This window comes from Tepidimonas fonticaldi (genome assembly GCF_001675355.1).
GTDB classification, from domain to species: Bacteria; Pseudomonadota; Gammaproteobacteria; order Burkholderiales; family Burkholderiaceae_C; genus Tepidimonas; species Tepidimonas fonticaldi.
In genome coordinates this window covers 55,131-111,628 of record NZ_LZDH01000056.1, presented here as the reverse complement: position 1 = coordinate 111,628, position 56,498 = coordinate 55,131, and the positions used below count along the sequence as shown (strand labels likewise).

Here is a 56,498-nt window from a genome sequence, read left to right as displayed (position 1 = left end):
CGGCCGAGACCGCCGAGCGGCTGGCCCGCTGGCTCGACACCCTGGCGCCGGCCACGCTGGCCAGCGCGACGCTGATCAACAACGCCGCCGTGCTGCCGCCGATTGGTCCGCTGCAGTCCAGCCCGGCCGAGGCGCTGTCGCGCGCCCTGCGCGTGGGGCTGGAAGCGCCCATGCACCTGACGGCCACCTTTTTGCGTGCCACCGACCACTGGGTGCAGGCGCAGGACTGGGATGGCCCGCGGCGGGTGCTCAACATCTCCTCGGGTCTGGGGCGCTACGCGATGGCGGGGCAGTCCATCTACTGTGCGGTCAAGGCCGGGCTGGACCACTTCAGCCGCTGCACGGCGCTGGACGAGGCCCGCCGCCCCCGCGGGGCACGCATCGTCTCGCTGGCGCCCGGGGTCATCGACACGGACATGCAGGTGCAGATGCGCGCCGGGGATCCGGCGGGCTTTCCGGACCGGGATCGCTTCGTGCAGCTGCACGCCCAAGGGCAGCTCACGCCAGCGCATCAGGCGGCGCGCCGGGTGCTCGCCTGGCTGGAGCGGCCGGATTTTGGCGACCCGTGCGTGGCCGATGTGCGCGACGCCGGGTAAAACACGCCGAGTGCGGTGCGCGTGCTCGCGCGCTGGGCAGGCTGACGGGCAACGCATAATCCGCACACACACAGGCGTCCCTGCCGACGCCCGCCCAGCGGATCGCCCCACCACCCCTTTCCGGAGGTTTCCGATGCCCCTGCTCCCGACATCCCGCCGCACCTGGCTCAAGACCGGACTGGCCTGCGCCGCCGCCGGCCTGGGCGCCCCGCTCACCGCCCTGGCCGACAACCGGACCGTGAAAATCCTGGTCGGTTTCCCCCCCGGCGGTGGTACGGACGCCATCGCGCGCCTGCTGGCCGAGCCGCTGCGCGAGGCGCTGGGCGCCCCGGTGATCGTGGACAACCGGGCCGGCGCGGGCGGGCAATTGGCGGCCCAGGCCCTCAAGGCCGCTGCGCCGGATGGCACCACCCTGTTCCTGTCGCACGACCACACCATCTCCATCCTGCCGCAGGTGCTGCGCAATCCAGGGTTCGATCCGGCCAAGGACTTCGTCGCGGTGGCGGGCTTTGCCACTTTCGTCAACGCGCTGGCCGTCTCGGGCGGCACCCCGGCCAAGACGTACCGCGACTTCGTCGCCTGGGTGCGGCAGCAGGGTGGCAAGGCCAACGTCGGCATCCCCGCCCCGGCGTCGGTACCGCAGTTTCTGGTGCAGTCGCTGGCCAAGCGCCAGCAGCTCGATCTGGTGGCCGTGCCCTACCGCGGCAGCGCGCCCATGATGGCCGACATGTTGGGCAATCAGATCCCGGCCGGCGTAGGGTCGGTACCCGACTTCATCGAAAACCACAAGGCCGGCAAGGTGCAGATCGTCGGCGTCATGGGCCGCACGCGGCAGGCCATCCTGCCCGACGTGCCGACGTTTGCCGAGCTGGGCATCCCTGGCTTCGAAGAGGTGCCCTACTACGGCCTGTTCGCCCCGGCCGGCACGCCCAAGGCGGCGCTGGAGCAGGTCAGCGCCGCGCTGGCCAAAGCCCTGGCGCAGCCCGCGGTGCGGGATCGCCTGACGGCGATGGGGTTGACGGTCGGTCACATGAGCGGCGAGCAACTCGCCCAGCGCGAGCGCGCCTACACCGAAGTCTGGGCCCGCATCATCCGCGACAGCGGCTTCCAGCCGCAGTGACACCCCGGGCGCCGCCGTCCCGCGGCGCCCCGATCGATCGCCCCATCAATCGCCCAAAAAGCCGCCGGCGCGGTAGGTCAGCACCAGCGTGTCGCGCCAGCCGAGCACGCCCTCGGTCTGCGGCTGGATGGGTGTGGTCTCGTGGATGACGCGTGCGTCGTCCAGCAGCAGCACGGACCATGGCTCGGTCAGCGTAAAGCGCTGGCCATTGGGGCCGTCGGCCTCGAACACGCGGCTCTCGCCCCCCTTGATGCCGTGGCGGCCGACCAGAAAAACCGCCACCAGATCGACTCCGTCGCGGTGCGCGCCCTCGGGCGTGGGGCGGCCGATGCCCCCCGTGGTGTCGATGCGGAAGGGGTGGGCCTCCACATACCAGGGCTGCGCGCCTTTGAGGGCGGACACGACGGCCCCGGTGCGCTGCAGCAGCCGTGTCCACGCCGGCTGGGCGACCAAGGCGTCGGTCAATGGGGCGAACCAACGCCGCATGCCCCCGTGCAGCGCGTTGTACTCCACGGGCTGATAGTGGGGCCGCTCGGGCATGGGCCGCACGGCCTCGCCCTCGACGACGAAGCAGCCATGCCGGCGCCGGCGGTAGCGGCCGCCGTCCTTGAGGTAGCGATCCGGCGGCAGGTCGTCCCAGGCGGGTTGCAGCGCCGTCAGGGCGGCAGCGTCCAGCCCCAGCCAGGCCCGCACCGCCGCCGCGCCAAGCACCGCATACCCCTGGCGGGCCAGGGTGGCGTCGAGCTGATCGGCGGCGACGGTGGGCGGGTCGAAGTGCGCAATCATGGTGCACCAAGTGTAGCCGGCCCGCTCGGCCGCGCTGCGGGTAAACGCTATGGACGCCGCCGCCGCAGCGGTCTATGTTTGGTGTTTGACAAAAATCAAATGCCGAGCAGGACACGCACCATCGCGGAGGGACATCCATGGCAGCCACCCACCCCGAATCGACCGACACCGGCCCCCACGACACGAACCGCCCGGACACCGAGGCCGGGCGGGAGTCGGTTTTTTCGCTGCCGCTGGCCTCGCTGAGCCCGGGCGATCCGCTGCGCTGGCTGGCCCGGGGCTGGCAGGATTTTCGTGCCTGTCCGCGCATCGGGCTGTTTTACGGCGCGTGCTTCGCGCTGATGGGGCAGGCCCTGTGGCAGGCCTTCCAACATGCGCCGGCCTATGTGCTGGCGCTGAGCGCGGGCTTTTTGCTCATGGGGCCGTTTTTGGCGCTGGGGCTGTACGACACCAGCCGCGCGCTGGAGGAGGGTCGCAGCCCCTCGCTGCGTGCGTCGCTGTGGGCGTGGCGGCCCACGCTGTCCACCATGGCCATCTTTGCCGGCGTGCTGCTGATCCTGGAGATGCTGTGGGGCCGCGCCTCGCTGGTGGTGTTTGCGGTGACGATGAACACCATGCCCTCCAGCGAAAACATGCTGGCCGCGCTGCTGAGTCTGGACAACCTGGAGTTTCTGGTCACCTATGTGGTCGTCGGCGCCATCTTCGCGGGGCTGATCTTCGTCAGCAGTGCGATTTCCATCCCGATGATCCTGGACCGGCAGACGGATGCGGTGTCGGCGGCCCTCACGAGTTTTCGCGCCTGTTTGCAAAACCCGGGGGTCATGTTCCTGTGGGGCGCGTGGATCACCGGGCTGTGCGTGCTGGCGATGCTGCCGGCCTTCTTGGGGCTGCTGGTGGTGGGGCCGGTGCTGGGCCATGCCACCTGGCACGCCTACCGGCACATCGTGCCGGCGCCGGCCCGCAGCGACGTCACGCGTTGACGTCAACGACCAGCCGGCCGCGCACCCGCCCGGCCAGGACGTCGTCGGCCGCGGCGATGGCATCGGCCAGGGGAATGGTGCGCGTCATGCGCGCCAGCAGCGCCCGGTCCAGTTCGGCGGCCAGCCGCTGCCACGCCGTGCGGCGGCGCGCCAGCGGGGCCATGACGCTGTCGATGCCGTATAGCGTCACCCCGCGCAGGATGAACGGCGCCACCGTGGCCGGAAAGTCCATACCCTGCGCCAGCCCGCAGGCCGCCACCGCGCCGCCGTAGCGGGTGCTGGCGCAGGCGTTGGCCAGGGTGTGGCTGCCCACCGCATCCACCACGCCGATCCAGCGTTCTTTCTGCAGCGGCTTGCCGGGCGCCGCCAGCGTCGCGCGGTCGATCACCTCCGCCGCGCCCAGGGCCTGCAGATAGTCCGCCTCGTGCGGGCGGCCGGTGGAGGCGACGACGCGGTGTCCGGCACGCGCCAGCAGCGCGATGGCGACGCTGCCCACGCCGCCGCCCGCGCCGGTCACCAGCACGTCACCGGCACCGGGCGCCACGCCCTGCGCCGCCCAGTGGGCCTGCAGCGCCATCACGCACAACATGGCGGTGTAGCCCGCGGTGCCGATGGCCATGGCGTCCCACGCCGTCAGGCCGGCGGGCAGCGGCAACAGCCAGTCGGCCTTGAGGCGCGCGCGCTGCGCCAGCCCGCCCCAGTGCACCTCGCCCACGCCCCAGCCGTTGAGCAACACGGCGTCACCCGGCTGAAAGCGCGGGTCGTCGCTGGCCTCTACCGTGCCGGCCAGATCGATGCCCGGCACCATGGGGAACTGCCGCACCACCGGCGAGCGCCCGGTGATGGCCAGCGCGTCCTTGTAATTGAGGGTGGAGTGCGACACGCGCACCGTCACCTCGCCGGCGGGCAAACGGTCGTCGGCCAATTCGGTCAGCGCGCAGCCGTATCCGGCGTCGGTCTTGTCGATCAGCAGGGCTTGGAACACAGGCAACTCCGTCAGGGATGGTCCGGGGGAATTCTGGCACGTCAGGCCGCGGCCGGCGCGGCGGTCCGAGCCGCTTCCTGCAACAGCCGCCACATCACCTTGCCGCTGCCGCTCTTGGGCAGGGCGTCCACGAACTCCACCAGCCGCGGGGCTTTGTACGCGGCCATGTGCTCGTGGCACCAGGCGATGATGTCCGCCTCGCTGACGGTGCCGCGCGCCGCCTGGCGCAGCACGACGACCGCCTTGACCGTCTCGCCCCGGTAGGCGTCCGGCACGCCGATGACGCAGGCCTCGGCAATCGCGGGGTGGCGGAACATCAGCGCCTCGACCTCGGCCGGCCAGACCTTGAAGCCGCTGGCATTGATCATGCGCTTGAGGCGGTCGGTGATGAAAAAGTAGCCGTTGTCGTCCACCCGGCCCAAGTCCCCGGTGCGGAAGTAGCGCCGCCCCCGGTGCTCGAAGAACACGGCCGCCGTCGCATCCGGGCGCTGCCAGTAGCCGTCGAAGACCATGGGACCGCTCACGACGATCTCTCCCGCCTCGCCGGGGGGCAGCTCCTGCAGGGTGTCGGGGTCCACGACGCGCGCGTCGCAGCCGATGAAGGGCACCCCCAGACACTGGGGCTGCGGCCGGTCCGGCGGGTTGTGGTGCGAGGGGGCCGCGGTCTCGGTCAGGCCATAGCCTTCCACATAGCGCAGGCCAAACTGGTCGAGCAGGCGTTGCGCGACCGCCGCGGGCATGGCCGCGCCACCCCCGCCGATGAACACCAGGCTGGACAGGTCGTAGTGATCGAAGTGCGGACTGGCCAACAGGTCGATCACCATGGTGGGGATGTTGGTCCAGTGCGTCACCCGCCAGCGCGAGATGAGCCGGCCCGCCAGATCCCGGTCCCAGCGCGGCATGATCACCGCCGTCGCGCCCAAATAGACGCTGGTGTGCATGCCGGCCACCATGCCGGTGATGTGGAACATGGGCACCACCAGCAGCCCGATGTTTTCGGCGGTACCATTGGTCCAGACCGCGGCGGCCACTGCGTTGTGCATCAGCGTGCGGTGCGGATGCATGCAGCCTTTGGGCAGTCCGGTGGTGCCGCTGGTGTACGGCAGCACGGCCAGATCGTCCGGCCCCACCTCGTGCGGCGGCAGGGGATCGGTGCAGGCCAGGGCCTGCGCCCAATCCGCCACGCGGCCCTGCGTCAGCGCGGGCAGGGGGTGGCGCGTGGCCAGCCACTCACGCCAGGCGGGGGGCACCGCCTCGCCGTCGAAGGCATCGTCGGGCATCGCATCGCGGTAGTGCAGCACCAGCAGGTCGCGCAGGCGCTGCTCGGGCGGCAGGGCGTCGTCGGCCGCGCACAACGCGGGGGCCAGGTCGGCCGCGGCGATGGCCACGCGGGCCTGCGGATCGGTGATGTAGTGGCCCAGCTCGTCGGCCTTGTTCATCGGGTTGACCGGCACCACCACCGCATTGGCCCGCAGGATGCCGTAGTAGGCGACGATGAACTGCGGGCAGTTCTGCAGGAAGAGGATCACGCGATCGCCCCGCCGCACACCGCGCGCGGCCAGCCAGGCGGCGATGCGCTCGGCTTGGCGCTGCAGCTCCGGATAGGTCATCACCCGGTCGAAAAAGACCGTCGCGGCCTTGTCCGGGTACCGCCGCGCGCTCACCTCCAGGTTGAACCAGAGCGACGTCTGGGGCGGCTGGATGGTCCGCGGCACACGCGCGGGCCAAACGCGGGCATGCGGCCGGTCGTCGCCGGCGCTGGGGGCATCGCTGGGGGGATGGGTCGCGGACTCGGCGGTGCTCATCGGGCAGTCTCCTCGGATCTTGTCATGCAGTCGTGGGGTGGTACGGTGGGGCCGTGCCGCCACCGCGCAGCATAGACAGCGCGGGGCCCGCTCGCCAAGGACGGGCCTGTCTCGTGCGAGACCGGCACACCGTCACCCGCGTGCCAGGGCACACCGCAGCCGCCGACTACCATGCTCCCCCATGGCCAACCCCGCGCCCTCCTCCGGTCCAACACCCCACGCCCCGGCGCCCGCCGCGCCCCTGCCGGGGCTGCTGTGGCTGTTTGCGGCGTGCAATTTCGTGATCGGCACTGGGGCCTTTGGCATGACGGGCTACCTGGGACCGGTGGCCGACGGGCTGGGGGCCAGCGTCGGCGCCGCGGGGCAGACCATGACCGTCTACGCGCTGGCCAACGCGGTGCTGGCCCCGCTGCTGATGGCGCTCACGGCCCGCTGGCCACGGGCGTGGGTGATGCAGGGGGCGCTGGGCCTGTTCGCTTGCGGCACGCTGCTCGGCGCCGCGGCGCCCAATCTGACGGTGCTGATGGTGGGACGGGTGCTGATGGGCGCGGGCGCGGTGTTCACCCCGATTGCCGCCGGTCTGGCCGTGCAGTTGGCGGCCCCCGAGCAGCGCGGACGGGCGCTGTCGCGCACCTTTTTGGGCATGAGCCTGAGCTATGTGCTCGGCATGCCCTATGGCGCCTGGCTGGGCCTGCAATGGGGCTGGCGCTGGCCCCTGTTGAGCGTGGGGGCGGCCGCGCTGCTGATCGGCTGGCTGCTGCACCGCCGCCTGCGCGCCGGCATGGACGCCGGCGGGACCTCGCTGCGCGGCATCGGCGCGGTGCTGCGCCGGCGCGACGTGGTGCTCGCGCTGCTGCTGACGCTGCTGTACTTCACGGGCATCTTCGTCGTGACCGCCTACATGGGGCCGGTGCAGCTCGCGCTCAATCCGCTCACGCCGGGCGGGCTGAGCGCGCTGCTGGCCGGCATCGGCGCGGCGGGCGTGGTGGGCACCCTGGGCGGGGGCTGGGCGGCCGACCAACTGGGGCCTCGGCGCACGATCGCGCTGCTGTTGGCCTGTCTGCTATTGACCATGATCGCCGTCCCCTGGACAGCCGGGCACCTGGCCTGGACGGCCGTCGCCTTTGCGGTGTGGACCGTCTGCGGCTTTGGGCTGATGACCCCGCAGCAGTCCCGTTTGGCGGAGCTGGCGTTCACCCAAGCCCCCCTGCTGTTGAGCCTGAACGCCTCGATGGTCTACATCGGCACGGCCCTGGGCTCCGCCATCGGCGGCGCGGCCATCCCCGTCGTGGGGTTCGAGCGTCTGGCGTGGCTGGGCGCGGTCTTCGTCGCCGCGGCGCTGCTGACCCTGGCGGTCAACACGGCACCGCCGCCGGGTCCGCGCCCGCGTTGAATGGCGCCCGGCGCGTGGGGCTGAACGGGGGCGCGGCAGCACGGAACACCCGCCACCGCTATGTAATGGCGGCCATGCGTCGCGCACTGGTGTGGTTGCCGCTGGCTCTGCTGCCCTGGCGGTTGTGGGCAGCGGATGCCATGGCGCTGCAGTCCTGCCACGCGCCAACGCCATCGGTGGCCACACCCATGGCCCCGCAGGACCATACGGCCTCGCACCATGCGATGCACGCCGAGGCGCCCGCGCACGATGCCGCACGGCACGCGGCGCACACGCCGTCGGATGGGACCGCTGCTCACGACTCGGCCCATAGCCTCCACGCGGGATGCTCCCTGTGTGACATTTGTCACAACACGGCGATGGCAGCGCCTGCGACAGTGGCATTCGGCAACCCTGTCCCGCATCGCTGGGGCCTGACCCAGGCGCACCTGCCACCGACCCCGGCGATGGCCCCGCCGCACAAACCCCCGATCGCCTGAACCGGCCCGCGTTCCGTCGCCGGCGGCCTGGTGCGCCGCCGCGCGCCCGTCCCGTTTCCGGAGATCGTTCATGCCCCGTGCTCATCCCGGGCGGCGTGGGTGGGGTCTGCTGCTGTTGGCGGCCCTGACCACCGCGCACGCCCAGATACCCCATGTTCACCCCGGTGGCTCGCCCCCCGGCACGTCCACCCCCGCAGTCCGCGCGGCCCCTTCGGCTCCAACGGCTCCAACGGCCCCGCCATCCGGCCCTCCGCCGGCGGGGGATGCCCTCACCGACCCCGCCACCGCGTGGCGCGCGGCCAACGACGCCGTCGGGGCTTTCCCGCGCGGACACGCCGACATCCTGCGCTGGGAACAGGCCCAGGGCCTTGGCCCGCGCCCGGCACCCGCGCCCGACACCGCCACCTGGTCCCTGGACGAGGTGGTCCGTCGCGCCCTGCTGGCGCGTCCCGATCTGCTCGTCACCCCAGGGTTGGGGACGACCGAGCGGCTGCGCCTGGCGCAGGCCGCGGCGGCCGTCGTCCGGGATGCGCAAGCCGCCTGGATCGAGGCGGTGGCGGCGCGCCAGGTGCGCCGGCTGGCCCAGGACGCCCACACCGCCGCCGACGCGGGAGCCGAGCTGGCCCGGCGCATGCGCCAGACCGGCAACTTCAGCGCCGAGCGGCAAGGGCGCGAAACCCTGCCGCTGTGGGACGCCGACGCGCGTGTGGAGCACGCCATCGCGGCCGAACAGCAGGCCGTGGTGCAGCTGTGGCAGCAGATCGGTGGCGGCGAATCCCCCGAAGCCCTGGCGCGCCACCTGCCCGACACCCTGCCCGCGCGGCCCAGCCTGGCGGCAACCGATGTCCGCGCCACCTGGGCCGCCCAGGTACGCGAGCGGCACCCCGACTGGCGCCGCCTGCAGCTCGACGCCCAGCGGCAGCGCGCCGCGTTGCCCCCGGGTGCCTGGGACGAACTACAGACCGCCTGGGCGCAGGCCGTCGCGCGCGGCCTGCCGGACGCTCCGCGGTGGGATCCGACCGCCCCGCGCTGGCCGCACGCCTGGGACCAGGCGCTGGCGGCGCACGCCGCGCTGACACGGCTGGAGCGCCGGCTGGACGGCGACCTCGACCTCGCATGGGCCAACGCCCGACGCGCCGCGGAACGGGCCGAACGCCAGCGCCACCGCGTCCTGCCCGCCCTGCAGGCGCTGGAGGAAGAAACCCTGCTGCGCTACAACGGCATGCTGGCCAGCACCTGGGAGGTGCTCGCCGCCGCGCGCGAGCGCATCGCCGCCCAGCAGGCGGCGGTCACCGCCGAACGCGACGCCTGGCTGGCCTGGCTGGACCTGCAAGCCGTGCTGGCCGGCCTGCCGCTGAGCGAACGGGCCATGTCCGCCCCTGCCGATGCCCCCGCCACCCCCGCGAAAGGCCACTGACCATGGAACGCCGCCGATTTTTTGCGCAGGCACTCGCCGGCACCGCTGCCGTGGCCAGTGCCGCCGTGGCCCGCCACGCCCTGGCCGGCCTGCCCGAGCCCGTCATCCGCACCGGCACCGACACCGCCGGGCCGTGGATCCCGCCCGGTGTCACCGGCGCCGGCCGTCCCTACCGCCCCGTCGTCACGCTCAACGGCTGGACGCTGCCGTTTCGACTGAAGGACGGTGTCAAGGAGTTCCACCTGGTGGCCGAACCGGTGGTGCGCGAGTTTGCGCCCGGCTTCACGGTCAATCTGTGGGGCTACAACGGTGCCAGTCCCGGCCCCACCATCGAGGTGGTGGAAGGCGACCGGGTGCGCATCTACGTCACCAACCGGCTGCCCGAGCACACCACCATCCACTGGCACGGCCAGCGCCTGCCCAACGGCATGGACGGCGTGGGGGGCCTGAACCAGCCGCAAATCCCGCCCGGCAAGACCTACGTCTACGAGTTCGTCGCCCGCCGCCCGGGCACCTTCATGTACCACCCGCATGCGGACGAGATGGTGCAAATGGCCATGGGCATGATGGGCTTCTGGGTCACGCACCCCAAGGGCCGACACCCCTGGATCGCCGAGGTGGACCGCGACTACTGCTTCCTGCTCAACGCCTTCGACGTCACGCCGGGCGCGCGCACCCCCAACGTCAACACCATGCTCGACTTCAACATCTGGGCCTGGAACAGCCGCGTCTTCCCCGGCATCGACCCGCTGGTGGCGCGCCTGGGCGAGCGTGTGCGCGTGCGCATCGGCAACCTGACCATGACCAACCACCCCATCCACATCCACGGCATCGAGTTCGAGGTCACCGGCACCGACGGCGGCCCCACCCGCCCGGAGTCGCGTTGGATGGAGGTGACCGCCGACATCGCCGTGGGGCAGATGCGGCAGATCGAATTCGTCGCCGACGAGGAAGGCGACTGGGCGATGCACTGCCACAAGAGCCACCACACCATGGGCCCCATGGGGCATGGTGTGCCCACGATGATCGGCGTGGACCATCGCGGCCTGGTGCAGCGCATCCAGCGCGTCGTGCCCGACTACATGGTCATGGGCGAACGCGGCATGGCCGACATGGGCGAGATGGAAATGCCCTTGCCCGACAACACCGTCCCGATGATGACCGGCACCGGCCCCTACGGCCCGATCGAGATGGGCGGCATGTTCACGACCCTGAAGGTGCGCCGCGACCAGGCCCCGGGCGACTACCGCGACCCGGGCTGGTACCGCCAACCGCCGGGCACCCAGGCGCGCCCGGTCGAGATGACCGAGGCCCCCGCTCTGGCGCCGGCCGGTGCGCCGCAGGGCGCCGGCCACGGCCACCATGGCCACCATGGCCACCATGCCAACCCCGCCGCTCCCACCACGCCCGCCCCCTTCGACGCCCGCAAACCCACCGGAGGACACCATGGCCACCCCCACTGACCCCCTGCGCCGTGCGCTGCTGGCCGGCCTGTCGGCCCTGCCCCTGCTGGCCACCGCCCATGGACCACAGAGCCACGCCTCGCATCCCCGCGCCGCCGCGCTGCCCCCGGAGCAAAAGCCCTGGGGCATCGCGGGTGACCCCGCGCGCGTGACCCGCACCATCGAAATCCGCATGGGCGACGACATGCGCTTTCAACCCGACCGCCTGGCCGTGCGCGAAGGCGAGACACTGCGCCTGCGCGCCGTCAACCGCGGGCGGGTGATGCACGAGATCGTGATCGGCACGCCCGAGGAACTCGCCGCCCACGCAGAGCTCATGAAAAAACACCCCGGCATGGAGCACGACGAACCGCACATGGCCCATGTCCCGCCCGGGCGGCGCGGCGATATCGTCTGGCACTTCAACCGCCCCGGCGACTTCGCGTTTGCGTGCCTGATCGCCGGCCACTTCGAAGCGGGCATGGTCGGCCGCATCCGGGTCGAGCCCGCTGCACAGGAGAAGACACCATGAAACGACGCGACTGGATGCGCTGGGGCGCAGCATGGCTGGCCGCCTCGGGCACGGGGCTGGGCATGGCCCAACCCGCCGCCCCCCTGGTGGAGGTGTGGAAAGACCCCCAATGCGGCTGCTGCAACGACTGGATTCGCCACCTGGAGGCCAACGGTTTTCGAGTCCAGGCCTTTGACAGCGGTAACGCCGGCATGCGCCAGCGGCTGGGCATGCCGCAGGCGCTTGGCTCCTGCCACACGGCCCGGGTGGGTGGTTATGTGGTCGAGGGCCATGTGCCCGCGGCGGACATCCAGCGCCTGCTGCGCGAGCGGCCTGCGGCGCTGGGCCTGTCCGTGCCGCGCATGCCGGTGGGCAGCCCGGGCATGGACGGCCCCGAGTACGGCAACCGCCGCGACCCCTACGACGTGCTGCTCGTGCAGCGCGACGGCTCCACCCGGGTCTATGCCAGCTACCACCAGACGCAGTCGGCCGCCCCGGCGGCCACCGCCGACCGCTGGGCCGAAGGCGAGGTGCGGCGCATCGACACCGCGGCGCGCAAGATCACCTTGCGCCACGGCGACATCCCCGATCTGGACATGCCGCCGATGACCATGGTGTTCCAGGTCCGCGATCCAGCCCTGCTGCAGGGACTGCAACCGGGGGCACGGGTGCGGTTTCGCGCGCAGAAGGCCGATGGGGCCTACATCGTGACCGACATCAAAGCGGCCCCGTGACGTCTGCGCTAGGATGGGCGTCATGACTTCGTTCATCGATGCCACCCTGATCACCGCCGACAACGCCCTGCGCACGTTGTTCGCCCCCCACCGCGCCGCGCGACCGACGCCCGCCGTGTCCGCCGAGCGGCAGGCCGAGGCCGCGCAGATGACCGAGTCGGAACGCCGCCTCTCCGGGGCGCTGATGCGCGTCAACCACGTGGGCGAAATCTGCGCGCAGGCGCTCTACACCGGACAGGCGCTGGCGGCCCGGCTGGGCCCCGGCCGTCCGGAGGAGCGCGAACGCACCGCCCGCCACCTGGAGGCCGCCGGGCAGGACGAGACCGATCACCTGGCATGGTGCCAGCAGCGGCTGGACGAGCTGGGCGACCGCCGCTCGCTGCTCGCGCCACTGTGGTACGCCGGGGCGCTGACCATCGGCGTGGCGGCCGGTCTGGCCGGGCGCGGCATCAGCCTGGGCTTCGTCGTCGAGACCGAACGCCAGGTCGAGGCCCACTTGGACGGCCATCTGGACCGCCTGCCGGCGCGCGACCATCCGTCGCAGGCCATCGTGGCGCAAATGAAGGCCGACGAAATCCGCCATGCGCGCGATGCGCAGCAGGCCGGCGGTGTGGAGCTGCCGCCCCCCGTGAAGTGGGCGATGCGCGCCGCCGCCAAGGTCATGACGACGGTCGCACACCGGATCTGACCGCGCGGGTCAGTCCACTTCGATCAGCTCGTAGCTGGTCGTGATCTGCGCCGTCTTGCCCAGCATGATGCTGGCGGAGCAGTATTTTTCGTGGCTGAGCTGGATGGCGCGCTCGAGCGCGGACGCCGGGATGCCCTTGCCGTGCACCACGAAGTGCATGTGGATCGAGGTGAACACCTTGGGCTCGGTCTCGGCCCGGGTGGCGGACATCTTGACCTGACAGCCCCGCACGTCGTGCCGGCCACGCTTGAGGATCATCACGATGTCGAACGAGGTGCAGCCGCCGGTTCCGGCCAGCAGCAGCTCCATGGGCCGGGGCGCCAGGTTGGCGCCGCTGGTCTCGGGCTTGGTGGGGTCCGCGGCCCCGTCCATCGCCACGATGTGACCGCTGCCGGTCGCGGCCACGAAACCCATGTTGGAGCCGGCGCCCGCGGCGCCGGTCCAGGTGACGGTGCATTCCATCCAACTGTCTCCAAAACGACACGGCGCAGACAAGCATGCTGCACCGCAATATAAGCTGTGTATAATATGTGCCATTGTACGACGCGCTCGGCGCATGGCCGGTGTCGTCGTCGGGGCCTCGTGGCCCGGCAACGGTTGTCTCCTCTGCCCTCTATGGGTGGTTCAAGGCCCAGGCATCGCGCCTGGGCCTTTTTTTCGTGCCCAGCCCCGCTGCGACGGGCTGCGGTCGGCCGGGCACCGCATCCGTGCGCCGTATGATTGCGCGGACCCATCCGGAATCGCCATGCCTGCCCAGTCCCCCGCCTGCCCCGATCCCACCCCGCTGACCCCGCAGGACTATCTGAAGAAGATCCTCACCGCGCGCGTGTATGACGTGGCGCGCGAAACGCCGCTGGAGCCGGCGCGCAACCTCAGCCGCCGCCTGCACAACAAGGTGCTGCTCAAGCGCGAGGATCAGCAGCCGGTGTTCAGCTTCAAGCTGCGCGGCGCCTACAACAAGCTGGCGCACCTGTCGGCCGAGCAGCTGCAGCGCGGCGTCATCTGCGCCTCGGCCGGCAACCACGCGCAGGGCGTGGCCCTGGGCGCGCACAAGCTCGGCGCGCGCGCCGTCATCGTCATGCCCACCACCACGCCGCAGGTCAAGATCGACGCCGTGCGCGCGCTGGGCGGCGAGGTGGTGCTGCACGGCGACAGCTATTCGGACGCCGCGCAGCACGCCGCGGAGCTGGCGCGCCGCGAGGGTCTCACCTTCGTGCACCCGTTCGACGACCCCGACGTCATCGCCGGCCAGGGCACCATCGCGATGGAGATGCTGCGCCAGCTGCAGGGTCTGGGCTCCAACCGGCTCGACGCGGTGTTCGTCGCCATCGGCGGCGGCGGCCTGATCGCCGGCGTGGCCAACTACCTCAAGGCCGTGCGACCCGACATCCGCGTCATCGGCGTGCAGATGAGCGACTCCGACGCCATGCTGCGCTCGGTGCGCGCGGGCCAGCGCGTGCAGCTGGCCGACGTCGGGCTGTTTTCGGATGGCACCGCGGTCAAGCTGGTCGGCGAGGAGACCTTTCGCCTTGCGCGCGAGCTGGTCGATGGCTACGTCACCGTCAACACCGACGAAGTCTGCGCCGCGATCAAAGATGTGTTCATCGACACGCGCAGCATCGTCGAGCCGGCCGGAGCGATGGCGGTGGCGGCGATCAAGAAGCACGTCGCCGAGCACAAGACGCGCGGGGAGACCTACGCCGCCATCCTGTGCGGCGCCAACATGAACTTCGACCGGCTGCGCTTCGTCGCCGAGCGTGCCGAGGTCGGCGAGGAGCGCGAGGCGCTGTTCGCCGTCACCATCCCCGAGGAGCGCGGCAGCTTCCTGCGCTTCTTGCAGGCCATCGGCTCGCTGCCCGGCGGCCCGCGCAACGTCACCGAGTTCAACTACCGCATCCACGACGCCAGGGTGGCGCACGTGTTCGTGGGGCTCACCACCCACGGCAAGGGTGAAAGCGCCAAGATCGCCGCCGCCTTCGAGCGGCAGGGCTTCGCGACCCTGGACCTCACGCACGACGACCTGGCGCAGGAGCACATCCGCCACATGGTTGGCGGCCACTCGCCGCTGGCGCAGGACGAGCGGCTGCTGCGCTTCATCTTCCCGGAGCGGCCCGGCGCGCTGCTGAAGTTCCTGACGCTGATGCGCCCGAGCTGGAACATCAGCCTGTTCCACTACCGCAACCAGGGCGCCGACTACGGCCGCATCCTGGTCGGCCTGCAGGTGCCGCCCAAGGACGCGCGGGCGTTCGAGCGCTTCCTGCGCGAGCTCGGCTACCCCTACGTCGAAGAAACCGACAACCCGGTCTACCGGCTGTTCCTGCGGGGGTGAGGGGGTCGGCACCCTCGCCCGTCGGGCGGCTGCGAAGCGCGGGCTGACGACCGCCTCAACCGCCGGCTGGCGGCGCCGCAGCCGGTGCCGCCGGCCGCACCGGGGCGGGCAGTCGCACCGCCTCGCCGCCCTGCGGCGGGCTCAGCCACACCCCGTCGCGCTCGATGCGCTGCACGCGCCAGCCATCCGGCAGCGCCGCGCCCGCGCGGTACGGCTTGGCCGGCTGGCCATCGGTGGCGAGCAGCGCGGCACCCCGTCCTCCGCCATCGGCCACCAGGCCCAGCAGGCGCCACGCCGCGCCGGTGGCGGCGACGGCGGCCGGCGCCGGCGGCGGGGTGGCGGCAAGACCCTCCCCACCGCCCAGCGCCCGCGCCATCGTCTCCGCCTGAGCGACCGGGGCCGACGACGGCGGCGGCGCCGCAGGCGCCACGCCCTGCGCCTGCCCCCACAGCCGCCATCCCCATGCCGCCGCGAGCCAGCCGGCCACCCCCCACGCGAGCAGCGCGGCCAGCGCCGGCAGCCGCGCCCGCCCGCGCGCGCGGCAGCGGCGGCCGGGCGGCGTGCGCACAGGTGGAACGGCGGGCGGCGTCATGGGGCTGCATTATCATCGTTGGCATGACATTCGCCTGCGCGCCTGCGACCCCCGCCCGCCGCGTCCTGCGGGGCTTCACGCTGATCGAGCTGCTGGTCATCCTCGTCATCATCGGGGTGCTGGCGGCGCTGATCGTGCCCAACGTCATCGGCCGCGCCGACGAGTCGCGCGTCACCGCCGCACGGGCCGACGTGGCCAATCTGATGCAGGCGCTCAAGCTCTACCGGCTGGACAACCAGCGCTACCCCTCGCAGGAGCAGGGCCTGCAGGCGCTGGTGCAGCGGCCGGCCTCCGGCCCCCCGGCGCCGAACTGGCGCCCCTACCTCGACAAGCTGCCGAACGACCCCTGGGGCCGCCCTTATCAGTACCTCAACCCCGGCGCCTACGGCGAGGTGGACGTGTTCTCGCTCGGCGCCGACGGCCAGCCCGGCGGCGAGGGCAACGATGCCGACATCGGCAGCTGGCAGTGACCCCGCGCCCGCCGGGGCCGCGCGGCGCCCGCGCGGGCTGACGCTGCTGGAGCTGCTGGTGGTGCTGGCCATCGTCGGCATCGCCAGCGTCGGCGTGGTGCAGGCGTGGCGCGGCGACGCCGACCGGCGGCTGGACCGGCTGGCGACCGGGCTGCGCGACCAGATCGAGGCCGTGCGGGCACTGGCGCGCGCCGGCGGCACCCGCGCTGAGCTGGCCTGGGACGCCCAGGGCCTGCGCTGGCGCGGCCTGCCGGAGGCGGCCCTGCCCGAGCTGCCGCGCGCGCGCCCGTGGCCCCTGGAGGACGTGGCGCTGACGCTGGAGCCGCCGCAGCCGGCGCTCTCGCTCGGGACCGAACCCATGGGCCCGCCGTGGCGGTTGACGCTGCGCCACGGCGAGCGCACGCGCACGCTGGCCTTCGACGGCTGGGGCGCGGTGCGCGTGGAGTGAACCGCATGGCGCCCGCATCCGCCGCAGCCCCCCGCCCGGGCGTTCCGCCCCGCCGGCGCCCCGGCGGCTTCACGCTGGTGGAGGTGCTGGTGGCGCTGGCCATCGTCGCCACCGCGGCGCTGGCCGCCCAGCAGGCCGGCCAGGCCCTGCTGCGCACCGCCGAGCGCCAGCCGGCCCAGTGGCTGGCGCAGCTGTGCGCACACAACGCGCAGGTCGTGCTGCGGCTGGAGCCGGTCTTCCCGCCCCCCGGCACGCGCGAGCTCTCCTGCACGCAGGGCGGCGTGGAGCACACGGTGCAGATCGCCATCGACCCGACGCCGAACCCGAGCTTTCGCCGCGTCGAGGTGCGGGTGCGGCCAGCCGGCAGCGACCTCGTGCTGACGCGGCTGACCACCGTGCTGGGCCGGCACTGACGGGGCCGACGATGCGCCGCGCCCGGGGCCTGACGCTGATCGAGCTGCTGACCGCGCTGGCGGTGCTGGCGCTGCTGGCCACGCTCGGCTGGCGCGCGCTGGACGGGCTGCTGCGCGTGCGCGAGGCCACCGAGGCGCGCAGCGCCGCGCAGCTCGGCTGGGCCGACGTGCTGGCGCAGTGGCAGCTCGACCTCGACCAGATGGTGATGCCGGTGGACGGCGCCATCGACCCGCCGCCGGCCTGGTCGCTGCAGGGCGGCACGGTGCGCCTGCTGCGCCACGCCGCCGACGGCGCCGGCTGGCAGGTGGTGGCGTGGGCCGCGGTGGACGGCGGCGGGCGCTGGGCGCGCTGGCAGTCGCCGCCGCTGGCCACGCGGGAGGCGCTGGCGCAGGCGTGGGTGCAGGCGCCGCAGCGCGTGCGCGCCGAAGGCGTGCGCACCGTGGCCATTGCCAGCGCCGAGATCCGGGTGTGGGACGGCGCGCAGTGGAACGCCGACGGCGCCGAAGGCGTGCCACCCGCCGCCGTGCGGCTGGTGCTGGTACCCGCCGCGGGCGCCGGCTTCGACGGCGCGCTGACGCTGGACTGGGCCTCGGCCCGCGTCGCCGGGGGCAAGTCGTGACGCGGACGCGCGGCGCAGCGCTGCTGATGGCGCTGATGCTGATGGCGGTGGTGGCCACGCTGGGGGCTGCCGCCTGGAGCTTGCAGTGGCGCGCCTGGGCCGTGGAGCGCGCCGCGCGCGACCAGGCGCAGGCCGCGTGGCTGCTGACCGGGGCGCTGGACTGGGCGCGCCTGATCGTGCGCGAGGACGGCCGCGCCTCGCGCACCGACCACCTGGCCGAACCGTGGGCGGTGCCGCTGCAGCCGACTAGGCTGTCCACCTTCCTGCGCGCCAGCGCCGACGACGGCGCCGACGTGCTGGACGAGGCCTGGCTGGCCGGCCGCATCGAAGACGCGCAGGCACGCCTCAACTGGCGCAACCTGATCGACGTCACAGGCGCCACGCCGCGCCTCAACCCCACGGCGCTGGCGGCGTTCGAGCGGCTCTATGGCCTGCTGGAGCTGCCGGCCGACGAGCTGCGTGCGGTGGCCGAGGCGCTGCGGCAGGCCTGGCCGGCCGGGGCGCAAAGCCCGGCCCGCCACCCTCCACCCGAGCGCGCCGAGGATCTGCAGGCCCTGGGGCTGAGCGCCGCGAGCTGGGCGCGGCTGGCCCCGCACACCGTCTGGCTGCCGGAGCCGACTCCGGTCAACCTCAACACCGCCGGGCCGCTGGTACTGCGCGCCGCGGTCGCCGGGCTGGACGCCGCCGAGGCGCAGCGCCTGCTGACCCTGCGCAGCCAGCGCCCGCTCGAGCGCGCCGAGGCGCTCGTGGAAGCGCTGCCGCGCCTGGCGGCGTCGTGGCAGCCGACGCTGCTGGGCGTGGCCAGCCGCCACTTCCTCGTCACCGGGCAGCTGCGGCTGGGCGAACTGACCGTGCAGCAGACCGCGCTGCTGCGCCGCGATGGCCCGCGCGTGGAGGTGCTGTGGCGCCAGCGCGGCGTGGCGGCCGCGACCCCGGCTGCGCCTTGAGGCGGTGCTATGCTTGCCGCGCCCCGACGCCGCCCGCCCGACCGATGCTGATCCTGCGCCCCGTAGACCGCTGCACCACCGTCGCCGCCCCCGCCGGCGCGACGGCCGAGGCGGCCCCGGCCGCCTGGCACTGGGCGCGCGTGGACGAGGCCGGCACGGTGCTGGCGCAGGGGCGTGCCCCGGCCGAGGGGCTGGCCGCCCTCGGCGGGCGCGAGCGCGTCGCGCTCGTCGTGCCGACCGGCTGGCTGGCGTGGCATGCGGTGGCGCTGCCGGCCGGCCGCGGCGCCCGCTCGCCGCAGGCGCTGGCCGGTCTGCTGGAGGACGACCTGCTGGACGAACCCGAGCGGCTGCACTGGGCGCTCGGGCCGGCGGCGCCGCAGGGCCGCACCTGGGTCGCCACCGTGCGCGACGAGCGCCTGCAGGCCGCGGTGGCCGCCGTCCAGGCCCCCGGCTGGACGGTGGAGCGGCTGCTCCCCGAAAGCCATCCGCTGCCAGCGCCCGTGCTGTGGGTGCACGCGCTGGACGGCAGCCCGAGCGCCGTGCTGGCCGGGCCGGACGGCGTGGCCGCCGTGCCGCTGGCCGACCTCGACGCGCTGCTGCCACCCGGCACGCCGCAGGACGACGCCCCGGCGGGCATCGACGCATCGCCAACTGCACTGACCTGTGCCGCCGACCCGGCCGCCTTCGACGACGCGCGCGCGGCGCGACCGCAGGCCCCCTGGCAGGCGCTGCCGGCCGCGCGGCGCTGGGCCGACGCATGGCGCGACGGGCCGGATCTGGCGCAGTTCGCCTGGCGCCGCCGCATCGGCGGGGCGTGGTGGGAGCGCGCGCTGGGCACCGCGCGACAGGTCGGCAGCGAGCCGGCCTGGGCGCCGGCGCGCTGGGGCGTGGCGGCGGCGGTCGTGGTGCCGCTGCTGGCCGTGCCGCTGGCCGCGTGGCAGGCGCGTCAGGCCGAGCGCGCGTTGCAGGCCGAGACCCAGCGCATCGCGCGCGCGGCGCTGCCGCAGGTGCCGGTGCTGCTCGACCCGCCGCGCCAGCTCGCGCAGGCGCTGGCCCAGCTGGGCGGGCCGGCGTCGCCCGGGGCGCTGGAGCGCTGGCTGAACGCCTGGGGCGCGCTGGACGGGCCGCCGCCGCAGCAGCTGCGCCTGCAGGGCAATCGGCTCGAACTCCGCTGGGACGCCGCCCCGCCCGCGGCGCAGGTGCGCGCCGCGGCGCGCGCCGCCGGGCTGATCGTGGCCGAGCAAGGCGGCCCGGTGTGGCGGCTGCAGCCGGAGGCCGGTCGATGACGTCGATCCGCGCCGCGCTGCCGACGCTCACCGCGCGCCTGCCGGCGCCGCTGCGGCGTCATGCCGGTTCGCTGCTGGTCGGGGTGCTGCTGCTCGCGTGGACGCTCGGCGTGGCGTGGCCCGCTTGGCTTTCGCTTCAGCAGGCGCCGCAGCGGCTGACGCAAGCCCAGGCGCAGGCGCAGCGCACTGCCGCACTGGCGCAGGCGCTGGCCGAGCGCAAGGCCGCCGCCGACGCCGGCACCACCTCCCCCGCCACGCTGGAGGCGGTGCGCGCGCTGACCCAGGAACGGCTCGGCGCCGGCGCCCAACTGCGCGCCGACGAAGCCGGCGGCTGGCGCGTCGAGCTGGCCGGCGTGCCGGCACAGGCGCTGGCGCACTGGCTGGTGGCCCTGCGCGAGCGGCTGGCGCTGCAGGTGGCCGAACTCGACCTGCAGCGCGACGGCGATCTCTGGCGCGGCCAGGCGCGCCTCGCCCCCGCGGGAGGCGCCCGGTGAGCGCGCGCGCGCGCCGCATCCCCTGGCGCGCAGCGGTGCTCGGCGCGCTGCTCGGCGCACTCGTCGCCAGCGTCGTCCAGGCCCCGGCGCGCTGGGCCGACGTGGCGCTGGCCGCCGCGAGCGACGGCCGGGTGCGGCTGCTGCAGCCGGCCGGCACGCTGTGGGCCGGCTCCGGCGTGCTGCGCGTGGCCGGCGACGGCGCGGCGCTGACGCTGCCCGGGCGGCTGCGCTGGACGCTCTCGCCCGAGCTCGCCACCCTCGGCGCGCGCCTGACGCTGCAGCCCGACGCCGCCGCCGACGCGCCGTGGCGCGCCACGCTGGCCCGCCGCGACGGCGGCTGGTGGCTGCAGGCCGAGCCGTGGCGGGCGCAGTTCGATCTGGCCTGGCTGCAGGCGCTGGGCGCGCCGTGGAACACCTTCGGCCTGCAGGGGCGCGCGCACCTCGCGCTGCCGGCGCTGCGCTGGCCGCTCGCGGCGGCCAGCGCAGCGGCCCCGGCCGCCCCCGCCGCGGTCACCGTCGAGCTGCTCGACGTCGCCTCGGTCGTCAGCCCGCTGCGGCCGCTGGGCAGCTACCGGCTCACGCTGCAGGCCGGCCCAGGCGCCGCGCCGACGTTCGAGCTGGCCACGCTGCGCGGCGACCTGCGGCTGCAGGCCAGCGGCGGCTGGCCCGGCGGCCGGCTGCAGCTGCAGGGGCTGGCCGAGGCCAACCCCGATCGGCTCGACGCCCTGTCCAACCTGCTCAACCTGCTGGGCCGCCGCGACGGTGCGCGCGCCCACCTGCGCATCGGAAACCCCGCATGAACGACGCCACCCTCTCCGTCCGCCTGGGCCGCGCCGCGGCGCTGGCGCTGCTGGCGGCGGCGCTGGCCGGCCCGCTGGCCGCGCAGACCCCGCCGCCGGCGATCCGCCCCGGCCAGCCGATCACGCTCAACTTCGTCGATGCCGACATCGAGGCGGTGGCGCGGGCGCTGGGCGTCGCCACCGGCCGCGCCATCGTCGTCGATCCGCGCGTCAAGGGGCCGCTGACGCTGGTCACCGAGACGCCGGTGCGCCCGGCCGCGGCGCTGGCGCAGTTCGGCGCCGAGCTGCGGCTGCGCGGCTTCGCGCTGGTGGAGTCGGCCGGGATCCTGAAGATCGTGCCGGAAGCCGAGGCCAAGCTGCTCGGCGGCCCGGTGCTGACCGAGGAGCCGGCCCCCGCGCGCGACGGGCTGCTCGTCACGCAGATCTTTCGCCTGCAGCACGAGAACGCCAACCACCTGCTGCCGATCCTGCGCCCGCTGATCAGCCCGAACAACCCGATCACCGTCAACAACACGCACAACGCGCTGGTCATCACCGACTACGCCGACAACCTGCAGCGGCTGGCGCGCATCATCGCGGCGCTGGACGTCGGCACCGCCACCGACCTGGAGGTGGTGCCGCTGAAGCACGCCATCGCCACCGACGTGGTCGGCTGGCTGCGCCAGCTGCTCGACGACGACGGCGCCCCCGGCCCCAACCGCACGCCGGGCGGACCGCGCACCACGGTGCTGGCCGACCCGCGCAGCAACAGCCTGCTGCTGCGCGCCAGCCACCCGGCGCGGCTGCAGCTGGCCCGGGCGCTGATCGAGCGGCTGGACCGCCCCAGTGCCGCCAGCGCGGCGGCCAACATCCACGTCGTCTACCTGCGCCACGCCGACGCCGCGCAGCTCGCCACGACGCTGCGCGCCGCGCTGGCCGCCGCGGGCGCCCCGGGTGGCACCGACGGCGCGCCGGCCACCCCGTCCGCCACTCCGGCCACGGCGCCGGCAGCCAACCCGGGCGCCGGTACCCCGGGGCTGGCCAGCGGGACGCGCGCGGCCCCCGGCGGCGCCGCGGGGGCGGCCACCGCAGCCCCCACTGGCGGCCAGGTGCAGGCCGACGCCGCCAACAACGCCCTCATCATCACCGCGCCGGAGCCGCTGTACCGCGAGCTGCGCCGCGTCATCGACCTGCTGGACGTGCGCCGCGCGCAGGTCTACGTCGAAAGCCTCATCGCCGAGGTCAGCGCCGAGAAGGCTTCCGAGATCGGCGTGCAGTGGCAGAGCATCATCGGCCGCAACGGCGACGGCGCCATCGGGCTGCTCGGCACCAACTTCGGCACCGGTGGCGCCAATATCCTCAACCTCGCCACGCAGAACGGCGGCCAGGGCCAGCTGCCGGCGTCCGGTTTCAACATTGGCCTGGCGCAGCGCATCGGCGGCACCTACGTGCTGAGCGCCCTGGCGCGCTTCCTCGAGACCAACGGCGACGCCAACATCCTGTCGACGCCGAACCTGCTGACGCTGGACAACGAGGAGGCCAAGATCGTCATCGGCCAGAACGTGCCGTTCATCACCGGCCAGTACACCGCCAACAACACCAACCAGGGCGCGGTCAACCCGTTCCAGACCATCGAGCGGCGCGACGTCGGCCTGACGCTGCGCGTGCGGCCGCAGATCAACGACCAGGGCACCGTCAAGCTGCAGATCTTCCAGGAGGTCAGCAGCGTGCTGCCGAGTTCGATCGGCAACCCGAGCGGCCTGATCACCAACAAGCGCTCGATCGAGTCCACCGTGATGGTGGAAGACGGCGGCATCGTCGTGCTGGGCGGGCTGCTGCAGGATGAGTTCGGCGGCAACCAGGACAAGGTGCCGGGGCTGGGTGACGTGCCGGTGCTGGGCCACCTGTTCCGCAGCGAGAAGCGCTCGCGCAAGAAGACCAACCTGATGGTGTTCCTGCGCCCGGTGGTGGTACGCGACGCGCGCGCCGGCGATGCGCTGGCGCTGGACCGCTATCAATGGATGCGCGGCGTGCAGGAGCAGGCCCAGCCCGAGCCGAGCCGCCTGCACCCGGTCCAGGACGCGCCGGTGCTGCCGCCCGCCTGGCCCGGCGCCGCCGTGCCGACCGCGCCCGCCGCTGCCGCCCCCGCCCGATGAGCGCCGCCCACCCGCTGCCCTACGCGTGGGCGCGCGCCCACGGCGTGCTGCTGCACGTGGACCGCGGCGAGCGCTGGCTGATCGTGCGCGCCGACGCCGCCGCCCCCCTGCCGACGACGCAGATCGCGGCCATCGCCGAGGCGCAACGCGTGCACGGCCCCTGCCGGCTGCAGCGCGAGCCCGCCGCTGCCTTCGACGCCCGGCTGCAGGCCGCCTACGCCGACGGCAGCGGCTCCACCGCCGCCGCCATCGTCAGCGAGGTCGAAAGCGAGGCTGATCTTTCGCGCCTGATGCAGGAGCTGCCGCAAATCGAGGATTTGCTGGAAGCCGCCGACGACGCGCCGATCATCCGCATGCTCAACGCCCTGTTGACGCAGGCCGTGCGCGAGCGCGCCAGCGACATCCACATCGAGCCGTACGAGCGCCACTCCAGCGTGCGCTTCCGCGTCGACGGCACGCTGCGCGAGGTGGTGCAGCCCAACCGCGCGCTGCACGCGGCGCTGATCTCGCGCCTGAAGATCATGGCCGAGCTCGACATCGCCGAAAAGCGCCTGCCGCAGGACGGCCGCATCGCCCTGCGGCTGGGCGGGCGCGCGGTGGACGTGCGCGTCTCCACCCTGCCCAGCGCCCACGGCGAGCGCGCCGTGCTGCGCCTGCTCGACAAATCCGACGGCGTGCTGAGCTTGGAAGCCCTTGGCATGCAGGGCGCCACGCTGCAGGCGTTCGAGCGGCTCATCGCGCAGCCGCACGGCATCGTGCTCGTCACCGGCCCCACCGGCAGCGGCAAGACCACCACGCTCTACGCGGCGCTGAAGCGCCTGGACGCGCAGCGGCTCAACATCATGACGGTGGAAGACCCAATCGAATACGAGCTGCCCGGCATCGGCCAGACGCAGGTCAACCCCAAGATCGACCTGACCTTCGCCACGGCGCTGCGCGCGATCCTGCGCCAGGACCCCGACGTCATCATGATCGGCGAGATCCGCGACCGCGAGACGGCTCAGATCGCGATCCAGGCGTCGCTGACCGGCCACCTGGTGCTGGCCACCCTGCACACCAACGACGCGCCCAGCGCCGTCACGCGCCTGGTGGACATGGGCATCGAGCCGTTCCTGCTGGCCAGCTCCCTGCTCGGCGTGCTGGCGCAGCGGCTGGTGCGCAAGCTCTGCCCGGCCTGCGGCGGCGCCGGCTGCGCTGACTGCGGCCAGGCCGGCTACGCCGGGCGCACGGGGCTGTTCGAGCTGATGGTGGTCGATGAGGGCCTGCGCGCCCTGATTCACGACCGCGCACCGGAAGCCGCGCTGCGCGCGCATGCGCTGCAACACGGCCTGGTGCCGCTGCGTCAGGCCGGCGACGCGCTGGTGGCCCAAGGCATCACCACCGCCGAGGAAGTCTGGCGCGTCACGCGCGACTGATCGACCCCGAGCCCTACCGACCCGCGATGCCGACCTTCCGCTACCAGGCCCTCGACGCGCACGGACGGCGCCAGCGCGGCACGCTGGCGGCCGAGCACGCGCGAGCCGCGCGTGCGCAGCTGCGCGCGCAGGGGTTGGTGCCGCTGCAGGTGACGGCGCTCGACGAGGCGGCCGCGGCCCGCGGCGGCGCGCGCCGCTGGCCGGCTGCGCGGCTGGCGACGTGGACGCGGCAGCTGGCCGCGCTGCTCGACAGCGGCCTGCCGCTGGAGCGGGCGCTGGCCGAACTCGCGCGGGAGGCCGACGATGCCACGCAGCAGGCGCTCGTCACCGAGCTGCGCGCCGAGGTCAACGCCGGCAGCACGCTTGCGGCGGCGCTTGCGCGCCATCCGCGCGTGTTCGACGCGCCGTACCGCGCGGTGGTGGCCGCCGGCGAAGCCAGCGGGCGCCTCGGCACCGTGCTGCAGCGGCTGGCCGACGAACGCGAGGCCGCCGAGGCGCTGCGCCAGCGCATCCTGTCGGCGCTGCTGTACCCGGCCATCGTCACCGCCTTCGCGCTGGCCATCGTCGTGTTTCTGATGACCTACGTCGTGCCGCAGGTGGCGCAGGCGTTCGCCAGCGGCAAGCGCGCGCTGCCGACGCTGACGCTGCTGGTGCTGCAGGCGAGCGCCTGGCTGCGCGGCTGGGGCTGGACGCTGCTGCCGCTGCTGGCCGCCGGGGTGGCGGCCTGGCGGCTGGCCCGCCGGCGCCCGGCGGCGCGGCTGGCGCTGGATCGTGCCTGGCTGCGCCTGCCGCTGCTGGGGCGGCTGGCGCGCCAGCTCGACGTGGCGCGTCTGGCCGCGACACTGGCGCTGCTGGTGCAGGCCGGCGTGCCGCTGCTGCGGGCGCTGGCCACCGCGGCCGACACGCTGCGCAACACCGCGCTGCAGCGCGACGTGCACGAGGCCCTGGCGCTGGTGCGCGAAGGCGCGCCGCTGGCCGCGGCGCTGGCCACCCGCCCGGCGCTCGCGGGCCTGCTGGTGACGTTTGCGCGGCTGGGCGAGCAGACCGGCCAGCTCGGCTCCATGCTGCAGCGCGCCGCGCAGCAGCTGGCCGACGACGCCCAGCGCCGCTTGCTGCGGCTGACCACGTGGCTGGAGCCGCTGCTGATCATCGCCATGGGCGGCGTGGTGCTGCTGATCGTGCTGGCGGTGATGCTGCCGATCATCCAGCTCAACCAGCTGGTGCGCTGACCATGGATCCGCTGCCCACCCCCGACGACGGCTGGCTGCCCGGCGCGCGCCGCGTGCCGTCGCCGAACCACGGCCCGCGCCCGCCGGGCGTGCAGCCGTGGCTCGTCGTGCTGCACAGCATCAGCCTGCCGCCGGGCGAGTATGGCGGCCCGTGGATCGAGCGGCTGTTCACCAACACGCTGGACTGGGACGCGCACCCCTACTTTCAAAGCATCCGCGGGCTGGAGGTCTCGGCCCACTTTCTGATCCGCCGCGACGGCGAGTGCGTGCAGTTCGTCGCGCTGGACCGCCGCGCCTGGCACGCCGGCCGCTCGTCGTGGCAGGGGCACGACCATTGCAACGACTTCTCGGTCGGCGTCGAGCTGGAGGGGCTGGAGGGCGACACCTTCACCGACGCGCAGTACACGGCGCTGGCGGCGCTGCTGGCGGCGCTGCGCGAGCGCCTGCCGGCGCTGCGCGCGGTGGCCGGGCACGAGCACGTCGCCCCCGGGCGCAAGCGCGATCCGGGCCCCGGCTTCGACTGGGCGCGGCTGATCCGCCTGACCGGCTGGCCGGCGGCGTGGTTCGCCAGCGACGCGCCCGGCCGGCCCTCCACCCCGGAAAGACCCGGGGATATGGATCGGGCCGGGGGATAAATTTTTTTTTGGGGCCGCCCCCTTGCCCCCGGGGTCTGCGTCGGTACACTACGGATAGTGTTTTCGGCTGACGTCAAACACTACATCTAGTGTTTGCACGCCAGCATCCACAGCCTTGATCTTCCGCGAGGATCCATGCAGACCACCCTCACCTCCCCCTCGTCCGCCGCCCACCCGATGGCCGTCGCCGAGCCGGCACGCGCCACCAGCAGTGCCACGCTGGCGCACTACCAGATCATCCGCCGCAACGGCGCGGTGGTCCCGTTCGAGCCCAACAAAATCGCCGTCGCCATGATGAAGGCCTTTCTGGCCGTCCATGGCCCGCAGGGTGCCGCATCGGCCAGCGTGCGCGAAACGGTGGACCAACTGACCCAGGCGGTCGTGCGTGCTCTGGTGCGCTCGCGCCCCGGCGGCGGCACCTTCCACATCGAAGATGTGCAAGACCAGGTGGAACTGGGCCTGATGCGCGGCGGCCACCACGAGGTCGCGCGCGCCTATGTGCTCTACCGCGAACGCCGCGCGCAGGAACGCGCCGCCAAGGCAGCCCAGGCGCAACCTGCCCAGCCCGTGCTGCACGTGGTCGACGGCGGCGAGCGGCGCCCCCTCGACCTCGAACGCCTGCAGGCGCTGATCCACTCCGCGGTGGAGGGGCTGGGCGCCGACGTCAAGGCCGAGCCGATCGTCGCCGAGACGCTGCGCAACCTGTACGACGGCGTGCCCATGGAGGAGGTGCACAAGGCCGCGATCCTGGCTGCGCGCACCAAGATCGAAACCGACCCGGACTACACCTACGCCACCGCGCGGCTGCTGCTGCACACCATCTACAAAGAGGTGCTGGGCGAAGAAACCACGCACGCGCAGATGCGCGAGCGCTATGCCGAGTACTTCCCGGCCTTCATCAAAAAGGGGGTGGAGGCCGAGCTGCTCAACCCCGAGCTGCAGACCTTCGACCTCGCGCGCCTGGGCGCGGCGCTCAAACCCGAGCGCGACCTGCAGTTCGACTACCTGGGGCTGCAGACCCTGTACGACCGCTACTTCCTGCATGTGCGCAAGCAGCGCATCGAGCTGCCGCAGGCCTTCTTCATGCGCGTGGCCATGGGCCTGGCGCTCAACGAGATCGACCGCGAGGCGCGCGCCATCGAGTTCTACGAGGTGCTCTCCAGCTTCGATTTCATGAGCAGCACCCCCACGCTGTTCAACAGCGGCACGCTGCGCTCGCAGCTGTCCAGCTGCTACCTGACCACGGTGCCCGACGATCTGGACGGCATCTACGAGTCGATCAAGGAAAACGCCCTGCTGTCCAAGTTCGCCGGGGGGCTCGGCAACGACTGGACGCGCGTGCGCGCGCTGGGCAGCCACATCAAGGGCACCAACGGCGAGAGCCAGGGCGTGGTGCCGTTCCTGAAGGTCGTCAACGACACGGCGGTGGCGGTCAACCAGGGCGGCAAGCGCAAGGGCGCGGTGTGCTGCTATCTGGAGACCTGGCACCTGGACATCGAGGAGTTCCTGGAGCTGCGCAAAAACACCGGCGACGACCGCCGCCGCACGCACGACATGAACACGGCCAACTGGATCCCGGACCTGTTCATGAAGCGCGTGATGGAAAACGGCGACTGGACGCTGTTTTCGCCGTCCAGCGTGCCGGACCTGCACGACAAGGTCGGCCAGGCGTTCGAAGAGGCCTACCTCGCCTACGAGGCAAAGGCCGCGCGCGGCGAGATCCAGCCGTGCAAGACCGTGCGCGCCGTGGACCTGTGGCGCAAGATGCTGACCATGCTGTTCGAGACCGGGCACCCGTGGATCACCTTCAAGGATCCGTGCAATGTGCGCAGCCCGCAGCAGCACGTCGGCGTCGTGCACTCCTCCAACCTGTGCACCGAGATCACGCTCAACACCAGCGACACCGAAACCGCCGTCTGCAACCTCGGCTCGGTCAACCTGGCGCGGCACCTCAAGGACGGCCCCAACGGCAAGGAACTCGACCACGACAAGCTCCAGCGCACCATCACGGTGGCCATGCGCATGCTGGACAACGTGATCGACATCAACTACTACGCCGTCAAGAAGGCGCGCCACTCCAACCTGCGCCACCGCCCGGTGGGCCTGGGGTTGATGGGCTTCCAGGACGCGCTGTACGAACTGCGCATCCCGTATGCCTCGCCCGAGGCGGTGGAATTCGCCGACCGCTCGATGGAGGCCATCTGCTACTACGCCTACTGGGCCAGCAGCGATCTGGCGGTGGAGCGCGGCCGCTATTCCACCTTCAAAGGCTCGCTGTGGGACCGCGGCATCCTGCCGCTGGACACGCTGGACCTGCTGGCGCAGCAGCGCGGCGGCTACCTGGAGGTCGATCGCTCCAGCACGCTGGACTGGGACGCGCTGCGCGCCAAGATCGCCCGCGACGGCATGCGCAACTCCAACTGCATCGCCATCGCGCCGACCGCCACCATCTCCAACATCATCGGGGTGGATGCGTCCATCGAGCCGTGCTTCGGCAACCTGTCGGTCAAGTCCAACCTGTCGGGCGAGTTCACCGTCATCAACAGCTATCTGGTCAAGGACCTCAAGCGCCTGGGGCTGTGGGACGAGGTCATGATCATGGACCTCAAGCACTTCGACGGCTCGCTGTGGCCGATCGACCGCGTCCCGCAGGACCTCAAGGAGCTCTACCGCACCGCGTTCGAGATCGAGCCGGTGTGGCTGGTGGAAGCCGCCGCGCGGCGCCAGAAGTGGATCGACCAGGCGCAAAGCCTCAACATCTACATGGCCGGTGCCTCGGGCAAGAAGCTGGACGAGACCTACAAGCTGGCCTGGATCCGCGGCCTGAAGACCACCTACTACCTGCGCACCACCGGCGCCACCCACGCCGAAAAGTCCACCGTGCGCAGCGGCGCGCTCAACGCCGTGCCCACCGCCGGCAGCGCCCCCGCCGCCGCGGCGCCGGGGGCGGTCGAGCCCGCCACCGACATCAAGTTCTGCGCCATCGACGACCCGGGTTGCGAAGCCTGTCAATGACGGCCCTCGCCGCCGGCGCCGGCCGGGCTGATGCCCTCACGCAACAGCCCGCCCCGCCAGCGGCCACCGGCGCCCCCGGCACAGGGCCAAACGCTTGTCATTTCGTCGATGCCTTTCAATAATTTCACGAATCGGACACCAACATGCTGACCTGGGAAGACCAAACGCCCACCGTTGCCCCCCAAACGGCACGCCGCACGCCCGAGGCTGCGCCTGCGCTGCAACCGGCCGTGGGGACCGGCTCCCTCTTCGGCGCCACGCCCAACGCCCCCGTCGCGGGCTTCGACTATGTCTCTCCGGTGAGCGCCACGCCGGATGCCACCCCGGCCGCCGCCAGCGCGCCCGCCGGCCAGTCGGTGCGCGCGCAGGCGGCGAGCTTTCGCCGCGTCAACGTCGCGGACAAGCGCATCATCAACGGCCAGACGGACGTCAACCAGCTCGTCCCCTTCAAGTACAAATGGGCGTGGGAGAAATACCTCGCCACCTGCGCCAACCACTGGATGCCGCAGGAAATCAACATGTCGCGCGACATCGCGCTCTGGAAAGACCCCAACGGCCTGACCGAGGACGAGCGCCGCATCGTCAAGCGCAACCTGGGCTTCTTCGTCACCGCCGACTCGCTGGCCGCCAACAACATCACCCTGGGCACCTACCGCCACATCACGGCGCCGGAGTGCCGCCAGTTCCTGCTGCGCCAGGCCTTTGAGGAAGCCATCCACACCCACGCCTACCAGTACATCGTCGAGTCGCTGGGGCTGGACGAAGGCGAGATCTTCAACGCCTACCACGAGATCCCATCGATCCGCGACAAGGACGAGTTCCTGATCCCCTTCATCGACACGATCATGGACCCGGCCTTCAAGACCGGCACGCCCGAGGCGGACCAGACGCTGCTGAAGTCGCTGATCGTCTTCGCCTGCCTGATGGAGGGGCTGTTCTTCTACGTCGGCTTCACGCAGATCCTGGCGCTGGGCCGGCAGAACAAGATGACCGGTGCGGCCGAGCAATACCAGTACATCCTGCGCGACGAATCGATGCACTGCAACTTCGGCATCGACATGATCAACCAGCTCAAGCTGGAAAACCCGCACCTGTGGACGCCGGAGTTCAAGCGCGAGATCAAGGAGCTGTTCCTCACCGCGGTGGACCTGGAATACCGCTACGCCGAGGACACCATGCCGCGCGGCGTGCTGGGGCTCAACGCCAGCATGTTCAAGGGCTATCTGCGCTACATCGCCAACCGGCGCGCCACCCAGATCGGCCTGGAGCCGCTCTTCCCCAACGAGGAAAACCCCTTCCCCTGGATGAGCGAGATGATCGACCTGAAGAAGGAGCGCAACTTCTTCGAAACCCGCGTGATCGAGTACCAATCGGGCGGCGCGCTGTCCTGGGATTGATCCGCGGCGCGCCCGTCGTCTGCATCTCGCGGCCTCCCCCCTTCCAACCCCCGCCAACCTGAAGCAGGAGAACCCCCATGGCAACCGCGAAGAAGGCCGCCGCCGCGGCCACCGAGACCGCGAAGCAGAAGACGGCCGCAAAGGCAGCCACCCCGAAGGCCGCGAAGGCGGCGCCGAAGAAGGTCGCGGCCGAGGCGCAACCGGCGGCCAAGCCGGCAGCCGCCGCCAAGACGACGAAGGCGGCCGCCAAGGCCCCCGCTGGGCCGAAGGCAGCGGCCGCGCCGGCGAAGAAGACCGCCAAGACGGCTGCCCCGACGACCGCCGAAGCCGCCCCGAAGGCCGCCAAGAAGGCCCCGGCCAAAACGGCGAAGAAGGCGGCACCGGCAGCCGAGACCCAGGCGCCCGCGAAGGCCGCCAGCCAACCCGCGGCCAAGGCGACCGCCAAGACCCCGGCCAAGGCGGCCCCGAAAGCCACCGCCAAGATCGCCGCCAAGCCTGCGGCCACCAAGGCCACGGCCAAACCCGCCAAGGCGGACAAGGCGGTGAAAGCCCCAGCTGCGGAAAAACCCGCCAAAGCCGCGCCCAAGAAAAAAGCGGCCAAGGCCGCCGCCGCCCCGGCACCCAGCGCGCAAACCAAGCTCAACCCGAAAGCCGCCTGGCCCTTCCCGACCGGCCCGCGTCCCTGAGCGGGCATCCGCTGGGCCGTGGTCATCCCGCTGTCCGTCCGGACGGCGGGTTTGTCCTGTGCCTGCGGGTCAGGCGTCGAAGCGGTAGTTTTGGCCTCCGCGGGTGGCGATCTTCGCCGCCCCCATGCGGTTGCCGAGCTGCGCCGCTTCGGTGACCGACCAGCCCCGGGCCAGACCGTGCAGCAAGGCGGCCCGGAACGCATCCCCACATCCGGTGGGGTCCACGATCTCGGCCGCCGGCACCCCGGGCACGCGGATACACTCGCCGCCCTGCCACACGTCGCACCCCTGCTCCCCCAAGGTCACGACCAGGGCTCGCAGCCGCCGCGACAGCTCGGGCAAGGTCAGGCCCGTGCGGTCGCACAGCAGCCGGGCTTCGTAATCGTTCAAGGCCGCCCAATCGGCCAGATCGACCAGCCGCAGCAATTCCGCACCATCGAACATCGGCAACCCCTGGCCGGGGTCGAACACAAAGGGCACGCCCGCCGCGTGCAGTTGTTCCGCATGTTCCCAGGTGGCCTGCTTGCCGTCGGGTGAGAGGATCGCCAGCGTCACCCCGTCGGTGGCGGTGATGGGATTGGTGTGGGCCAGCGCCATCGCACCCGGGTGGAAAGCCGTGATCTGGTTGTTGTGGCGATCGGTCATGATCATCGCCTGGGCGGTGTAGATCTCGGGCATCAGGCGCACGGCGGAGACGTCGATGCCCAGGGCGCGCAGGCGCTGCAGATAGTGCTCGCCATCGGCGCCCAGCGCCGCCACGGGCCGCACCGCACTGCCCAGCAGCCGCAGGCCGTAGGCGATGTTGCCCGCGCAGCCGCCAAACTCGCGCCGCAATCCCGGCACCAGGAACGACACATTCAGGATGTGCAACTGGTCGGGCAGGATGTGGTCGGCAAAACGGCCTTCGAAGTCCATGATGGTGTCGAAGGCCAGGGAACCGCAGACGAGGATGGTCATGGGCAGAAGGTGAAAAACAGCGCCTCGCAGGGCGTCAGGGGTAGAACAGCACGGCCCGGTAGCCCGTCATGCGGGCTGCATCGGGGTGGTCGAAGGCCAGCTCCAGCTGCAACGGCCACTCGGCCCCCGGCGCCAGCCGCTCCAGGGGCTGTGGCCACGCGTCGGGCGTCCAGACGCGGCGCACCAGCACCTGGTCCTGCAGATCGGTCAGGGTCAGCTCCAGCGCGGGCGCCGCCACCTCGGTGTCGGCGTGGTTGCGCACCACGAGGTGAAAGCTGTAGCGGTCCGGCGCGCGCCGCAGCAGCACCGAACCCTCGATGAGCACATCCTGCGGCCGCCGGGGGGGCGCGATGGTGCACCCCAGCCGGTCGCAAAACGCCGCCAGGGCCGGTCGGGCCGCTGGGTAGCGCGCCGCCAAGGTGTCGCGCCAGACCCACGCGATCTGCCCCGCGAGCAGCGCCGCCAACCCCAACGCCAGCAGCGCGAGGATGACGCGCACGACGGGCCTGCGCCAAAAGGCCCGCCGCCGCGCCTGGCGAACGAACGACGGCTCTTGCGCCGGCGCCGCGGTCTGCGCGACGAACGGGTCATGGTCGCCGCTCTGGTCGCCCGCCACGTCCGCCCCACCCGCCTCGACCGAGGGGGCGGCATCGTAGCCATCATCGCGCGGCTCCTGCCGGTCGGATTCGGGCTCGGGCTCGGGCTCGGACCATGGCGCCGGTTCGGGCTCCGGTTCCGGTTCTGGGGCTGGCCCGGGCTCGGCTGCCGCGTTCCCCGGCGGTTCCGCGGCGGGCATCGGTGGCGGGGCGGTCGGCTGGGGCGTTGCCTCGGGCGATGGGGGCGCTCCCCCGGGCGATGGGGGGGGCGCAGAAGGAGGCAGCGGGGCGAAGGCCGGCTGCAGATCCAGCGTGGCATCGAACACCTGCTGGCAATGGCCGCAGCGCACCCAGCCGTCGGCGATCTTGAGCTGATCCGCCACGACCTTGAAGGCCGTTCCACACGATGGGCAGCGGGTGATGAAGCTCATGCCCGCGATTATGACGGCGCCGTCCGGGGCCGCCGCGCGGCGCTCAGCCCCGCCGGGCCGTCATGAGGATCCAGCCGTCCTCGGCGTCGGTGACCGCCAGCGTCAACCACGGGGCATAGGCCTCGCGCAGTTCGTCGGCCTGGCGCTCCAGTATGCCCGCCAATACCAGATCGCCCCCGTCGTCGACGTGGGCGCACAGCAGCGGCGCCAGCACCTTGAGCGGCGTTGCCAGGATGTTGGCCAAGACCAGCCCATAGCGGCCCTGGGCTGCCTCCGGCAGGCCGGCGTTCAGGGCCACCCCATTGGCCGCCGCGTTGAGCCGGGTGGCCTCCACGGCAGCCGGGTCGATGTCCACTGCGTCCACCGTCGCGGCGCCCCGCTTGGCCGCGGCGATGGCCAGAATGCCGGAGCCGCAGCCGTAGTCGAGCACGCGCCGGCCCGCCATGTCGTGGCGGGCGATCCAGCGCAGGCACATGCGCGTGGTGGGGTGGGTGCCGGTGCCGAACGCCAGCCCGGGGTCGAGCCGGATGACGGTGCGGGCCTCGGCGGGCGGCTCGTGCCAGCTCGGCACGATCCAAAAATCGGGCGTGATTGGCACGGGGTCGAACTGGGACTGCGTCAGGCGCACCCAGTCGGTGTCGGCCACCGGCCGCACGCCGACCACCTCGCAATCGGCAAAAAAGTCCTGCGGGGCGAGCAAGGCGGCCGCTTCGCGGGCCTGCGCTTCGGTATCGAACAGCGCCACCACCTGCGAGCGCTGCCACCCGGGCGCCGGCGCCGGCAGTCCGGGCTCGCCAAACAGCGCCCGCTCTGCCGGGGTATGCGCATCGGCGTCCTCGACCGAGACGCTGAGCGCCTCCAAGGCCTCCAGCGCGTCGCAGACGTCCTCCACGCGCGCCTCGGGCACGCGCAACAGCAGTTCGTGCCAGCGCGCCGCGCCGGCCATCGGTTCAGCCCCGCTCACGTTGCGCCAGCCAGCTCTCGAGGTAGTGGATGTTGGTGCCGCCGGCCTCGAAGTTGGCGTCCACCATCAGCTCGCGGTGCAGCGGGACGTTGGTCTTGATGCCCTCGATCACCACCTCGGCCAGCGCACCGCGCATGCGCGCCAGCGCCTGCTCGCGGGTGTCGCCGTGCACGATGATCTTGCCCACCATCGAGTCGTAGTGGGGCGGCACGGTGTAGCCGGAATAGATGTGCGAATCCACCCGCACCCCGGGGCCGCCGGGGGCGTGCCAGGCCGTGATGCGCCCGGGCGACGGGGTGAATTTGTACGGATCCTCGGCGTTGATGCGGCACTCGATGGCGTGCCCGCGCAGCTGCAGCTGGCGCTGGGTGAACGGCAGCTTCTCGCCCGCGGCGACCAGGATCTGGGTGCGCACGATGTCGATGCCGGTGATCATCTCGGTCACCGGGTGCTCCACCTGCACGCGCGTGTTCATCTCGATGAAGTAGAACTCGCCGTTTTCGTACAGGAACTCGAAGGTGCCGGCGCCACGGTAGCCGATCTTCTTGCACGCCGCCGCGCAGCGGTCGCCGATGCGCTCGATCAGGCGGCGCGGGATGCCCGGGGCGGGCGCCTCTTCGATCACCTTCTGGTGGCGGCGCTGCATGGAGCAGTCGCGCTCGAACAGGTAGACGGCGTTGCGGTGCTGGTCGGCCAGCACCTGGATCTCGATGTGCCGAGGATTCTGGAGGAATTTCTCCATGTACACCTCGGGGTTGTTGAAGGCCGCCGCCGCCTCGCTCTTGGTGGTCTGCACGGCGTGCAGCAACGCGGCCTCGGTGTGCACCACGCGCATGCCGCGCCCGCCGCCGCCGCCGGCGGCCTTGATGATGACCGGATAGCCGATGGACCGCGCGATGCGCTTGATCTCGGCCGGATCGTCCGGCAGCGCGCCGTCCGAGCCCGGCACGGTCGGCACGCCGGCGCGGATCATGGCCTGCTTGGCCGAGACCTTGTCGCCCATCAGGCGGATCGACTCCGGCGTCGGGCCGATGAAGACGAAACCGCTCTTTTCCACCCGCTCGGCGAAATCGGCGTTTTCGGACAGAAAGCCATAGCCGGGGTGAATGGCCTCGGCATCGGTGACCTCGGCGGCCGAAATGATGGCCGGCATGCTGAGGTAGCTCTGGCCCGACGGCGCCGGGCCGATGCACACCGCCTCGTCCGCCAGCTTGACGTACTTGGCTTCGCGATCGGCTTCGGAGTAGACGACGACGGCCTTGATGCCCATCTCGCGGCAGGCGCGCTGCACCCGCAGGGCGATCTCGCCGCGGTTGGCGATCAGAATCTTCTTGAACATGGCGGCGTCCTCACTCGAGGACGAACAGCGGCTGGCCGTATTCGACGGCCTGGCCGTTCTCGACCAAAATTTCCTTGATCACGCCCGCGCGATCGGCTTCGATTTCGTTGAGAATCTTCATCGCCTCGATGATGCACACCGGCTCGCCTTCCTTGACCGCCTGGCCGACTTCGACGAACGGCTTGGCGCCCGGGCTGGGGGCACGGTAGAAGGTACCGACCATGGGCGATTTGATCACGTGTCCCTGGATCTCGGCGGGCGCCGGCGCGGCGGCGGCCTCGGCGGGCGCGGGCGCCGTCAGAGTGATGGGGGCAGCCGGGGCAGCCACCGCCGGCGCCGCCACCGGCATCATGACCGGTGCAGCCGGAGCGGCCTTGACGATGCGGACCTTGCCTTCGGCTTCGGTGATCTCGAGTTCGGAAACGTTCGACTCCGAGACCAGGTCGATGAGCGTCTTGAGTTTGCGCAGATCCATGGTGACTCCGTACTATGCACCGAATTTGTGTTGATCTTGCCGCGAACGTCGCGGAAAGAGCGCGAAATATACACGAGCCGATGCGCACCGCCCGCCCCGGGGATCGCCATGACCGATGACGACGGCGTCGCCACGATGGCCCTGCCGGGGCTGGCGCGCGCGCTGATCGCCGCGGGCGCGCTGTCCCAGCAGCAGGCCGAAACCCTCTATGCCCGTGCCCAAAGCCACAAGACCGGCTTCATCACCGAGCTGATCGACAGCGCCCTCGTCTCGCCGAGCGATTTGGCGCACACCATGTCGGTGGCGTTTGCCGCGCCGCTGATCGACCTGGACGCCATCGACCCGCAGCGGCTGCCGCACCACCTGCTCGACCCCAAGACCTGTCAGCAATATCGCATCGTGCCGCTGGCGCGCCGCGGCAGCCGGCTGTCGGTGGCGACGGCCGACCCGTCGGATCTGCAGGCGGCGGAGAAGGTCAAGTTCGAGACGCAACTGGCCGTCGACTGGATCATCGCCGAGGTGGACAAGCTCGGCAAACTGGTCGAGACCTACACCGCCAGCGCCGGGCAGGTCATCGAGCAGATCGTCGGCCAGACCTTCGACTTCGAGGCCGAAGGCATCGAGATGACCCCGGCCGAGCCGGCGGACAAGGTGGCCGCCGAGGTCGAGGACGCCCCGATCGTCAAGTTTCTGCAGAAGATGCTGCTGGACGCGTACACCATGCGCGCGTCGGACCTGCACTTCGAGCCCTACGAGCACCACTACCGCGTACGGATGCGCATCGACGGCCAGCTGCGCGAGATCGCCACGCCGCCGGTGGCGATCAAGGACAAGCTGGCCTCGCGCATCAAGGTCATCTCCAAGCTCGACATCGCCGAGAAGCGCGTGCCGCAAGACGGGCGCATGAAGCTCAAGGTCGGTCCGGACAAGGTGATCGACTTTCGCGTCAGCACGCTGCCGACGCTGTTCGGCGAGAAAGTCGTCATCCGCATCCTGGACCCGAGCAGTGCGCAGATGGGCATCGACGCGCTGGGCTACGAGCCGGACGAGAAGGACAAGCTGCTGGCGGCGATCAACCGCCCCTACGGCATGGTGCTGGTCACCGGCCCCACCGGCTCGGGCAAGACGGTGTCGCTGTACAGCTGCCTGAACCTGCTAAACCAGCCCGGCGTCAACATCTCCACCGCCGAGGACCCGGCCGAGATCAACCTGCCCGGCGTCAACCAGGTCAACGTCAACGAGAAGGCCGGCCTGACCTTCGCCGCCGCGCTGCGCGCCTTCCTGCGCCAGGACCCCGACATCATCATGGTCGGCGAGATCCGCGACCTCGAGACCGCCGACATCGCCATCAAGGCGGCGCAGACCGGCCACCTGGTGCTGTCGACCCTGCACACCAACGACGCGCCCTCGACGCTGACGCGGCTGGTCAACATGGGCGTGGCGCCGTTCAACATCGCCGCCAGCGTCAACCTGATCACCGCGCAGCGGCTGGCGCGGCGCCTGTGCCCCAAGTGCAAGGTGCCGCACCACGACCTGCCGCGCCAGGTGCTGCTGGACGCCGGCTTCACCGAACAGGACCTGGAAGGCGACTGGCAGCCGTACAAACCGGTCGGCTGCTCCGCCTGCCACGACGGCTACAAGGGGCGCGTCGGCATCTACCAGGTGATGCCCGTCAGCGAGGCGATCCAGCAGCTGATCCTGCGCGGCGCCAGCGCGCTGGAGATCGCCGAGCAGGCGCGCCGCGAGGGCGTGCGCACGCTGCGCGAAAGCGGCCTGCGCAAGGTTAAGATGGGCATCACGTCGTTGGAGGAGGTGCTGTCGGCGACCAACGACTGACGGCCCCAGTCGCCCGCGCCCGTTCATCGCCGACATCCACGGAGGGATCGCCCATGGCCACCGCAACCCCCGCCGCCCGGGACCACGTCTTCGAGTGGGAGGGCAAGGACCGCAACGGCAAAGCGGTCAAAGGCGAAATGCGCGCCGTTGGCGAAGCCCAGGTGCAGGCGCAGCTGCGCCGCCAGGGCATCGTGGTGCAGAAGGTCAAGCGGCGCCGGCTCGCCTCGGCCAAGCGCATCAAACCCAAGGACATCGCCATCTTCACGCGCCAGCTGGCCACGATGATGAAGGCCGGCGTGCCGCTGCTGCAGGCGTTCGACATCGTCGGCCGCGGCAACCCCAACCCGAGCGTGGCGCGGCTGCTGTACGAGATCCGCACCGACGTCGAGACCGGCACCTCGCTGTCGGCGGCGTTCCGCAAGCACCCGGCCTACTTCAACTCGCTGTATTGCAACCTGGTGGAAGCGGGCGAGGCGGCGGGCATCCTGGAGGACATCCTCGACCGCCTGTCCACCTACCTGGAGAAGACCGAGGCCATCAAGGGCAAGGTCAAGTCGGCGCTGATGTACCCGACCGCGGTGCTGGTGGTGGCCTTCGTCGTCGTGTCGGTGATCATGATCTTCGTCGTGCCGGCGTTCAAGGAGGTGTTCACCTCGTTCGGCGCCGACCTGCCGGCGCCGACGCTGGCGGTCATCGCGATGAGCGAATTCTTCGTCGCCTACTGGTGGCTGATCTTCGGCGCGCTGGGCGGCGGGCTGTACTTCTTCTTCCAGGCCTGGAAGCGCAGCGAGAAGGTGCAGCACTTCATGGACCGGCTCCTGCTGCGGCTGCCGATCTTCGGCCAGCTGGTGGAAAAGTCCGTCGTCGCGCGCTGGACACGGACGCTGTCGACGATGTTCGCCGCCGGCGTGCCGCTGGTGGACGCGCTCGATTCGGTCGGCGGCGCGGCCGGCAATTCGGTTTACGCCGACGCCACCGCCAAGATCCAGCAGGAAGTCGCCACCGGCACGGCGCTGACGCAGGCCATGAACAACACGGGCATCTTCCCGTCGATGGTGCTGCAGATGTGCGCCATCGGCGAAGAGTCGGGCTCCATCGACCACATGCTCGGCAAGGCGGCCGACTTCTACGAGCAGGAGGTCGACGACATGGTGGCGGGCCTCTCGAGCCTGATGGAGCCGATCATCATCGTGATTCTCGGCACCATCATCGGCGGCATCGTGGTGGCGATGTACCTGCCGATCTTCAAGCTGGGCGCGGTGGTGTGAGCATGTCCGCGCCGGGGCCGGGGCGGCCGGTGGAGATGCACCGATCGGCCGCCCTGGTCGTCGATGGCAATCCCACCACCCGCATGACGCTGGCAGGGCAGCTGCGGGGCTTTGGCTTCACCTCCATCAGCCAGGCCAGCCGCATCGCCGATGCGCGGCGCGAGATCGAGCGCCACGCCTTCGACCTCGTGGTCTGCAGCGACGCCTTCCCGCGCGGCGGCTCCGGCCAGGCGCTGCTGGACGACCTGCGCCGCAGCGGCCTGCTGCCGTTCGGCACGGTGTTCATCCTCATCACCGACGAGGCCACCTACCTGAAAGTCGCCGAGGCCGCCGAGTCGTCGGTGGACAGCTACATCGTGCGCCCCTACTCCGCCGGCAGCCTGTACGACCGTATCGAGCAGGCGCAGCGACGCAAGGCGGCGCTGTGGGACATCCACCGCGCGCTGGAAAAAGGCCGCTACGACGACGCCGTCGAGCTGTGCCTGCAGCGCTTTGCGGCCCGGGGGCCGCAGTGGTTGTCGGCCGCGCGCTGGGGGGCGGAGATCCTGCTGCGCCTGGGCCGCTTTGGCCAGGCGCAGGCCCTGTTCCAATCCATCTGGGACACCGAGCCCCACCCCTGGGCCCTGCTGGGCGTGGCGCGCTGCCAGCTCGACAGCGGGGCCACCGTGGCGGCACTGGACACCCTGCGCCATTTGATCGAAACCGCCCCCGACTACCCCGACGCCTACGACGTGCTCGGGCGGGCGCAGATGGAGCTGGGGCAGTTCGAGGACGCGCTCGACAGCCTGAGCAAGGCGCTGGAGGCCACCCCCATGGCCATCGGCCGCCAACAGCGGCTGGGCATGCTGGCGTTCTTTCTGGGCAACCGGGACAAGGCCATCGAACTGCTGCAGCGTGCCACCTACCTGGGGCTCGACTCCAAGATGTTCGACGCCGAGAGCCTGGTGCTGCTGGCCATCGCCGCCTTCGAGCGCCGCGACCCGGCGGAACTCGAGCGCCATCACGGCGAGCTGCGCAAGCGCGCCCTGGCCAACCCCGAGGACGCGCGGCTGCAGCGCTTCGTGCAACTGGTCGATCTGCTGGCCCACGCCAACGAGCACAGCGCAGACGCCATCGCGCCCGCCCTGGCCACCATCGGTGAGACCGTCGTCGCGCCCGATTTCGACATGGAGGCCGCCTGCAACCTGCTGGCCGTGCTCGCCGCCCTGGCGCGGCACACCGCCCTGCCCGACCAAGAGGCCCTGGTCACCCGGCTGGGCCTGCGCTTTGCCACCTCCAAGGCCATGGGCGAGCTGCTCGCCAACGCCACCAGCCACCAGACCCGGTATGCCGAGCGCCTGCGCGAGTGCGAAGCCACCATGGTGCAGCGCATCGAACAGGCGCTGCGCCGCGCCAGCCAGGGCGAGCCGGTGCTGGCGCTGGCGGAGCTGTACGCCGTGGCGCAGGAGAGCTTCAACGCCCGGGCGGTGGAGACCGCCTGGCTGATGTTGCAGCGCTACGACGGCGACATCCCCAACGCCGACAGCTGGCGCACCCGGGTGGCTGCCTTGCGCCAGGCGTATGGGACGGCGCGCAACCGCCCCGCCTTGGGCGACCCGCGGCTGCGCCCCTCGGGGGGCGTCAATCTGGGCCCCATGGACCGCGCCGCGCCCCCCGCCATCCCCCCTGGGCATGCCGATAATCCCGCGCCATGAGCCTGATGGATCTGTACGGGGCCACGGCGCTGGTCATCGATGGCAATCCCACGTCGCGCTCCATCCTGGTGTCCCAACTGCGCGAGATGGGCGCCCGCACGGTGGCGCAAAGCCCCCGCATCACCGACGCCCGCCGCCAGCTCGAGTTCCGCACCTTCGACGTCGTGGTGTGCGAGCAGCATTTTCCCAACGACACGGGCACGGGCCAGGCGCTGCTGGACGATCTGCGCCGCGCCGGGCTGCTGCCCTTCGCCACCGTGTTCATCATGGTCACGGCCGAGGCGGCCTACTCCAAGGTCGCCGAGGCGGCCGAGTCCGCGCTCGACTCGTACCTGCTCAAACCCTTCACCGCCAGCCAGTTGGCACAGCGCATTGGCCAGGCGCGGCACCGCAAGACGGTGCTCAAGGACATTTTCGAGGCCGTCGAGGGCGGGCGGTATGAGCGCGCCGCCGAGCTGTGCCTGCGGCGCTTTCAGCAGCGTGACGACTACTGGCTGTATGCGGCGCGGGTCGGCGCCGAGCTGCTGCTGCGGCTGGAGCGCTACGACGAGGCCCAGCGCCTGTACGAAGCGGTGGTCGAGGCCAAAGCCATGCCCTGGGCCAAGCTGGGCGTGGCGCGCGCGCAGCTCGAAGCCGGGCAGTCGCAAAAAGCCAGCCAGACCCTGCAGGGCCTGATCAACGGCGAGCCCGGATACGCCGACGCCTACGACGTCATGGGGCGCGCCCAGATTGAACTGGGCAACTTCGACGCCGCCTTAGCCGCTTACCGCATGGCCACCGATCTGACACCCTCGTCCATCAGCCGGCTGCAGCGCCACGGCATGCTGGCGCACTACTGCGGCCAGGGCGCGCTGGCCGAGGAGTTGCTGGCGCGCTCGGTCCGGCTGGGGCTGGACTCCAAGATGTTCGATGCGCAGTCGCTGGTGCTGCTGGGCTTCATGCGCTTCGAGGCCGGGGACCGCAAAGGCCTGCAACGCTACCTGGACGACGCCCTGCGCATGGTGGAGCGCCACCCCAAATCGCTGCGGCTGCGGCGGCTGGCCCAGGTGCTGGAAATCGCCCTGCTGCTGCACGATGCGCAGGTGGCGCGGGTGCTCAGCGAGGTGCGCGCGATGATGGCCACCATCACCGAGGCGGACTTCGACTTCGAGGCCGCCTGCAACCTGACCACCCTGCTCGCCTACCTGGCCCAGCGCGCCATCCAGATCGACGAGGTCGAGGAGCGCCTGACCGTGCTGGGGCGGCGCTTTTGCACTTCCAAGGCCTTGACGGCGCTGCTGGCGCAAGCGGCCAACGCCCACCCCCCGTATGCCGAGCGGCTGTCCACCCTGCACAACGAGGTGCTGGGCATCGTGGAACACGCCATGCGCCAGAGCCTGGCCGGCAACCCGCGCGCGGCCGTGCTGGAACTGATCGAGCAAGGGCGCGCCACCTGCAACGCCAAAATCATCGAATCCGCCTGGGGCGTGCTCAAACGCTATGAATCGCGCATCGACGACGCCGCGGCGCTGGCCGACGTCATCCAGCCGCTGCGCGAGCGCTACCAGTCCTACGCCAACAAATCCGTGATCGGCGACAAGGCCGCCCGGCAGGCCGGCGGGGTGAGCCTGCGGGTCATGGACGTCAAAACGGTGGAAGGCTGATTCTGCGCGTCAGGGCGACGAGGCGCCCGCGCCCCCGGCGCGCAGCCATGCGGCGATCAGGGCGCGCTCGTCCTCCGTCATCCCGGTCGCGTTGTTGAGCGGCATCTGGCGCGTGACCACCACCTGCTGATAGACGGCCTGCGCATGCTGCGCCAGCGCCGGGGCGGAGTCCAGCCGTACATTCTTGGACGCCAGCGCCTCGCCATGGCACATCACGCAGCGCTGCTGCACCACCGCCATCACCTGGGCCGCATCGGGAGGGGCCGCCATGGCCCCCGCACTGGCGGGCGTTGCCGGCCGCAGCCAGACGACGACGGCCACGATCACCGCCACGCCCACCGCCGCATACGGCCACGGGTGGGCGTTGCGCCCCAGGTGGTAGCCGTGGCGCAGCACGAAAAACTGGCGAATCGCCGCGCCCGCGGCCATCAGCGCCAGCAGCACCAGCGCATTGGACGCGTGCCCGTACAGAAAGCTGTAGTGGTTGCTCAACATCGCAAACACCACCGGCAGCGTGAAATACGTGTTGTGCACGCTGCGCTGCTTGCCGCGCTGGCCATGCGCCGGATCGGGCGTCTGCCCCGCGCGCAAAGCCGCCACGACCTTGCGCTGGCCGGGGATGATCCAGAACAGCACATTGGCGCTCATGGCCGTGGCCAACATCGCCCCGACGATCAAGAACGCGGCGCGCCCCGCAAACCACTGGCACGCCAGCCACGCGGCCAAGGCCACCAAGGCCGCGACCGCCCACCCCACCTTGCGGTCACCCCCCGGCGTCTGGCCCCAGAGGCGGCAAATGCCGTCGTACAGCACCCAAAACACCACCAGAAACCCGAGCGCGGCCGCCCCGGCCATCCACGGGGCCGGCCACGCATACACCCGCGGATCGACCAGATAGACATTGGCCTGCCACAGGTAGGACACGGCAAACAGGGCAAAGCCGCTGAGCCAGGTGGTGTAGCTCTCCCAATAGAACCAGTGCAATCGCGGCGGCAGACTGGGCGGCGCCACCGCATACTTGACCGGGTGGTAGAACCCGCCGCCGTGCACCGCCCACAACTCGCCCGTGGCCCCGTCACGGCGCAGCCGCTCGTCCGCCGGCGGCGTCAGGCTGCTGTCCAAAAAGACGAAGTAAAACGACGACCCGATCCACGCGATGGCCGCGATCACATGCAGCCAGCGCAACAAAAAATTGGCCCAGTCCAGCAGATAGGCGTCCACGGTGCGCTCCATGCGCGTCGCGCGCAGGCGTTGTGCGGCCCCCACCACCGCGGGCGCTGTGGGAGCCCCTGGCCGCGACCCGCGCACGCACCGCCCCACCCGGACGGTCCGCGCGCCCTTGCGCCGCTGCGACCCATCCGAAGTGTATACAGTTTTTGGCCGGTGGCGGCACCCGTTGCGGCCATCGGCATGGAACGGCGCGGTTTTCGGTATAATGTGCGCTTCACGGGCCGATAGCTCAGCTGGGAGAGCGCTGCGTTCGCAATGCAGAGGTCGGGAGTTCGATCCTCCTTCGGTCCACCAAACGGCAGGGTTCTTAGCTCAGTTGGTAGAGCAGCGGACTCTTAATCCGTAGGTCGTAGGTTCGAATCCTACAGGACCCACCAGCCAAATCAATGACTTAGCCCGCCACCGAGCGGGCTTTTTCATGCCCGCGGGCGTCACACGTTGAACAAAAAGTTCATCACGTCGCCGTCTTTGACGACGTAGTCCTTGCCCTCGGCGCGCATCTTGCCTGCGTCTTTGGCGCCCTGCTCACCGCCGTAGGCGATGTAGTCGTCAAACGCGATGGTCTGGGCGCGGATGAAGCCGCGTTCGAAATCCGAGTGGATCACGCCCGCCGCCTGGGGCGCCGTGTCGCCGATGTGGATGGTCCAGGCGCGCACCTCCTTCTCGCCGGCGGTGAAGTAGGTCTGCAAGCCCAGCAGTTGGTAGGCGGCGCGGATCAGGCGGTTCAGGCCCGGCTCTTCCAGGCCCAGTTCGCGCAGAAACTCGGTGCGGTCCGCCTCGTCCATGTCGGCCAGCTCGGCCTCGATCTTGGCGCAGATGGCCACCACCGGCGCGCCCTGGCGCTGCGCATAGGCGCGCAACTGGTCCAGGTAGGGGTTGCCCTCGAAGCCATCCTCGGCCACGTTGCCCACGAACATCGCCGGCTTGGCGGTGATCAGGCACAGCGGCTTGAGCAGGGCCCGCTCCTCGTCGGTCAGCTCCATCACGCGCACGGGGCGCCCTTCGTCCAGCACGGCGCGCACCCGGCCCAGCACGGCCACCATCTTGGCCGCTTCCTTGTCGTTGCCGCTCTTGGCCGCTTTCTGGTAGCGCTGCAGCGCCTTCTCGACCGTGCCCAGATCGGCCAGACACAGCTCGGTCTGGATGACCTCGATATCGGCAATCGGGTCCACCTTGCCGGCCACGTGGACGATGTTGGGGTCATCAAAGCAGCGCACCACGTTGATGATGGCGTCCGTCTCGCGGATGTGGGCCAGGAATTGGTTGCCCAGGCCTTCGCCCCGGCTGGCACCGGCGACCAGGCCTGCGATGTCCACGAATTCGACGATCGCCGGCACGACCCGTTGCGGCCGGACGATGGCGGCCAGTTGCTGCAGGCGCGGATCGGGCACCTCCACCACGCCCACGTTGGGCTCGATGGTGCAGAAGGGGTAGTTCTCGGCGGCGATGCCGGCCTTGGTGAGGGCGTTGAACAGGGTGGACTTGCCGACGTTGGGCAGGCCCACGATGCCGCATTTGAGGCTCATGGCGGGGCGACGGGTGGGAGGTGGGCGGGGCGGCGGCACGCGCCGGCGAAAGCTGGGATTTTACCGGGGGCCGCAGGGGCCAGGCGCGGCCCGGCTGCGCGCATCCGCGCGCATCACCATGCCCCCCAATGCCCTGTGCCGCGCATGCCCTGGTGCAGCATGTGCCCGTCGCCGCGGCGCACGATGGCATTCATGCCAAAGGTGACGGCCCCCATCAGGCGCTTGTCCTGACGGTAGGTGTGCAGCAGCGGGCTGAGGCGGCCGTCCGGCACCCCCGTGGCCGGATCCACGTCGGGGATGGTGCAGCGCGCGCACGGCTTGACGAGTTGCAACGTGACGGCCGGCGCATCGGCGGGGGCGCCCTCGGCGTGCCAATCGATGCGGTCGATGCGGTCCTCGTCGTGCGGATAAGTCCCTCCCAGAACCAGGTTGGCGCGCAAACGTTCGATACCGACTGGCGGATACCCCTGAGCTGCCAAACGTTCGTTCAGATCGTCGAGCGATGCGCGGGAGACCACCAGCAACGGGAAGCCGTCACCAAAGGTGTTGGGAGCCTCGACTCCGCCCGTCCAGCGCAGCGAGGACAGGCGCCGCTCCTGCGGATCGAACCGCACCAGCCGCAGGGGCCCCAGGCCTGACGGCAGGTCCGCGCCCAAAAAGTCGGTGAACCATTGCGCCGCGACGTCCCCCATGTCGTAGGCATCCACCGCATCGTCCCAAATGCGCACGCGCCGCGGGGACTCGGCCGCGTCGAGCGCGAGGTGCAGCGACAGCATGCCGGGCGCGCGCAGCTCCAGCCGCCCCATGCGCAGGCGCGGCTGGATCAAGGCCATGCGCGGCAGCTCGCGCTGCGAGACGAACTCGCCATCCGCATCCACCACCATCCAGGTGCGGTCCCACTCCAGACCCGTCTCCAGCAACTCGACCGAGCGCAGGCGGATGCCAGCGCAGGACTTGACCGGATAGATCCAGAGCTGATCCAGGGTGAGCGGCAGCGTATCGGGGGCGTCGTTCATGGCGGTGAGCCCTGTGGCGGGGTGATCGGCAAGCCGCCATTGTGCCCACAGTCGTACCGACGCCTACAATGCCTTTATGACCAAGACCTACGACGTGGCGATCCTGGGAGGCGGCATCGTCGGCCGCACGCTGGCGCTGCTGCTGGCGCGCGAGCGCCTGCGCGTCGCGCTGGTCGAGCGCCCCCCCGCGGGCGGGGCGACGGCGCCGGACATCCGCGCCTACGCCCTCAACGCCGCCTCGCGCGCGCTGCTGGAATCGGTGCGTGCGTGGCCGAGCGAGGGCGATGCCGTCACGCCCGTGCGGCACATGTGGGTGGCGGATGCCGACCCGATCCCCGACGCGGACGGCATCGACGCCGCGGCCGCCGTGCGCTTCGATGCCGACACGGCGGCGCCCCACCCGCTGGCGTGGATCGTCGATGTGCCCGCGCTGGAAGCGACGCTGGCGCAGGCGGTGGCCTTCCAGCCGGGCATCGAACGGCTGACCGACGACGGCGGGGTGCGACCCAAAGCCGCCCTCACCGTCGTCTGCGAAGGGCGCCGCAGCGCCACCCGGGCGGCCGAAGGGTTGGCCTACGACAGACGCCCCTACCCCCATACCGCCATCGCGGCACGGCTGCACTGCGAGCGCCCCCATGGCGCCGTGGCCCGGCAGTGGTTCTGCGGCGACAGCATCCTGGCGCTGCTGCCCATGGGAGGGGCGGAGGGGCAGACGGTGGCCCTGGTGTGGTCCGTGCCCCACGCCCGCGCGGCCGACCTGCTGGCGCTGCCACCCGACGCCTTTGCCCAGGCGGTGCAGCAGGCGTGCGCGGCGGCCCTGGGCCCCATGCGCACGCTGGGCCAGCCGGCGGGCTGGCCGCTGGAGCTGTCGATCGCCCGCCCCTGGGTGCGTCCGGGGCTGGCGCTCGCGGGGGATGCCGCCCACGCCATGCACCCGCTGGCCGGCCAGGGCCTCAACGTCGGCCTGGGGGATGTGGCCGAGCTGGCGCGCGTGCTGCGCGAGCGCGAGTACTGGCGCCCGCTGGGCGACCTGCGCCTGCTGCGCCGCTATGAGCGCGCCCGCGCCGCCCCCGTGTCCGCCATGCAAACCGCCACCGACACCCTGTACGGCCTGTTCGGCAGCCCCGACGCACGACTGGCCGCGCTGCGTCGCTGGGGGCTGCGCGCGGTGGACCAGCTGGAACCGATCAAACACTGGTTCATCCAACAGGCAGCCGGCCAGCCCGTCACGCCCCACCCTTGATGGCCCCACCCGGGCCACCCCTTTCTTGCCGAGACCTCACATGACCCGTTCTGCCCTGCCCGTCCTGCCCGCGGTGCGTCGCCTCACGCTGAGCCTGGTGGGCGCTGCGCTGCTGGCCACCGCTGCCCACGCCAACGAAGCCGTCATCCGCAAAAACCTCAGCGAGCGCCTGCCCAACCTGCCGCGCATCGACGAGGTGCGCCCCACCCCCATGCGCGGCCTGTTCGAGATCCGCATCAACGGCACGGACATCCTCTACACCGATGCCGAGGGCAATTACCTGATCCAGGGCGCCCTCATCGACACGAAGGCGCGCGTCAACCTGACCGACGAACGGCTGGAGAAGCTCACCGCCATCGCCTTCGACGAACTGCCGCTGAAGGACGCCTTTACCGTGGTGCGCGGCAACGGGCAGCGCAAGCTCGCCGTGTTTGCCGACCCCAACTGCGGATTCTGCAAACGCTTCGAGCGGGATCTGGCCAAGCTGGACAACGTCACCATCCACACCTTCCTCTACCCCGTGCTGGGCAAGGATTCGGAGCAAAAATCCCGCGCGATCTGGTGCGCGCGCGACCGCAACAAGGCCTGGGACGACTGGATGCAGCGCGGCGTGACCCCGCCCGAGCCCAAGGCCGACGCCAAGTGCGACACCACGGCCCTGGAGCGCAACATCGCCTTCGGCCAGAAGTACCGCATCACCGGCACCCCGACCACCATCCTGGCCAATGGCACGCGCCTGCCGGGCGCGGTGGGGCTGGATCGCCTGGAGCCGCTGCTGGCCCAAAGCGGCGGCGCCAAATGACCCCTCGCCGCCCCGCCCCGGCCCGCCACCTCGGCCCGCCGGCGGCGCTGCGCTACACCGTCGAGGTGGCCGATGTCCACGCCCACCTGTGGCGGGTCACGTTGGCGATCGACCGCCCCGCGCCGCGGCAGCGCGTCAGCCTGCCAGTGTGGATTCCGGGCAGCTACCTGGTGCGGGAGTTTGCCCAGCACCTGCAGCGCCTGCAAGCGGCGGTGGATGGGCATCCGGTACCCCTGCGCGCGCTGGACAAAAACACCTGGCAAGCCGAGTTGGACGCGGAGGCCGCCGCCCGCACGCTGACCTTGCAGTACGAGGTTTATGCCTTCGACCCCTCGGTGCGCGCCGCCTACCTGGATGCGCGGCGGGGCTTTTTCAACGCCACCAGCCTGTGCCTGCGCGTCCATGGGCGCGAAGACGAACCGCACGCCCTCACACTGGCCGGCAGCGACGCCACCCGCGGCTGGCGCGTGGCCACGGCGTTGCGCCCCTGGGCCCCGGCTGCGGGTACGCGGCCGCGGAGGGCCCCAGGCTGGCGCTGGGCCGCCGGAGACGGCTTTGGCACCTACCTGGCCACGGATTACGACGAACTGGCCGACAGCCCCGTGGAAATGGGCGACTTCTGGTGCGGCGACGTCGTGGTGCGGGGGGTGCCCCATCGCTTCGTCGTCAGTGGCGCGGTGGCCGGCTTCGACGGCGAGCGGCTGCTGCGCGACACCGCGCAGGTGTGTGAGGCCGCCATGACCCTGTGGCACGGGCCCGACGGCGCGCCCCCGATCGACCGCTACCTGTTTTTGCTCAACGCCACGCAGGACGGCTACGGCGGTCTGGAACACCGCCACTCGACCGCGCTGGTCTGCGCCCGCACCGACTTGCCCCTGCAGCCGCTGCCCGGCCAGCGGGCGCCGGACCAGGCGCCTGCGCCGCTGCGCGCGGGCGACGGCTACACCACGCTGCTGGGGCTGATCAGCCACGAATATTTCCACACCTGGAACGTCAAGCGGCTGCGCCCGCGGGAGTTCACCCGCTACGACTACGACCGCGAGAACCCGACCGAGCTGCTGTGGTTCTTCGAGGGCTTCACCAGCTACTACGACGACCTGCTGCTGCTGCGCGCAGGGCTGATCGACCAAGCCACCCATTTGCAGTTGCTGGCCAAGTCCATCAACCATGTGCTGCAGACCCCGGGGCGGCAGGTACAGAGCGTGGCGCAGGCCAGCTGGGACGCCTGGATCAAGTACTACCGGGTGCAGGAGAACACGCCCAACGCGACCGTCAGCTACTACGCCAAGGGCGCCCTGGTGGCCCTGTGCCTGGATCTGACGCTGCGCCTAGAGGGGCGAACCACCCTGGACGATGTGATGCGTGCGCTGTGGCAGCGCTGCGCAGGCGGCCCCATGCGCGAGGCCGACCTGCGCGCCGTGCTGCGCCGCCTGGCCGGCCGCGACCTGGGCGCCGAACTGGACGCCTGGGTGCACGGCACCGATGAGTTGCCCCTGCGCCCCCTGCTGGAGCGGCATGGCGTGCGCTGGATCGAGGAGCGCGCGCCCCTGGCGCAACAACTCGGTCTGCGCGTGGACGAGGCCAGCGGCATCCGCCTGCGCAACGTGCTGCGCGGCGGCGCCGCCGAAGCGGCGGGCCTGGCGGCCGGGGACGAATGGCTGGCCGTGGAGCGCGGCGGCGACGCCTGGCGCGTGCGCCGGCTGGACGATGTGGCGCTGCACGCCCGCGGCCTGCCCGCCGGCGAGCCGCTGGTGTGCTGGGTGGCGCGCGACGGCCGCCTGCTGCGCTGCCCGCTGAGGTGGCCGGTGCCCGCCACCACGGTGCAGCTGCAGCCCGCCCCGGCGGACGCGGCCGCAGAACTCACTCGCCCCGGAACTGCGCCGGGCGCTTCTGCAGGAAGGCCGTGACGCCTTCCACGTAGTCGTGCGTGCGCCCCAGCGCGGCCTGCAGGTCGCGCTCGGCGTCCAACTGCTGCTCGAACGAACGCTGCAGCGCCCCGCGCAGCAGGTGCCGCGTGGCCACCAACGCCTGGGTCGGCATCGCGGCCAGCCGCTCGGCCAGGGCCAGCGCCGCCGCCAGCGGGTCGTCGGCGACGTCCCAGATCAGCCCCCAGGCCTTGGCCTGGTCGGCCGGCAGCTTGTCGCCCAGCAGGGCCAGCGCCAGCGCGCGCGCCAGCCCCAGGCGCTCCACCGTCAGCCAGCTGCCGCCGGCGTCCGGAATCAGCCCGATCTTGCTGAACGCCTGCACGAAGCTGGCCCCTGGCGCGGCGATGGCGATGTCGCAGGTCAGCGCCAACGACACCCCCGCACCGGCCGCCACGCCGTTGACCGCCGCCACCGTGGGCACGCGCAGGTTCATCAGCGCGCGGGCGCTGGGGTTGAAGCCCTCTTCGATCACCGGGCCGGGGTTGGCCCGCTCCATCCTGTCCGGGCCGGGGCTGAAATCCAGCTCCGACAGGTCCAGCCCCGCGCAAAAGCCGCGCCCCGCGCCGGTCAGCACCAGCGCGCGGATGCCGGTGTCGCCCTGCACCGCGGCCAGCGCCTGCTGGAAGGCGCGGTGCATGGTGCGCGTAAAGCTGTTGAGCGCCTGCGGGCGGTTCAGCGTCAAGACGGCCACGGCACCGCGGCGCTCGAACACAATCTCGTCGGCCGCGGGCGCGGCTGCTGGCGTGGGGGTCATCGGCAGTCTCCTCTGTGCTCTGTGCAAGGCCCGGCGAACCATGCCGCAGCCATGCGCACATCGTAACCCGCCACGCAAGCGCTGCCTCGGCGGCCGTGTCGGGGCGCTATAGTTGACGCTGCATCAACGCCTTTTACCCCGTCTGCCGAAGGACTGCCCGCATGAGCGAGACCCCCGCCGTCTACGAAACCCTGCTGACCCGCACCGAAGGCCCGGTCGGCATCATCACCCTGAACCGACCCAAGCAACTCAATGCCCTCAACGACCGGCTCATGGACGAGCTGGGTGCCGCGCTCAAAGCCTTCGATGCCGACGACGCCATCGGCTGCATCGTGCTCACCGGCAGCGAAAAGGCCTTCGCCGCCGGCGCCGACATCGCGGCCATGGCCCAATACACCTTCTCGGACGTCTATCGCTCCGAGTACATCACCCGCAACTGGGAGGCGCTGCGCCAGGTGCGCAAGCCCGTCATCGCCGCCGTGGCCGGCTTCGCCCTGGGCGGCGGCTGCGAGGTGGCCATGATGTGCGACATCGTCATCGCGGCGGAGAACGCCAAGTTCGGCCAGCCGGAGGTCAAGATCGGCGTCATCCCCGGCGCGGGGGGCACGCAGCGGCTGCCGCGCGCCATTGGCAAGGCCAAGGCCATGGACATGGCGCTGACCGGCCGCATGGTGGACGCCGCCGAGGCCGAGCGCGCCGGGCTGGTCAGCCGCGTGGTGCCGCTGGACAAACTGATGGACGAGGCGCTGGCCACCGCATTGACCATCGCCGCCATGCCGCGCCTGGCCGTGCTGGCCGCCAAGGAGGCGGTCAACCGCGCCTTCGAAGGACCGCTGGCCGACGGCCTGATGTTCGAGCGCCGGCTGTTCCACGCCATGTTCGCCACCCAGGACCAGAAGGAAGGCATGGCGGCCTTCCTGGACAAGCGCACGCCGAACTTCCAGCACCGCTGAGCGGCTGCGCGCCAGCAGGCCCGCACGCCGCGCTTACCTGCCCTTTTGAGGCTATAATGCCAGTCTTGTTGGCGCTTTAGCTCAGCCGGTTAGAGCGACGGAATCATAATCCGCAGGTCCGGGGTTCGAATCCCTGAAGCGCCACCAGTCCTTCAAAGCCAGCCCCGCGCTGGCTTTTTTGTTTGCTGCTGCGCCAGGCCAGCGCGGGGCACCGCCAGGTGTGCCGGGTTTGCCACTATCATGGGTGCATGCCGTTTACCGCACCCTCCAGCCCACCGGCGTTTGGACGGCAGTCGGGGCGGGACCGTGGCCGCCCTGCAAGGTGCAGGGTCGAGCGGGGGGATTGGACCGAGGAGTGATTTGCGTGAATGTCAACGGCCGAGCGCTTTTGTGGGGCATGGTGGCGGTGGTCGCTGCGGTGGCGATGGTGGCTTGGCGGCATTACACCGACCAGGGCGGGCTGGAGCACATCGCCAGTGGCAACGGCCGCATCGAAGCCGCAGAAATCGACATCGCGCCGCGCCAGCCGGGTCGGGTCGCGGCGATCGAGGTGCGAGAAGGCGATCTGGTGCGCACGGGGCAGACACTCGTGCGCATGGACACCGAATCGCTGCAAGCGCAACTGCAGCAGGCCGAAGCCCGTGCCCGGCAGGCCGAGGACGGGGTGAATACGGCGCGCAGCCAACTGGCCCAGCGCGAGAGCGAGAAGGCCGCCATGCAGGCCGTGGTGGTGCAGCGCCAAACCGAATGGAGTGCCGCCAAGCGGCGCGCCCAGCGCTTCGCCGACCTGCGCCAGCAGTCCTTCATCTCGCAGCAGCAACTGGATGACCAGCTCGAAGCGGTGGACCGTGCCGCCGCCGCACTGGCCGCCGCGCGGGCCCAGGTGGCGGCCAGTGACGCGGCGATTGCCGCTGCGCGCAACCAGGTCCGGGTCAGCGAGTCGGCGGTGGAGGCGGCGCGCGCGGAAGTGGCGCGCATCCGCACCGACCTCGAGGACAGCGTCCTCAAGGCGCCGCGCGATGGCCGCGTGCAGATCATCGTGGCGCGTCCCGGCGAGGTGGTCGGCGCCGGTGGGCGGGTGCTCAACCTGGTGGACCTGAAGGACGTGTACATGACGTTCTTTTTGCCGACCCGCGCGGTGGGGCGTGTCGCCGTGGGCAGTGAAGCGCGGCTGGTGCTCGATGCGGTTCCCCAGTATGTGATTCCGGCACGTATTTCGTTCGTGGCGGATGTGGCGCAGTTCACGCCCAAGACGGTGGAAACCCAGGTCGAGCGCGAAAAGCTGATGTTCCGGGTGCGGGCACAAGTGCCGCCGGAGTTGCTGGAGAAGCACCTGGCCCAGGTCAAGACCGGGCTGCCCGGTGTGGCCCACGTCAAACTCGATGCTGATGCGCCTTGGCCGCCGCAATTGCAGGTGAGGTTGCCGGAGTGAACTCCGTGACCAGTCCGGCGCCTGTGGTGCGCTTGCAAAAAGTGGGCTTGTGCTATGGCAGGGCTCCAGCACTGCGCGACGTGGATCTCGAGGTTCCCGCCGGGGTGATGGCGGGCCTGATCGGCCCGGACGGGGTGGGCAAATCCAGCCTGCTCGCCCTCGTTGCTGGCGCGCGCGCTCTTCAGACCGGACGGATCGAGGTCCTGGGCGGCGACATGGCCAGCGCGCGCTTTCGCGCCCGGGTATGTCCGCGCATCGCCTACATGCCGCAGGGGCTGGGCAAAAACCTCTACCCGACTTTGTCGGTGTTCGAGAATGTGGATTTCTTCGGCCGCCTGTTCGGGCACGACCGCGCCGAGCGCGAGCGGCGCATCGCCGCGCTGCTGGCCGCCACCGGACTGTCCCCCTTCGCCGATCGACCGGCCGGCAAGCTCTCGGGCGGCATGAAGCAAAAGCTCGGGCTGTGCTGCGCGCTGATCCACGATCCCGACCTGTTGATCCTCGACGAACCGACGACGGGGGTGGATCCGCTGTCGCGCCGCCAATTCTGGGCGCTGATCGACGACATCCGTGCCGAACGACCGGGCATGAGCGTGCTGGTGGCGACCGCCTACATGGAGGAGGCCGCCAGTTTCGACTGGCTGGCCGCCATGAACGCCGGGCGCGTGCTCGCCACCGGCACCCCGGCGGAGTTGCTCGCGCGCACCGGCTGCCAGACGCTCGAGCAGGCCTTCATCGCACTCTTGCCGGAAACGCAACGCGCCGGTTACCGGCCGGTGGACATCGTGCCGCACCCGGGCGGCACCGAGGCAGAGGTGGCGATCGAGGCGCGCGACCTGACCATGCGCTTTGGCGATTTCACGGCGGTGGACCGGGTGAATTTCCGCATTCGGCGCGGCGAGATCTTCGGCTTCCTCGGCTCCAACGGCTGCGGCAAGACCACCACCATGAAGATGCTCACCGGGCTATTGCCCGCGAGCGAGGGCGAGGCGCTGCTCTTTGGCAAGCCGCTCGACCCCCACGACCTGGCCACGCGCCGCCGCGTTGGGTACATGACGCAGAGTTTCTCGCTCTACGGCGAACTGACGGTGCGCCAGAACCTGGTGCTGCACGCGCGCCTGTACGGCCTGCCGGAGGCCGACATCGCGCCCCGCGTGCAGGTCATGGCGGAACGCTTCGACCTCGTGGACATTCTGGATGCCTTGCCCGATGCCCTGCCGCTGGGCGACCGCCAACGCCTGTCGCTGGCGGTGGCGATGATCCATGGCCCCGAGATGCTGATCCTCGACGAGCCGACCTCGGGCGTGGACCCGGTGGCGCGCGACGCCTTCTGGCGTGCACTGATCGAGCTGTCGCGCCAGGATGGCGTGACGATCTTCATTTCCACCCACTTCATGAACGAGGCCGAACGCTGCGACCGCATCTCGCTGATGCACGCCGGCCGGGTGCTGGTGAGCGACACGCCCCAGGCCATCGTGGCGGCGCGGGGCGCTGCGACGCTGGAGGAAGCCTTCATCGCGCACCTGCAGGAGGCGGCGGGGGAGGCGCAGCAGACGCGCGAGCGGGAAGTCCGCCCGGCGGACTCGGCGGTCACCCCGGCGGACTCGACGCCTGACGTCCACAGCGCCTTCAGCCTGCGCCGCCTGTTGAGTTTCACCCGACGCGAAGCGCTCGAACTGCGCCGCGATCCCATCCGCCTGAGCCTGGCCGCGCTGGGCAGCATCCTGCTGATGCTGGTGCTGGGCTACGGCATCACCCTGGATGTGGAGGATCTGACCTTTGCCGTACTCGATCATGACCAGACCAGCCTCAGCCGCGATTACCGCCTGAGCCTGTCGGGTTCGCGCTATTTCGAGGAGCGCGCGCCGCTGGTCGACTACGCCGACCTGGATCGGCGCATGCGCGCTGGTGAGATCACGCTGGCCATCGAGATACCGCCGGGTTTTGCACGCGACTTGCTGCGCGGCCGCCCCGTGCAGGTCGGCGCCTGGATCGACGGCGCCATGCCGCAGCGTGCCGAGACCGTGCGCGGCTATGTGCAGGGCATTCACCAGCACTGGTTGGGCCAGCGTCTGCGCGAGGCGTTGGGCGATACGGCAATGACCCCGCTGGCCACGGTGGAGACGCGCTTTCGCTACAACCCCGACGTGCGCAGCCTGCCGGCCATGGTGCCGGCGGTGATTCCGCTGCTGCTGATGCTGATCCCGGCCATCCTCGCTGCCCTGTCGGTGGTGCGTGAGAAGGAACTGGGCTCCATCATCAACTTCTACGTCACCCCGGCCACCCGGCTCGAGTTTCTGCTCGGCAAGCAGATTCCCTACATCGTGCTGGCGATGGCGAGTTTTCTGCTGCTGGTGGTCATGGCGGTGACGCTTTTCCATGTGCCGGTCACCGGCAGCTTTGGGGCGTTGGCACTGGGCGCGTTCCTGTATGTCATCAGCGCCACCGCCTTCGGCCTCTTGATTTCCTCCTTCGTGCAAAGCCAGGTGGCGGCCCTGTTCGGCACCTCCTTGCTCACCATTCTGCCGGCAGTGCAGTTTTCCGGCATCATCGACCCGGTCAGTTCG

48 protein-coding genes, 3 tRNA genes and 2 pseudogenes (2 of these 53 cut by a window edge) are annotated in these 56,498 nt (G+C 71.3%); 39 read left to right on the top strand and 14 right to left on the bottom strand.

The genetic code is table 11. From position 1 onward, the window contains the following. Window positions 1–596 carry the 3' portion of an SDR family NAD(P)-dependent oxidoreductase gene (locus A9O67_RS06305; RefSeq protein WP_068608525.1) on the top strand. 187 nt of this gene lie to the left of the window's left edge, so 596 of the gene's 783 nt are visible here — the last part of the coding sequence; its start codon lies beyond the left edge, outside the window; the stop codon is at window positions 594–596. Window positions 597–729: 133 nt separating this feature from the next. After that, the gene (locus A9O67_RS06300) at window positions 730–1,716 is read left to right on the top strand and encodes a Bug family tripartite tricarboxylate transporter substrate binding protein (RefSeq protein WP_068608523.1); all 987 of its coding nucleotides are present in this window, start codon (window positions 730–732) and stop codon (window positions 1,714–1,716) included. Window positions 1,717–1,761: 45 nt separating this feature from the next. Here A9O67_RS06300 and A9O67_RS06295 read toward each other — a convergent pair whose 3' ends face one another. Then, window positions 1,762–2,502: a 2OG-Fe dioxygenase family protein gene (locus tag A9O67_RS06295; RefSeq protein ID WP_156682271.1), complete on the bottom strand. Its 741-nt coding sequence runs from the start codon at window positions 2,500–2,502 to the stop codon at window positions 1,762–1,764. 137 nt (window positions 2,503–2,639) lie between these two features. Here A9O67_RS06295 and A9O67_RS06290 point away from each other — a divergent pair, with 137 nt between their 5' ends. Further along, complete coding sequence (locus A9O67_RS06290; RefSeq protein ID WP_068608521.1) at window positions 2,640–3,482, top strand: DUF2189 domain-containing protein; 843 nt, start codon at window positions 2,640–2,642, stop codon at window positions 3,480–3,482. On the opposite strand, the gene acuI is transcribed toward A9O67_RS06290, so the two are convergent. Then, window positions 3,472–4,467 carry an acrylyl-CoA reductase (NADPH) gene (gene acuI / locus A9O67_RS06285; RefSeq protein WP_068608518.1) on the bottom strand — a complete coding sequence of 332 codons (996 nt, stop codon included), beginning with the start codon at window positions 4,465–4,467 and terminating at the stop codon, window positions 3,472–3,474. The two genes, A9O67_RS06290 and acuI, sit on opposite strands and share 11 nt — an antisense overlap. A gap of 41 nt (window positions 4,468–4,508) precedes the next feature. Next, entirely contained in the window at window positions 4,509–6,272 is a 1,764-nt protein-coding gene (locus A9O67_RS06280) for a long-chain fatty acid--CoA ligase (protein ID WP_082955413.1), read from the bottom strand. A gap of 181 nt (window positions 6,273–6,453) precedes the next feature. Here A9O67_RS06280 and A9O67_RS06275 point away from each other — a divergent pair, with 181 nt between their 5' ends. The 7 genes and pseudogenes from A9O67_RS06275 to coq7 all read left to right on the top strand — a co-directional run bounded on the left by A9O67_RS06275 (window position 6,454) and on the right by coq7 (window position 12,936). Continuing rightward, the gene (locus A9O67_RS06275; protein ID WP_082955412.1) at window positions 6,454–7,665 is read left to right on the top strand and encodes an MFS transporter; all 1,212 of its coding nucleotides are present in this window, start codon (window positions 6,454–6,456) and stop codon (window positions 7,663–7,665) included. Between the two features lie 549 nt (window positions 7,666–8,214). Beyond that, window positions 8,215–9,561: a TolC family protein gene (locus tag A9O67_RS06270; protein WP_156682270.1), complete on the top strand. Its 1,347-nt coding sequence runs from the start codon at window positions 8,215–8,217 to the stop codon at window positions 9,559–9,561. 2 nt (window positions 9,562–9,563) lie between these two features. Further along, window positions 9,564–11,024 (top strand): multicopper oxidase family protein, encoded by a 1,461-nt coding sequence (locus A9O67_RS06265; protein WP_068608514.1) that lies wholly within the window; start codon window positions 9,564–9,566, stop codon window positions 11,022–11,024. Then, window positions 11,008–11,535 carry a cupredoxin domain-containing protein gene (locus A9O67_RS06260; protein ID WP_068608512.1) on the top strand — a complete coding sequence of 176 codons (528 nt, stop codon included), beginning with the start codon at window positions 11,008–11,010 and terminating at the stop codon, window positions 11,533–11,535. Before A9O67_RS06265 ends, A9O67_RS06260 begins: the two co-directional genes overlap by 17 nt. After that, a pseudogene (locus A9O67_RS13780) lies at window positions 11,532–11,987 on the top strand (DUF411 domain-containing protein); the annotation flags it as partial. The gene A9O67_RS06260 and the pseudogene A9O67_RS13780, both read left to right, overlap by 4 nt. Before the next feature lie 54 nt (window positions 11,988–12,041). Then, window positions 12,042–12,248 (top strand): annotated as a pseudogene (locus A9O67_RS13775) (copper-binding protein); the annotation flags it as partial. A 22-nt stretch (window positions 12,249–12,270) separates the two neighbouring features. Further along, a complete protein-coding gene (gene coq7 / locus A9O67_RS06250) occupies window positions 12,271–12,936 on the top strand; it encodes a 2-polyprenyl-3-methyl-6-methoxy-1,4-benzoquinone monooxygenase (RefSeq protein WP_082955497.1) in 666 nt (221 codons plus the stop codon). A gap of 9 nt (window positions 12,937–12,945) precedes the next feature. Here coq7 and A9O67_RS06245 read toward each other — a convergent pair whose 3' ends face one another. Further along, window positions 12,946–13,398 carry an OsmC family protein gene (locus tag A9O67_RS06245; RefSeq protein ID WP_068608506.1) on the bottom strand — a complete coding sequence of 151 codons (453 nt, stop codon included), beginning with the start codon at window positions 13,396–13,398 and terminating at the stop codon, window positions 12,946–12,948. A 283-nt stretch (window positions 13,399–13,681) separates the two neighbouring features. Here A9O67_RS06245 and ilvA point away from each other — a divergent pair, with 283 nt between their 5' ends. Next, window positions 13,682–15,265 (top strand): threonine ammonia-lyase, biosynthetic, encoded by a 1,584-nt coding sequence (gene ilvA, locus A9O67_RS06240; RefSeq protein WP_068608505.1) that lies wholly within the window; start codon window positions 13,682–13,684, stop codon window positions 15,263–15,265. A gap of 55 nt (window positions 15,266–15,320) precedes the next feature. On the opposite strand, the gene A9O67_RS06235 is transcribed toward ilvA, so the two are convergent. Next, entirely contained in the window at window positions 15,321–15,857 is a 537-nt protein-coding gene (locus tag A9O67_RS06235; protein ID WP_082955410.1) for a type II secretion system protein N, read from the bottom strand. A gap of 23 nt (window positions 15,858–15,880) precedes the next feature. Here A9O67_RS06235 and gspG point away from each other — a divergent pair, with 23 nt between their 5' ends. From gspG to A9O67_RS06165, 15 genes are all read left to right on the top strand, one after another. After that, on the top strand, window positions 15,881–16,327 hold the full coding sequence (gspG, locus tag A9O67_RS06230; protein WP_068608502.1) for a type II secretion system major pseudopilin GspG: 447 nt from the start codon (window positions 15,881–15,883) through the stop codon (window positions 16,325–16,327). Then, window positions 16,302–16,775, top strand: coding sequence for a prepilin-type N-terminal cleavage/methylation domain-containing protein (locus A9O67_RS06225; protein ID WP_068608498.1), 474 nt, complete (start codon window positions 16,302–16,304; stop codon window positions 16,773–16,775). The genes gspG and A9O67_RS06225 overlap by 26 nt, the downstream gene beginning before the upstream one ends. A gap of 5 nt (window positions 16,776–16,780) precedes the next feature. Further along, the gene (gene gspI, locus A9O67_RS06220; protein ID WP_068609798.1) at window positions 16,781–17,188 is read left to right on the top strand and encodes a type II secretion system minor pseudopilin GspI; all 408 of its coding nucleotides are present in this window, start codon (window positions 16,781–16,783) and stop codon (window positions 17,186–17,188) included. Window positions 17,189–17,199: 11 nt separating this feature from the next. After that, window positions 17,200–17,808, top strand: a complete 609-nt coding sequence (locus A9O67_RS06215) for a PulJ/GspJ family protein (protein WP_068608496.1) — start codon at window positions 17,200–17,202, stop codon at window positions 17,806–17,808. Then, on the top strand, window positions 17,805–18,755 hold the full coding sequence (gene gspK, locus A9O67_RS06210; protein WP_231960246.1) for a type II secretion system minor pseudopilin GspK: 951 nt from the start codon (window positions 17,805–17,807) through the stop codon (window positions 18,753–18,755). Before A9O67_RS06215 ends, gspK begins: the two co-directional genes overlap by 4 nt. Window positions 18,756–18,799: 44 nt before the next feature. Then, complete coding sequence (gene gspL, locus A9O67_RS06205; protein WP_068608494.1) at window positions 18,800–20,041, top strand: type II secretion system protein GspL; 1,242 nt, start codon at window positions 18,800–18,802, stop codon at window positions 20,039–20,041. Continuing rightward, window positions 20,038–20,535 carry a type II secretion system protein GspM gene (gene gspM / locus A9O67_RS13110; protein WP_082955409.1) on the top strand — a complete coding sequence of 166 codons (498 nt, stop codon included), beginning with the start codon at window positions 20,038–20,040 and terminating at the stop codon, window positions 20,533–20,535. Before gspL ends, gspM begins: the two co-directional genes overlap by 4 nt. Further along, complete coding sequence (locus A9O67_RS06200) at window positions 20,532–21,335, top strand: hypothetical protein (protein ID WP_082955408.1); 804 nt, start codon at window positions 20,532–20,534, stop codon at window positions 21,333–21,335. The genes gspM and A9O67_RS06200 overlap by 4 nt, the downstream gene beginning before the upstream one ends. Beyond that, window positions 21,332–23,470, top strand: a complete 2,139-nt coding sequence (gspD, locus tag A9O67_RS13595; protein ID WP_068608492.1) for a type II secretion system secretin GspD — start codon at window positions 21,332–21,334, stop codon at window positions 23,468–23,470. The genes A9O67_RS06200 and gspD overlap by 4 nt, the downstream gene beginning before the upstream one ends. After that, window positions 23,467–24,885, top strand: coding sequence for a GspE/PulE family protein (locus A9O67_RS13590; protein WP_068608490.1), 1,419 nt, complete (start codon window positions 23,467–23,469; stop codon window positions 24,883–24,885). Before gspD ends, A9O67_RS13590 begins: the two co-directional genes overlap by 4 nt. Before the next feature lie 26 nt (window positions 24,886–24,911). Further along, a complete protein-coding gene (gspF, locus tag A9O67_RS06185; protein WP_068608488.1) occupies window positions 24,912–26,114 on the top strand; it encodes a type II secretion system inner membrane protein GspF in 1,203 nt (400 codons plus the stop codon). Between the two features lie 2 nt (window positions 26,115–26,116). Beyond that, on the top strand, window positions 26,117–26,749 hold the full coding sequence (gene ampD / locus A9O67_RS06180) for a 1,6-anhydro-N-acetylmuramyl-L-alanine amidase AmpD (RefSeq protein ID WP_068608486.1): 633 nt from the start codon (window positions 26,117–26,119) through the stop codon (window positions 26,747–26,749). Between the two features lie 135 nt (window positions 26,750–26,884). Then, entirely contained in the window at window positions 26,885–29,764 is a 2,880-nt protein-coding gene (locus A9O67_RS06175; protein WP_068608484.1) for a ribonucleoside-diphosphate reductase subunit alpha, read from the top strand. A 143-nt stretch (window positions 29,765–29,907) separates the two neighbouring features. Further along, window positions 29,908–31,161 (top strand): ribonucleotide-diphosphate reductase subunit beta, encoded by a 1,254-nt coding sequence (locus tag A9O67_RS06170; protein WP_068608482.1) that lies wholly within the window; start codon window positions 29,908–29,910, stop codon window positions 31,159–31,161. Between the two features lie 77 nt (window positions 31,162–31,238). Further along, window positions 31,239–31,847, top strand: a complete 609-nt coding sequence (locus A9O67_RS06165) for a hypothetical protein (protein WP_068608480.1) — start codon at window positions 31,239–31,241, stop codon at window positions 31,845–31,847. Window positions 31,848–31,916: 69 nt separating this feature from the next. On the opposite strand, the gene A9O67_RS06160 is transcribed toward A9O67_RS06165, so the two are convergent. From A9O67_RS06160 to accB, 5 genes are read right to left on the bottom strand one after another with little or no spacing between them, the layout of a single operon-like run. Further along, the gene (locus A9O67_RS06160; RefSeq protein ID WP_068608478.1) at window positions 31,917–32,804 is read right to left on the bottom strand and encodes a carbohydrate kinase family protein; all 888 of its coding nucleotides are present in this window, start codon (window positions 32,802–32,804) and stop codon (window positions 31,917–31,919) included. Between the two features lie 34 nt (window positions 32,805–32,838). Then, window positions 32,839–33,831 (bottom strand): zinc-ribbon and DUF3426 domain-containing protein, encoded by a 993-nt coding sequence (locus A9O67_RS06155; protein ID WP_068608476.1) that lies wholly within the window; start codon window positions 33,829–33,831, stop codon window positions 32,839–32,841. A gap of 43 nt (window positions 33,832–33,874) precedes the next feature. Further along, window positions 33,875–34,777: a 50S ribosomal protein L11 methyltransferase gene (gene prmA / locus A9O67_RS06150; protein ID WP_068608474.1), complete on the bottom strand. Its 903-nt coding sequence runs from the start codon at window positions 34,775–34,777 to the stop codon at window positions 33,875–33,877. A gap of 4 nt (window positions 34,778–34,781) precedes the next feature. Beyond that, window positions 34,782–36,134, bottom strand: coding sequence for an acetyl-CoA carboxylase biotin carboxylase subunit (gene accC / locus A9O67_RS06145; protein WP_068608472.1), 1,353 nt, complete (start codon window positions 36,132–36,134; stop codon window positions 34,782–34,784). A gap of 10 nt (window positions 36,135–36,144) precedes the next feature. Further along, window positions 36,145–36,609, bottom strand: a complete 465-nt coding sequence (accB, locus tag A9O67_RS06140; protein WP_068608471.1) for an acetyl-CoA carboxylase biotin carboxyl carrier protein — start codon at window positions 36,607–36,609, stop codon at window positions 36,145–36,147. 108 nt (window positions 36,610–36,717) lie between these two features. Between accB and pilB the strand changes: the two genes are divergently transcribed. The 4 genes from pilB to A9O67_RS06120 are packed head-to-tail and all read left to right on the top strand — an operon-like array spanning window position 36,718 to window position 43,050. Further along, window positions 36,718–38,445: a type IV-A pilus assembly ATPase PilB gene (gene pilB, locus A9O67_RS06135; RefSeq protein WP_068608468.1), complete on the top strand. Its 1,728-nt coding sequence runs from the start codon at window positions 36,718–36,720 to the stop codon at window positions 38,443–38,445. A 53-nt stretch (window positions 38,446–38,498) separates the two neighbouring features. After that, the gene (locus A9O67_RS06130; protein WP_068608465.1) at window positions 38,499–39,713 is read left to right on the top strand and encodes a type II secretion system F family protein; all 1,215 of its coding nucleotides are present in this window, start codon (window positions 38,499–38,501) and stop codon (window positions 39,711–39,713) included. 2 nt (window positions 39,714–39,715) lie between these two features. Next, window positions 39,716–41,407, top strand: coding sequence for a tetratricopeptide repeat protein (locus A9O67_RS06125; RefSeq protein ID WP_068608463.1), 1,692 nt, complete (start codon window positions 39,716–39,718; stop codon window positions 41,405–41,407). Further along, entirely contained in the window at window positions 41,404–43,050 is a 1,647-nt protein-coding gene (locus A9O67_RS06120) for a response regulator (RefSeq protein ID WP_068608461.1), read from the top strand. Before A9O67_RS06125 ends, A9O67_RS06120 begins: the two co-directional genes overlap by 4 nt. Before the next feature lie 9 nt (window positions 43,051–43,059). On the opposite strand, the gene A9O67_RS06115 is transcribed toward A9O67_RS06120, so the two are convergent. Further along, window positions 43,060–44,316: a urate hydroxylase PuuD gene (locus A9O67_RS06115; RefSeq protein WP_156682269.1), complete on the bottom strand. Its 1,257-nt coding sequence runs from the start codon at window positions 44,314–44,316 to the stop codon at window positions 43,060–43,062. Window positions 44,317–44,498: 182 nt separating this feature from the next. On the opposite strand from A9O67_RS06115, the gene A9O67_RS06110 reads away from it, so the two are divergent. Both A9O67_RS06110 and A9O67_RS06105 read left to right on the top strand, forming a co-directional pair. Further along, window positions 44,499–44,574 (top strand) — tRNA-Ala (locus A9O67_RS06110). A gap of 7 nt (window positions 44,575–44,581) precedes the next feature. Continuing rightward, window positions 44,582–44,657: transfer RNA gene (locus tag A9O67_RS06105), tRNA-Lys, on the top strand. Between the two features lie 54 nt (window positions 44,658–44,711). Here the strand turns inward: A9O67_RS06105 and ychF are convergent. Together ychF and A9O67_RS06095 are read right to left on the bottom strand one after the other, a co-directional pair. Continuing rightward, complete coding sequence (ychF, locus tag A9O67_RS06100; protein WP_068608459.1) at window positions 44,712–45,806, bottom strand: redox-regulated ATPase YchF; 1,095 nt, start codon at window positions 45,804–45,806, stop codon at window positions 44,712–44,714. 113 nt (window positions 45,807–45,919) lie between these two features. Continuing rightward, entirely contained in the window at window positions 45,920–46,822 is a 903-nt protein-coding gene (locus A9O67_RS06095) for an MOSC domain-containing protein (RefSeq protein ID WP_068608458.1), read from the bottom strand. Window positions 46,823–46,898: 76 nt separating this feature from the next. Between A9O67_RS06095 and A9O67_RS06090 the strand changes: the two genes are divergently transcribed. The 3 genes from A9O67_RS06090 to A9O67_RS06080 are packed head-to-tail and all read left to right on the top strand — an operon-like array spanning window position 46,899 to window position 50,774. Continuing rightward, on the top strand, window positions 46,899–48,065 hold the full coding sequence (locus A9O67_RS06090) for an FAD-dependent oxidoreductase (RefSeq protein ID WP_068608456.1): 1,167 nt from the start codon (window positions 46,899–46,901) through the stop codon (window positions 48,063–48,065). 40 nt (window positions 48,066–48,105) lie between these two features. Then, the gene (locus tag A9O67_RS06085) at window positions 48,106–48,867 is read left to right on the top strand and encodes a DsbC family protein (RefSeq protein WP_082955406.1); all 762 of its coding nucleotides are present in this window, start codon (window positions 48,106–48,108) and stop codon (window positions 48,865–48,867) included. Continuing rightward, window positions 48,864–50,774 (top strand): M61 family metallopeptidase, encoded by a 1,911-nt coding sequence (locus A9O67_RS06080; protein ID WP_068608454.1) that lies wholly within the window; start codon window positions 48,864–48,866, stop codon window positions 50,772–50,774. Before A9O67_RS06085 ends, A9O67_RS06080 begins: the two co-directional genes overlap by 4 nt. Here the strand turns inward: A9O67_RS06080 and A9O67_RS06075 are convergent. Then, on the bottom strand, window positions 50,728–51,546 hold the full coding sequence (locus tag A9O67_RS06075; RefSeq protein ID WP_068608452.1) for an enoyl-CoA hydratase-related protein: 819 nt from the start codon (window positions 51,544–51,546) through the stop codon (window positions 50,728–50,730). The two genes, A9O67_RS06080 and A9O67_RS06075, sit on opposite strands and share 47 nt — an antisense overlap. A gap of 161 nt (window positions 51,547–51,707) precedes the next feature. Between A9O67_RS06075 and A9O67_RS06070 the strand changes: the two genes are divergently transcribed. From A9O67_RS06070 to rbbA, 4 genes are all read left to right on the top strand, one after another. Further along, a complete protein-coding gene (locus tag A9O67_RS06070; protein ID WP_068608450.1) occupies window positions 51,708–52,499 on the top strand; it encodes an enoyl-CoA hydratase in 792 nt (263 codons plus the stop codon). Between the two features lie 70 nt (window positions 52,500–52,569). Next, window positions 52,570–52,646 (top strand) — tRNA-Met (locus A9O67_RS06065). 250 nt (window positions 52,647–52,896) lie between these two features. Beyond that, the gene (locus A9O67_RS06060; RefSeq protein ID WP_068608448.1) at window positions 52,897–53,931 is read left to right on the top strand and encodes an HlyD family secretion protein; all 1,035 of its coding nucleotides are present in this window, start codon (window positions 52,897–52,899) and stop codon (window positions 53,929–53,931) included. A gap of 5 nt (window positions 53,932–53,936) precedes the next feature. Then, a protein-coding gene (gene rbbA, locus A9O67_RS06055) for a ribosome-associated ATPase/putative transporter RbbA (protein WP_197484448.1) crosses the window boundary here: on the top strand, window positions 53,937–56,498 show its 5' portion. It continues 186 nt past the right edge of the window; 2,562 of the gene's 2,748 nt are visible here — the first part of the coding sequence; the start codon lies at window positions 53,937–53,939; the stop codon falls past the right edge of the window.

Coding starts and splice junctions, on each gene's coding strand:
- A9O67_RS06300 (WP_068608523.1), top strand. CDS start 730: ATGCCCCTGCTCCCGACATCCCGCCGCACCTGGCTCAAGACCGGACTG.
- A9O67_RS06295 (WP_156682271.1), bottom strand. CDS start 2,502: ATGATTGCGCACTTCGACCCGCCCACCGTCGCCGCCGATCAGCTCGAC.
- A9O67_RS06290 (WP_068608521.1), top strand. CDS start 2,640: ATGGCAGCCACCCACCCCGAATCGACCGACACCGGCCCCCACGACACG.
- A9O67_RS06280 (WP_082955413.1), bottom strand. CDS start 6,272: ATGAGCACCGCCGAGTCCGCGACCCATCCCCCCAGCGATGCCCCCAGC.
- A9O67_RS06275 (WP_082955412.1), top strand. CDS start 6,454: ATGGCCAACCCCGCGCCCTCCTCCGGTCCAACACCCCACGCCCCGGCG.
- A9O67_RS06270 (WP_156682270.1), top strand. CDS start 8,215: ATGCCCCGTGCTCATCCCGGGCGGCGTGGGTGGGGTCTGCTGCTGTTG.
- A9O67_RS06265 (WP_068608514.1), top strand. CDS start 9,564: ATGGAACGCCGCCGATTTTTTGCGCAGGCACTCGCCGGCACCGCTGCC.
- A9O67_RS06260 (WP_068608512.1), top strand. CDS start 11,008: ATGGCCACCCCCACTGACCCCCTGCGCCGTGCGCTGCTGGCCGGCCTG.
- coq7 (WP_082955497.1), top strand. CDS start 12,271: ATGACTTCGTTCATCGATGCCACCCTGATCACCGCCGACAACGCCCTG.
- A9O67_RS06245 (WP_068608506.1), bottom strand. CDS start 13,398: ATGGAATGCACCGTCACCTGGACCGGCGCCGCGGGCGCCGGCTCCAAC.
- ilvA (WP_068608505.1), top strand. CDS start 13,682: ATGCCTGCCCAGTCCCCCGCCTGCCCCGATCCCACCCCGCTGACCCCG.
- A9O67_RS06235 (WP_082955410.1), bottom strand. CDS start 15,857: ATGACGCCGCCCGCCGTTCCACCTGTGCGCACGCCGCCCGGCCGCCGC.
- gspG (WP_068608502.1), top strand. CDS start 15,881: ATGACATTCGCCTGCGCGCCTGCGACCCCCGCCCGCCGCGTCCTGCGG.
- A9O67_RS06225 (WP_068608498.1), top strand. CDS start 16,302: ATGCCGACATCGGCAGCTGGCAGTGACCCCGCGCCCGCCGGGGCCGCG.
- gspI (WP_068609798.1), top strand. CDS start 16,781: ATGGCGCCCGCATCCGCCGCAGCCCCCCGCCCGGGCGTTCCGCCCCGC.
- A9O67_RS06215 (WP_068608496.1), top strand. CDS start 17,200: ATGCGCCGCGCCCGGGGCCTGACGCTGATCGAGCTGCTGACCGCGCTG.
- gspL (WP_068608494.1), top strand. CDS start 18,800: ATGCTGATCCTGCGCCCCGTAGACCGCTGCACCACCGTCGCCGCCCCC.
- gspM (WP_082955409.1), top strand. CDS start 20,038: ATGACGTCGATCCGCGCCGCGCTGCCGACGCTCACCGCGCGCCTGCCG.
- gspD (WP_068608492.1), top strand. CDS start 21,332: ATGAACGACGCCACCCTCTCCGTCCGCCTGGGCCGCGCCGCGGCGCTG.
- A9O67_RS13590 (WP_068608490.1), top strand. CDS start 23,467: ATGAGCGCCGCCCACCCGCTGCCCTACGCGTGGGCGCGCGCCCACGGC.
- gspF (WP_068608488.1), top strand. CDS start 24,912: ATGCCGACCTTCCGCTACCAGGCCCTCGACGCGCACGGACGGCGCCAG.
- ampD (WP_068608486.1), top strand. CDS start 26,117: ATGGATCCGCTGCCCACCCCCGACGACGGCTGGCTGCCCGGCGCGCGC.
- A9O67_RS06175 (WP_068608484.1), top strand. CDS start 26,885: ATGCAGACCACCCTCACCTCCCCCTCGTCCGCCGCCCACCCGATGGCC.
- A9O67_RS06170 (WP_068608482.1), top strand. CDS start 29,908: ATGCTGACCTGGGAAGACCAAACGCCCACCGTTGCCCCCCAAACGGCA.
- A9O67_RS06165 (WP_068608480.1), top strand. CDS start 31,239: ATGGCAACCGCGAAGAAGGCCGCCGCCGCGGCCACCGAGACCGCGAAG.
- A9O67_RS06160 (WP_068608478.1), bottom strand. CDS start 32,804: ATGACCATCCTCGTCTGCGGTTCCCTGGCCTTCGACACCATCATGGAC.
- A9O67_RS06155 (WP_068608476.1), bottom strand. CDS start 33,831: ATGAGCTTCATCACCCGCTGCCCATCGTGTGGAACGGCCTTCAAGGTC.
- prmA (WP_068608474.1), bottom strand. CDS start 34,777: ATGGCCGGCGCGGCGCGCTGGCACGAACTGCTGTTGCGCGTGCCCGAG.
- accC (WP_068608472.1), bottom strand. CDS start 36,134: ATGTTCAAGAAGATTCTGATCGCCAACCGCGGCGAGATCGCCCTGCGG.
- accB (WP_068608471.1), bottom strand. CDS start 36,609: ATGGATCTGCGCAAACTCAAGACGCTCATCGACCTGGTCTCGGAGTCG.
- pilB (WP_068608468.1), top strand. CDS start 36,718: ATGACCGATGACGACGGCGTCGCCACGATGGCCCTGCCGGGGCTGGCG.
- A9O67_RS06130 (WP_068608465.1), top strand. CDS start 38,499: ATGGCCACCGCAACCCCCGCCGCCCGGGACCACGTCTTCGAGTGGGAG.
- A9O67_RS06125 (WP_068608463.1), top strand. CDS start 39,716: ATGTCCGCGCCGGGGCCGGGGCGGCCGGTGGAGATGCACCGATCGGCC.
- A9O67_RS06120 (WP_068608461.1), top strand. CDS start 41,404: ATGAGCCTGATGGATCTGTACGGGGCCACGGCGCTGGTCATCGATGGC.
- ychF (WP_068608459.1), bottom strand. CDS start 45,806: ATGAGCCTCAAATGCGGCATCGTGGGCCTGCCCAACGTCGGCAAGTCC.
- A9O67_RS06095 (WP_068608458.1), bottom strand. CDS start 46,822: ATGAACGACGCCCCCGATACGCTGCCGCTCACCCTGGATCAGCTCTGG.
- A9O67_RS06090 (WP_068608456.1), top strand. CDS start 46,899: ATGACCAAGACCTACGACGTGGCGATCCTGGGAGGCGGCATCGTCGGC.
- A9O67_RS06085 (WP_082955406.1), top strand. CDS start 48,106: ATGACCCGTTCTGCCCTGCCCGTCCTGCCCGCGGTGCGTCGCCTCACG.
- A9O67_RS06080 (WP_068608454.1), top strand. CDS start 48,864: ATGACCCCTCGCCGCCCCGCCCCGGCCCGCCACCTCGGCCCGCCGGCG.
- A9O67_RS06075 (WP_068608452.1), bottom strand. CDS start 51,546: ATGACCCCCACGCCAGCAGCCGCGCCCGCGGCCGACGAGATTGTGTTC.
- A9O67_RS06070 (WP_068608450.1), top strand. CDS start 51,708: ATGAGCGAGACCCCCGCCGTCTACGAAACCCTGCTGACCCGCACCGAA.
- A9O67_RS06060 (WP_068608448.1), top strand. CDS start 52,897: ATGGTGGCGGTGGTCGCTGCGGTGGCGATGGTGGCTTGGCGGCATTAC.